The sequence below is a fragment of the Streptomyces sp. JHA26 genome (genome assembly GCF_002005565.1).
Taxonomy (GTDB): Bacteria; Actinomycetota; Actinomycetes; order Streptomycetales; family Streptomycetaceae; genus Streptomyces.
The window spans coordinates 1-55,489 of sequence record NZ_BDJC01000011.1 but is presented as its reverse complement, the minus strand read 5'-3'; the positions used below and the strand labels follow the sequence as shown (position 1 = coordinate 55,489).

General features: G+C 72.7%; 55 protein-coding genes and 1 riboswitch (1 of these 56 cut by a window edge). Of the genes, 20 read left to right on the top strand and 35 right to left on the bottom strand.

Features of this window, described 5'->3' with window-relative positions; translation table 11 throughout:
- Positions 1-921 carry the 5' portion of a MacS family sensor histidine kinase gene (gene macS / locus JHAT_RS09430; protein ID WP_077797619.1) on the bottom strand. Its footprint begins 318 nt before the window's first position, so the window shows 921 of its 1,239 coding nt (coding positions 1-921); it begins with the start codon at positions 919-921; the stop codon falls past the left edge of the window.
- Between the two features lie 28 nt (positions 922-949).
- On the bottom strand, positions 950-1,726 hold the full coding sequence (locus JHAT_RS09425) for a 1-acyl-sn-glycerol-3-phosphate acyltransferase (RefSeq protein WP_171990822.1): 777 nt from the start codon (positions 1,724-1,726) through the stop codon (positions 950-952).
- 178 nt (positions 1,727-1,904) lie between these two features.
- Here JHAT_RS09425 and JHAT_RS09420 point away from each other — a divergent pair, with 178 nt between their 5' ends.
- Positions 1,905-2,708: a carboxylesterase gene (locus JHAT_RS09420; protein WP_077797617.1), complete on the top strand. Its 804-nt coding sequence runs from the start codon at positions 1,905-1,907 to the stop codon at positions 2,706-2,708.
- Positions 2,701-3,360 (top strand): hypothetical protein, encoded by a 660-nt coding sequence (locus JHAT_RS09415; protein WP_077797616.1) that lies wholly within the window; start codon positions 2,701-2,703, stop codon positions 3,358-3,360. Before JHAT_RS09420 ends, JHAT_RS09415 begins: the two co-directional genes overlap by 8 nt.
- A gap of 48 nt (positions 3,361-3,408) precedes the next feature.
- Here JHAT_RS09415 and JHAT_RS09410 read toward each other — a convergent pair whose 3' ends face one another.
- The 6 genes from JHAT_RS09410 to JHAT_RS09385 all read right to left on the bottom strand — a co-directional run bounded on the left by JHAT_RS09410 (position 3,409) and on the right by JHAT_RS09385 (position 8,552).
- Positions 3,409-4,155 (bottom strand): endonuclease/exonuclease/phosphatase family protein, encoded by a 747-nt coding sequence (locus tag JHAT_RS09410; RefSeq protein WP_077797699.1) that lies wholly within the window; start codon positions 4,153-4,155, stop codon positions 3,409-3,411.
- A 132-nt stretch (positions 4,156-4,287) separates the two neighbouring features.
- Positions 4,288-5,241: an ROK family glucokinase gene (locus JHAT_RS09405; RefSeq protein ID WP_077797615.1), complete on the bottom strand. Its 954-nt coding sequence runs from the start codon at positions 5,239-5,241 to the stop codon at positions 4,288-4,290.
- 55 nt (positions 5,242-5,296) lie between these two features.
- The gene (locus JHAT_RS09400) at positions 5,297-5,830 is read right to left on the bottom strand and encodes a DUF5304 family protein (RefSeq protein WP_077797614.1); all 534 of its coding nucleotides are present in this window, start codon (positions 5,828-5,830) and stop codon (positions 5,297-5,299) included.
- Positions 5,831-5,887: 57 nt separating this feature from the next.
- Positions 5,888-7,069 (bottom strand): ArsA family ATPase, encoded by a 1,182-nt coding sequence (locus tag JHAT_RS09395; RefSeq protein WP_077797613.1) that lies wholly within the window; start codon positions 7,067-7,069, stop codon positions 5,888-5,890.
- A 106-nt stretch (positions 7,070-7,175) separates the two neighbouring features.
- Entirely contained in the window at positions 7,176-7,616 is a 441-nt protein-coding gene (locus JHAT_RS09390; protein WP_077797612.1) for an SRPBCC family protein, read from the bottom strand.
- A gap of 138 nt (positions 7,617-7,754) precedes the next feature.
- Complete coding sequence (locus JHAT_RS09385; RefSeq protein ID WP_077797611.1) at positions 7,755-8,552, bottom strand: metallophosphoesterase; 798 nt, start codon at positions 8,550-8,552, stop codon at positions 7,755-7,757.
- 312 nt (positions 8,553-8,864) lie between these two features.
- Between JHAT_RS09385 and JHAT_RS09380 the strand changes: the two genes are divergently transcribed.
- On the top strand, positions 8,865-10,661 hold the full coding sequence (locus JHAT_RS09380; protein ID WP_077797610.1) for a long-chain fatty acid--CoA ligase: 1,797 nt from the start codon (positions 8,865-8,867) through the stop codon (positions 10,659-10,661).
- 45 nt (positions 10,662-10,706) lie between these two features.
- On the opposite strand, the gene JHAT_RS09375 is transcribed toward JHAT_RS09380, so the two are convergent.
- Positions 10,707-10,946, bottom strand: a complete 240-nt coding sequence (locus tag JHAT_RS09375) for a hypothetical protein (RefSeq protein ID WP_077797609.1) — start codon at positions 10,944-10,946, stop codon at positions 10,707-10,709.
- A 102-nt stretch (positions 10,947-11,048) separates the two neighbouring features.
- On the bottom strand, positions 11,049-12,191 hold the full coding sequence (locus tag JHAT_RS09370) for a glycosyltransferase family 4 protein (RefSeq protein ID WP_077797608.1): 1,143 nt from the start codon (positions 12,189-12,191) through the stop codon (positions 11,049-11,051).
- Between the two features lie 133 nt (positions 12,192-12,324).
- Here JHAT_RS09370 and JHAT_RS09365 point away from each other — a divergent pair, with 133 nt between their 5' ends.
- Positions 12,325-13,575, top strand: coding sequence for a glycosyltransferase 87 family protein (locus JHAT_RS09365; protein ID WP_375603556.1), 1,251 nt, complete (start codon positions 12,325-12,327; stop codon positions 13,573-13,575).
- Between the two features lie 22 nt (positions 13,576-13,597).
- Here JHAT_RS09365 and JHAT_RS09360 read toward each other — a convergent pair whose 3' ends face one another.
- From JHAT_RS09360 to JHAT_RS09340, 5 genes are all read right to left on the bottom strand, one after another.
- Positions 13,598-14,788 carry a hypothetical protein gene (locus JHAT_RS09360; protein ID WP_171990812.1) on the bottom strand — a complete coding sequence of 397 codons (1,191 nt, stop codon included), beginning with the start codon at positions 14,786-14,788 and terminating at the stop codon, positions 13,598-13,600.
- A 49-nt stretch (positions 14,789-14,837) separates the two neighbouring features.
- Positions 14,838-15,854: an NlpC/P60 family protein gene (locus JHAT_RS09355; protein ID WP_077797607.1), complete on the bottom strand. Its 1,017-nt coding sequence runs from the start codon at positions 15,852-15,854 to the stop codon at positions 14,838-14,840.
- Positions 15,855-16,067: 213 nt separating this feature from the next.
- Entirely contained in the window at positions 16,068-17,108 is a 1,041-nt protein-coding gene (locus JHAT_RS09350) for a C40 family peptidase (protein WP_077797606.1), read from the bottom strand.
- Between the two features lie 266 nt (positions 17,109-17,374).
- The gene (locus JHAT_RS09345; protein ID WP_077797605.1) at positions 17,375-18,724 is read right to left on the bottom strand and encodes an NYN domain-containing protein; all 1,350 of its coding nucleotides are present in this window, start codon (positions 18,722-18,724) and stop codon (positions 17,375-17,377) included.
- 82 nt (positions 18,725-18,806) lie between these two features.
- A complete protein-coding gene (locus JHAT_RS09340) occupies positions 18,807-19,046 on the bottom strand; it encodes a hypothetical protein (RefSeq protein WP_077797604.1) in 240 nt (79 codons plus the stop codon).
- A 158-nt stretch (positions 19,047-19,204) separates the two neighbouring features.
- On the opposite strand from JHAT_RS09340, the gene JHAT_RS09335 reads away from it, so the two are divergent.
- Together JHAT_RS09335 and JHAT_RS09330 are read left to right on the top strand one after the other, a co-directional pair.
- Positions 19,205-19,966 carry a rhomboid family intramembrane serine protease gene (locus JHAT_RS09335; protein WP_077797696.1) on the top strand — a complete coding sequence of 254 codons (762 nt, stop codon included), beginning with the start codon at positions 19,205-19,207 and terminating at the stop codon, positions 19,964-19,966.
- The gene (locus JHAT_RS09330; protein ID WP_077797603.1) at positions 19,963-20,244 is read left to right on the top strand and encodes an Lrp/AsnC family transcriptional regulator; all 282 of its coding nucleotides are present in this window, start codon (positions 19,963-19,965) and stop codon (positions 20,242-20,244) included. The genes JHAT_RS09335 and JHAT_RS09330 overlap by 4 nt, the downstream gene beginning before the upstream one ends.
- 47 nt (positions 20,245-20,291) lie before the next feature.
- Here the strand turns inward: JHAT_RS09330 and JHAT_RS09325 are convergent, their stop codons facing one another.
- The 6 genes from JHAT_RS09325 to JHAT_RS09300 form a co-directional block, all read right to left on the bottom strand.
- The gene (locus JHAT_RS09325; RefSeq protein WP_077797602.1) at positions 20,292-21,668 is read right to left on the bottom strand and encodes an aminotransferase class V-fold PLP-dependent enzyme; all 1,377 of its coding nucleotides are present in this window, start codon (positions 21,666-21,668) and stop codon (positions 20,292-20,294) included.
- Between the two features lie 183 nt (positions 21,669-21,851).
- Positions 21,852-21,968: riboswitch (SAM riboswitch) on the bottom strand.
- 84 nt (positions 21,969-22,052) lie between these two features.
- On the bottom strand, positions 22,053-23,117 hold the full coding sequence (trpD, locus tag JHAT_RS09320) for an anthranilate phosphoribosyltransferase (protein ID WP_077797601.1): 1,065 nt from the start codon (positions 23,115-23,117) through the stop codon (positions 22,053-22,055).
- A 132-nt stretch (positions 23,118-23,249) separates the two neighbouring features.
- A complete protein-coding gene (locus JHAT_RS09315; protein WP_077797600.1) occupies positions 23,250-24,887 on the bottom strand; it encodes a cytochrome bc complex cytochrome b subunit in 1,638 nt (545 codons plus the stop codon).
- Positions 24,884-25,942: a ubiquinol-cytochrome c reductase iron-sulfur subunit gene (locus JHAT_RS09310; RefSeq protein ID WP_077797599.1), complete on the bottom strand. Its 1,059-nt coding sequence runs from the start codon at positions 25,940-25,942 to the stop codon at positions 24,884-24,886. The genes JHAT_RS09315 and JHAT_RS09310 overlap by 4 nt, the downstream gene beginning before the upstream one ends.
- Positions 25,939-26,748, bottom strand: a complete 810-nt coding sequence (locus JHAT_RS09305; protein ID WP_077797598.1) for a c-type cytochrome — start codon at positions 26,746-26,748, stop codon at positions 25,939-25,941. Before JHAT_RS09305 ends, JHAT_RS09310 begins: the two co-directional genes overlap by 4 nt.
- 65 nt (positions 26,749-26,813) lie before the next feature.
- Complete coding sequence (locus JHAT_RS09300) at positions 26,814-27,434, bottom strand: heme-copper oxidase subunit III (protein ID WP_077797597.1); 621 nt, start codon at positions 27,432-27,434, stop codon at positions 26,814-26,816.
- Between the two features lie 188 nt (positions 27,435-27,622).
- Here JHAT_RS09300 and JHAT_RS09295 point away from each other — a divergent pair, with 188 nt between their 5' ends.
- Positions 27,623-28,024 (top strand): hypothetical protein, encoded by a 402-nt coding sequence (locus JHAT_RS09295; RefSeq protein WP_077797596.1) that lies wholly within the window; start codon positions 27,623-27,625, stop codon positions 28,022-28,024.
- A 67-nt stretch (positions 28,025-28,091) separates the two neighbouring features.
- Here the strand turns inward: JHAT_RS09295 and JHAT_RS09290 are convergent, their stop codons facing one another.
- The 4 genes from JHAT_RS09290 to coxB form a co-directional block, all read right to left on the bottom strand.
- Positions 28,092-29,366 carry an Ig-like domain-containing protein gene (locus tag JHAT_RS09290; RefSeq protein ID WP_077797595.1) on the bottom strand — a complete coding sequence of 425 codons (1,275 nt, stop codon included), beginning with the start codon at positions 29,364-29,366 and terminating at the stop codon, positions 28,092-28,094.
- A gap of 126 nt (positions 29,367-29,492) precedes the next feature.
- Positions 29,493-29,891 (bottom strand): cytochrome c oxidase subunit 4, encoded by a 399-nt coding sequence (locus tag JHAT_RS09285; protein WP_077797594.1) that lies wholly within the window; start codon positions 29,889-29,891, stop codon positions 29,493-29,495.
- Positions 29,888-31,621: a cytochrome c oxidase subunit I gene (ctaD, locus tag JHAT_RS09280; protein WP_077797593.1), complete on the bottom strand. Its 1,734-nt coding sequence runs from the start codon at positions 31,619-31,621 to the stop codon at positions 29,888-29,890. Before ctaD ends, JHAT_RS09285 begins: the two co-directional genes overlap by 4 nt.
- Entirely contained in the window at positions 31,618-32,577 is a 960-nt protein-coding gene (gene coxB / locus JHAT_RS09275; RefSeq protein ID WP_077797592.1) for a cytochrome c oxidase subunit II, read from the bottom strand. The genes ctaD and coxB overlap by 4 nt, the downstream gene beginning before the upstream one ends.
- Before the next feature lie 325 nt (positions 32,578-32,902).
- On the opposite strand from coxB, the gene JHAT_RS09270 reads away from it, so the two are divergent.
- Positions 32,903-34,285 (top strand): cysteine desulfurase/sulfurtransferase TusA family protein, encoded by a 1,383-nt coding sequence (locus tag JHAT_RS09270; RefSeq protein ID WP_077797591.1) that lies wholly within the window; start codon positions 32,903-32,905, stop codon positions 34,283-34,285.
- Between the two features lie 28 nt (positions 34,286-34,313).
- Here the strand turns inward: JHAT_RS09270 and JHAT_RS09265 are convergent, their stop codons facing one another.
- Entirely contained in the window at positions 34,314-35,288 is a 975-nt protein-coding gene (locus JHAT_RS09265; protein WP_077797590.1) for a carbohydrate kinase family protein, read from the bottom strand.
- A 132-nt stretch (positions 35,289-35,420) separates the two neighbouring features.
- Between JHAT_RS09265 and JHAT_RS09260 the strand changes: the two genes are divergently transcribed.
- Together JHAT_RS09260 and JHAT_RS09255 are read left to right on the top strand one after the other, a co-directional pair.
- A complete protein-coding gene (locus tag JHAT_RS09260) occupies positions 35,421-35,630 on the top strand; it encodes a hypothetical protein (protein WP_077797589.1) in 210 nt (69 codons plus the stop codon).
- 115 nt (positions 35,631-35,745) lie between these two features.
- Positions 35,746-37,290 (top strand): hypothetical protein, encoded by a 1,545-nt coding sequence (locus JHAT_RS09255; protein WP_077797588.1) that lies wholly within the window; start codon positions 35,746-35,748, stop codon positions 37,288-37,290.
- An 84-nt stretch (positions 37,291-37,374) separates the two neighbouring features.
- Here the strand turns inward: JHAT_RS09255 and JHAT_RS09250 are convergent, their stop codons facing one another.
- The gene (locus JHAT_RS09250) at positions 37,375-37,731 is read right to left on the bottom strand and encodes an iron-sulfur cluster assembly accessory protein (protein ID WP_030405042.1); all 357 of its coding nucleotides are present in this window, start codon (positions 37,729-37,731) and stop codon (positions 37,375-37,377) included.
- A gap of 251 nt (positions 37,732-37,982) precedes the next feature.
- Here JHAT_RS09250 and nadA point away from each other — a divergent pair, with 251 nt between their 5' ends.
- A complete protein-coding gene (gene nadA / locus JHAT_RS09245; protein WP_077797695.1) occupies positions 37,983-39,167 on the top strand; it encodes a quinolinate synthase NadA in 1,185 nt (394 codons plus the stop codon).
- A 199-nt stretch (positions 39,168-39,366) separates the two neighbouring features.
- On the opposite strand, the gene JHAT_RS09240 is transcribed toward nadA, so the two are convergent.
- From JHAT_RS09240 to JHAT_RS09220, 4 genes are all read right to left on the bottom strand, one after another.
- A complete protein-coding gene (locus tag JHAT_RS09240; RefSeq protein ID WP_077797587.1) occupies positions 39,367-40,053 on the bottom strand; it encodes a response regulator transcription factor in 687 nt (228 codons plus the stop codon).
- Positions 40,050-41,270, bottom strand: a complete 1,221-nt coding sequence (locus tag JHAT_RS09235; protein WP_077797586.1) for a sensor histidine kinase — start codon at positions 41,268-41,270, stop codon at positions 40,050-40,052. The genes JHAT_RS09240 and JHAT_RS09235 overlap by 4 nt, the downstream gene beginning before the upstream one ends.
- 319 nt (positions 41,271-41,589) lie before the next feature.
- Positions 41,590-41,874 (bottom strand): hypothetical protein, encoded by a 285-nt coding sequence (locus tag JHAT_RS09225; RefSeq protein WP_077797584.1) that lies wholly within the window; start codon positions 41,872-41,874, stop codon positions 41,590-41,592.
- A gap of 20 nt (positions 41,875-41,894) precedes the next feature.
- Positions 41,895-42,686 (bottom strand): PspA/IM30 family protein, encoded by a 792-nt coding sequence (locus tag JHAT_RS09220; RefSeq protein WP_290439801.1) that lies wholly within the window; start codon positions 42,684-42,686, stop codon positions 41,895-41,897.
- A gap of 224 nt (positions 42,687-42,910) precedes the next feature.
- On the opposite strand from JHAT_RS09220, the gene JHAT_RS09215 reads away from it, so the two are divergent.
- The 3 genes from JHAT_RS09215 (at position 42,911) to JHAT_RS09205 (ending at position 45,570) form a co-directional block, all read left to right on the top strand.
- Entirely contained in the window at positions 42,911-43,597 is a 687-nt protein-coding gene (locus JHAT_RS09215) for a DUF3043 domain-containing protein (RefSeq protein WP_107481887.1), read from the top strand.
- Between the two features lie 83 nt (positions 43,598-43,680).
- A complete protein-coding gene (locus JHAT_RS09210; RefSeq protein WP_077797581.1) occupies positions 43,681-44,418 on the top strand; it encodes a bifunctional 2-polyprenyl-6-hydroxyphenol methylase/3-demethylubiquinol 3-O-methyltransferase UbiG in 738 nt (245 codons plus the stop codon).
- A 69-nt stretch (positions 44,419-44,487) separates the two neighbouring features.
- Positions 44,488-45,570 carry a S1C family serine protease gene (locus tag JHAT_RS09205; RefSeq protein WP_077797580.1) on the top strand — a complete coding sequence of 361 codons (1,083 nt, stop codon included), beginning with the start codon at positions 44,488-44,490 and terminating at the stop codon, positions 45,568-45,570.
- 49 nt (positions 45,571-45,619) lie between these two features.
- Here the strand turns inward: JHAT_RS09205 and JHAT_RS09200 are convergent, their stop codons facing one another.
- Positions 45,620-45,832 (bottom strand): hypothetical protein, encoded by a 213-nt coding sequence (locus JHAT_RS09200; protein ID WP_077797579.1) that lies wholly within the window; start codon positions 45,830-45,832, stop codon positions 45,620-45,622.
- A 171-nt stretch (positions 45,833-46,003) separates the two neighbouring features.
- Here JHAT_RS09200 and JHAT_RS09195 point away from each other — a divergent pair, with 171 nt between their 5' ends.
- Entirely contained in the window at positions 46,004-47,203 is a 1,200-nt protein-coding gene (locus tag JHAT_RS09195; RefSeq protein WP_077797578.1) for a bifunctional adenosylcobinamide kinase/adenosylcobinamide-phosphate guanylyltransferase, read from the top strand.
- Here the strand turns inward: JHAT_RS09195 and JHAT_RS09190 are convergent.
- The gene (locus tag JHAT_RS09190; RefSeq protein WP_077797577.1) at positions 47,192-47,947 is read right to left on the bottom strand and encodes a class I SAM-dependent methyltransferase; all 756 of its coding nucleotides are present in this window, start codon (positions 47,945-47,947) and stop codon (positions 47,192-47,194) included. The two genes, JHAT_RS09195 and JHAT_RS09190, sit on opposite strands and share 12 nt — an antisense overlap.
- 150 nt (positions 47,948-48,097) lie before the next feature.
- Here JHAT_RS09190 and cobT point away from each other — a divergent pair, with 150 nt between their 5' ends.
- Positions 48,098-49,156, top strand: a complete 1,059-nt coding sequence (gene cobT / locus JHAT_RS09185) for a nicotinate-nucleotide--dimethylbenzimidazole phosphoribosyltransferase (RefSeq protein ID WP_077797576.1) — start codon at positions 48,098-48,100, stop codon at positions 49,154-49,156.
- 54 nt (positions 49,157-49,210) lie between these two features.
- On the opposite strand, the gene JHAT_RS09180 is transcribed toward cobT, so the two are convergent.
- Positions 49,211-49,957 (bottom strand): hypothetical protein, encoded by a 747-nt coding sequence (locus JHAT_RS09180; RefSeq protein WP_077797575.1) that lies wholly within the window; start codon positions 49,955-49,957, stop codon positions 49,211-49,213.
- 60 nt (positions 49,958-50,017) lie between these two features.
- Here JHAT_RS09180 and JHAT_RS09175 point away from each other — a divergent pair, with 60 nt between their 5' ends.
- A complete protein-coding gene (locus tag JHAT_RS09175) occupies positions 50,018-50,800 on the top strand; it encodes an adenosylcobinamide-GDP ribazoletransferase (protein ID WP_077797574.1) in 783 nt (260 codons plus the stop codon).
- A 3-nt stretch (positions 50,801-50,803) separates the two neighbouring features.
- On the opposite strand, the gene JHAT_RS09170 is transcribed toward JHAT_RS09175, so the two are convergent.
- Positions 50,804-51,589 carry an endo alpha-1,4 polygalactosaminidase gene (locus tag JHAT_RS09170; protein WP_077797573.1) on the bottom strand — a complete coding sequence of 262 codons (786 nt, stop codon included), beginning with the start codon at positions 51,587-51,589 and terminating at the stop codon, positions 50,804-50,806.
- 240 nt (positions 51,590-51,829) lie between these two features.
- Here JHAT_RS09170 and JHAT_RS09165 point away from each other — a divergent pair, with 240 nt between their 5' ends.
- The 3 genes from JHAT_RS09165 to JHAT_RS09155 form a co-directional block, all read left to right on the top strand.
- Positions 51,830-53,368 (top strand): leucyl aminopeptidase, encoded by a 1,539-nt coding sequence (locus JHAT_RS09165; protein ID WP_077797572.1) that lies wholly within the window; start codon positions 51,830-51,832, stop codon positions 53,366-53,368.
- 327 nt (positions 53,369-53,695) lie between these two features.
- Positions 53,696-55,084 carry a dihydrolipoyl dehydrogenase gene (lpdA, locus tag JHAT_RS09160; RefSeq protein WP_077797571.1) on the top strand — a complete coding sequence of 463 codons (1,389 nt, stop codon included), beginning with the start codon at positions 53,696-53,698 and terminating at the stop codon, positions 55,082-55,084.
- A 64-nt stretch (positions 55,085-55,148) separates the two neighbouring features.
- Positions 55,149-55,489, top strand: a 341-nt coding sequence (locus JHAT_RS09155; RefSeq protein WP_290439800.1) for a biotin/lipoyl-containing protein, incomplete at its 3' end; no start/stop codon positions are given.

Below are 55,489 nucleotides of genomic sequence, written 5' to 3'. Positions count from 1 at the left end.
GCCGACGGCCGCGGCGAGCTCGCGCGCCGTGGTGGGGGGCAGCCGCACCGGGGCCCCGGGTTCGGCCAGGTTCACCCGCGACCCGGCGTACGGGGCGAGCAGGGAGCGCAGGTCGACGGGTCCGGCCGGGGCGTCCGCCTCCGGTTCCTCCACCGCCCGTACGACGGCGCCCTCGGACACCCGGGAGACGGGGACCAGTCCGCCGGAGACCAGGGTGCGCAGCGCGACCTCCTGTTCGCCGGCCATGCGGCCCAGCTCGGCCGCCTCGCCGCCGATGACGGCGCCGCGCCGCTGCACCATCGCCAGCACCTGGAGGACGCTGTCGTGGATGTCGCGGGCGAGCCGCTCGCGTTCCCTGGTCGCCGCCTCGATCTCCAGGGCGCGGGCGAGGGTGCGCTCGGAGGCGCGGGCGACCTCGACGACGTAGCCGATGGCGAGGGAGGCGACCCAGACGAGGATCACGTTGTGGACGGTGTCGCGGGCCGGGGTGCCGCGTTCGACGAGGTTGGCGACGGCGACGGGGGTGGAGGCCACGGCCGCCCAGCGCCAGCCGCCCTTGATGGCGAAGGCCAGGACGGAGCCGGCGGTCCAGATCGACGGCAGGGTCGGGCCGCCGTCCATGACCCGCTCGTGCGCGTCGGCGAACGGGGTGAGCAGGATGCCGGTGAGCGCGATCGTGAGGTCGGCGGCGAGGAAGCCCTTGGTGCAGCCGGCCGCGCCCGAGACCCTGGGGAGGGTCGCCAGGGTCCAGACGAAGAGGACGGCGTAGTAGGCGACGGCGAGCCAGGGCCGGGTGAAACCGGACCAGGCGGTGGTGAAGAAGCCGATCGCGTACAGCATGGTGAGCACGCGGTAGCCGGCGAGCGCACGCCACAGCGGCTGCTCGACCGACATCTTCATGACTTTTCCGCGCCCGGCCATGTCCCCCCGTCCCCCGGCACCGGCCCGGCTAGGGCTCGGTCCCCTGCTCGGCGTCCTTCTCCTTCGCGCTCTGTTCCTTCTCCGCCCGGGCGAGCGCGGCCTTCGCCGCCTTGCCCGCCTCCTTCTCGGCCTTCGCCGCCTCCGCGAGCTGCCGCTTCATGGCGGTCGCGTACATGTCGACGTACTCCTGGCCGGAGAGCTTCATGATCTCGTACATGACCTCGTCGGTCACCGCGCGGAGCACGAAGCGGTCGTGCTCCATGCCCTGGTAGCGGCTGAAGTCCAGGGGCTTGCCGATGCGGATGCCGGGACGCATCAGCTTCGGCACCACCTTGCCGGGCGGCTGGATCTTCTCGGTGTCGATCATGGCGACCGGGATGACGGGGGCGCCGGTGGCGAGCGTCACGCGGGCGAGGCCGCCGGGCTTGCCGCGGTAGAGCCTGCCGTCCGGGGACCGCGTGCCCTCGGGGTAGATGCCGAACAGCTCGCCGCGCTCGAGGACCTCTATGCCGCTCCTGATGGCGGCCTCACCCGCGCCGCGCGCGCCGGAGCGGTCCACGGGGAGCTGGCCGACGCCCTTGAAGAACGCGGCCGTCAGCCGGCCCTTGACCCCGGGCGTGTTGAAGTACTCGGCCTTGGCGATGAAGGTCACCTTGCGGTCGAGGACGGCCGGCAGGAAGAACGAGTCGGAGAACGACAGGTGGTTGCTCGCCAGAATGGCGGGGCCGTCGGCCGGAATGTGCTCCAGGCCTTCCACCCAGGGCCGGAAGGCAAGCTTCAGCGAACCCCCGATGGTGACCTTCATCGCGCCGTACAACAACCGAGTGCCTCCTGAGTCTGTGGGTCAGACCCTATCCCGGGGCACCGTCGATGGCTCCGACGGCCCTGGTCGGTGCCCGTGCGGTCGCGTACGGTGAGGTACCCGCAAGTACCGCACACGACGTGCCGGCTGTGCCGGCCCCCTGACGACAGGAGACCGAGACGTGCCGGTCCTGCCCGGAGCCGAGCCGTTCCGCCACGAGGGCGGGGAGACCGGCGTCCTCCTCTGCCACGGTTTCACCGGATCCCCGCAATCGCTGCGCCCCTGGGCCCGGTACCTCGCGGAGCGCGATCTGACCGTCGCGCTGCCGCTGCTGCCCGGGCACGGCACGCGCTGGCAGGACATGCAGGTCACCGGCTGGCAGGACTGGTACGCGGAGGTGGACCGCGAGCTGCGCGCCCTGCGGGAGCGCTGCGCGCGCGTGTTCGTGGCCGGCCTGTCGATGGGCGGGGCCCTGGCGCTGCGGCTCGCCGCGAAGCACGGGGACGCGGTGTCGGGCGTCGTGGTCGTCAACCCGGCGAACCGGATGCACGGCGTGGCCCAGCACGCCCTGCCGGTCCTGCGCCACCTGCTGCCCGCGACGAAGGGCATCGCCAGCGACATCGCCAAGCCGCTCGCCACGGAGCTGGGGTACGACAGGGTGCCGCTGCACGCGGCCCACTCGCTGCGTACGTTCTTCCGGCTCGCGGACGGCGATCTGCCGCAGGTCACGCAGCCGCTGCTGTTGCTGCGCAGCCCGCAGGACCACGTGGTGCCGCCGGCCGACTCGGCGCGGATCCTCGGCCGGGTGTCGTCGACGGACGTCACGGAGGTCCTGCTGGAACAGAGTTACCACGTGGCGACGTTGGACCACGACGCGGACCGGATCTTCGCGGAGAGCGTCGCGTTCATCGACCGGCTCGCGCCCGGTTCCGTCAAGGAGCCGGGGCCCGGTCTCGGTGAGGAAGGGACGACCGCAGGTGGCTGAGCACGACTCCGACCGCGAGGGCCGGGAGGAGCGCGAGGACCGGGAGGAGCGGAACGTGGACCGGGAGCCGGGGCAGGAGGCCGGGCGGGAGCGCGGCGGGGGCCGGGAGCCCGGGGAGGAGCGCGCGTCCCAGGAGCGGGCCGTGCCCCTCGACGAGGACGCGGCCTGGGCGGCGATCGTCGCCGGGTACGGGGAGGAGCCGCCGGACCCGCCGGGGGCCAAGCCGTTCAAGTCGGTGGAGGACCTGGCTCTGCTGGAGCCGGAGACGAACGACGACGAGCCCGAGCCGGAGCGGCCCGCCTCGGCCCGCCCGCTGGGCGGCTCCGTCGCCTTCGCCCCGGGTGTCGGACCGCGCGACCACAGCCTGGCCGAGCCCTCCGACGACGATCTCGGCGAGGAGGACGAGGGCCACTTCGTGCCGCCCGAGCCGCCGCCGCTGCCCGAGGGCGACACCACGGCGAAGTTCGCCTGGCTGGGCGTGCTCGGCGGCCCGGTGCTGCTCCTGCTGGCGGTGGTGCTCGGCTGGGACATGACCTGGTGGCTGACGACCCTGAGCATCGGCGGCTTCCTCGGCGGCTTCGCCACCCTGGTCATGCGGATGCGCACGGACGACGAGGACGACGACGACCCGGGACGGGGCGCGGTGGTCTGAGGCCGGCGGCACCCCGGCCGCGGGCCGGTCTCAGGCCGCGGGCCGGTCTCAGGCCGCGGGCACGCGGAGGGCGGCCAGGACCGGGAGGTGGTCCGTGGCCGCCCTCAGGTCCTCCTCGGCCACCCCGGGCAGCCCCGCCGGCACCCCGCAGCCCAGCACCTCGACGCCCTCGGTGGCGAGGACCGCGTCGATGCGCTGGTGCGGGTCGGCGGCGGTGGAGGTGTACTCGCCGCCCCAGGGTGCGGCGGTCCAGCAGTCCCGCAGCCCGTCGCCGAGCCGCCGGAAGACGGGGCCGCCGGGGCGTTCGTTCAGATCGCCGCCCGCCACCACGTGCTCCACGCCCATCGCGGCGACCCGCTCGAGGAGCAGGCCGGCCTGCGCGTACCGTTCGTCCTTCTGCAGCGACAGGTGACAGCTCACGACGCCGAGCCGGGCCCCGCCGAAGCGGACCACGGCGGTGGCGAAGCCCCGGCGGTGCAGGCCGGGGGTGAGCGGGAGCAGGACGTCCTCGGTGCGCTCCACGGTGGCCCGCAGGGAGCACAGCAGCGCCGGTCCGGCGGCCGGGGCGCCTCCGGAGAGGATCACCAGTCCGGAGGCCGCGGCGAGCCGGGCGAGCTTCTTGCGCCAGCGGAAGAAGCGGGGGGCCTCCTGGAGGAGGACGAGGTCCGGGGCGCAGGCGGCGATCACGCGGGCGAGGGCGTCGGTGTCGTCGCGCATCGAGCGGATGTTGTAGCAGAGGACCCGGATGACGGCGGAACCGTCGGGTTCGGTACGGGAGTTGGGCAGCGGCTCCATGTGGATCACAGTACGCCCGACGGCTCGGGACTCGAGTGCGCGGGCGCGGCGGGCGGTGGCCCGCCGCACCCGCGGGGCGGAGTCCTCGATCGACTCCGCCCCGCGCTCCCGAGGGCGTGCACCGAGCGGCCGTTACATGATCGGGTCGGGCTCGCGGGCCAGGTCGGCCGCGCCCACCAGGCCCGCCTTGTTGCCGAGCTGGGCGGCGATCACGTCGGCGACCGGGCGCCAGTTGCCGCCGACCAGCCACCGCTTGTACGACTTGCGGATCGGGTCGAGGACCAGGTCGCCCTCGTCGGAGAGGCCGCCGCCGACGATGAAGGCGGACGGGTCGAAGAGCGAGGCCAGGTCGGCGAGGCCGGCGCCGGCCCAGCGGGCCAGCTCGCGGTAGGAGTCGACGGCGACCGGGCAGCCCTGCCGGGCGGCGACCGAGATGTGCTTGCCCTCGATGCCGTCGGGGGTGCCGTCACCGAGCGCGAGCAGCACCTCGGCGCGCTCGGGGGTGGCGTTGGCGCGCTGCTTGGCGTAGCGCACGAGGGCGCGGCCGGAGGCGTACTGCTCCCAGCAGCCCTGCGATCCGCAGCCGCACAGCAGGCCGTCGGGCACCATGCGGATGTGGCCGAACTCGGCGGCCACGCCGAAGTGGCCGCGGCGCAGCTTGTTGCCGATGATGATGCCGCCGCCGAGGCCGGTGCCGAGCGTGATGCAGATGACGTTGCGGTGGCCCTTGCCGGCACCGAACCTGTACTCGCCCCAGGCCGCGGCGTTGGCGTCGTTCTCCACGACGACCGGGAGGCCGACGCGGGCCTCGACCTTCTCCTTGAGCGGCTCGTTGCGCCAGTCGATGTTCGGTGCGAAGTAGACCGTCGAGCGCTGGCGGTTGACGTATCCGGCGGCGCCGATGCCCACGCCGACGATCTCGTGCCCCGCGCGTGCGCCCTCCACCGCCGAGGCGATGGCGTCCACGATGGCCTCGGGTGTGGTGGGGGTCGGCACCTTGAAGGTCGAGAGGATGTTGCCTTCCTCGTCGACCACGCCGGCCGCGATCTTCGTGCCGCCGATGTCGACGCCGATGGTGAGTCCCATGAATCCCTCAGTTTCGGTCGAGCCCCGCTACGGCCAACCGTACCCGAGGGGGGCCTCAGTCCAAGTCGATGTGTTGCCCGGGGCCGGTGCCGTCGTCGCCGTCGTCGCGGGATTCGTCCAGGTCACGGGGATCGCGGGCACCGGTCGCGCCGGTGGTCCAGCGGCGCTCCTGGTTCTGGACGGCGGAGCGGTAGGCGGCGAGGAGTTCACCGCCGGCGGCCGCGAGGTGGTCGAAAACATCGGGATTGCGCTCGATGACCGGTTCGACGGCGGCCTTGGCCTGCTGGACGACCTGCCGGACCACCTGCTGGGCGGCGGGCCCGGCGACCTGGCCGAGCAGCGGGGACTGGAGGCCGGACAGCTTCTCCGCGACCGTGTCGACGAGCCTGCGCAGTTCCTCGGCGGCCGAGCCCGGCTGCGGCCCGCGCTCGGCACGGCGGCGGGCCTTCTCGGCCTCCAGGTCCTCGGCGCACGCCGTCGCCCAGGCGTCGGCGTCGGCCGCCCGCGCCCCGCCGGCCGGTCCGGTCGGCCCGACCGCGTCGGCCTCGTCGTGGCGAGCGGCCTCGGACGGGGGGAGATCTTCGCTCATGACGGACTCCTGACTACGGTTCGTCCTTACGACGTTACCCGAACGGGCGTGGCGGGATCAGCGTCCCCGCGGCCACAGCCGGGGGTCCGGCGCGAAGCGGACGGCGAGGGTGCCCTCCCGCAGGGCGGCCCCGTCGACGGTGCAGCGGCGCAGCGCGGACGGCAGCGGCACGATCCGGCGGAACGGACCGGCGGTGACGACCAGTTCGTCGCCGCGCCGGACGAGGTCGAGATCCTCGCGTACGGCGCCGGGCAGCGGGACGTGCCAGACGAGGACGCCGTCGTCGGCCAGCCGGTCGGTGACGGGCCACTCGACCGGGGCGGCGTCCTGGTCGACGCCCGGCGCGTCGAGGGCGGCCAGGTCGTCCGTGCCCCGCGGGTCCCGTCCGAGGTGGGCGACGGTGCGGACGTCGTACGTCTCCCGCCACTCCTCCAGCGTCTTGCGCTGCTGGGCGAGGGGGCCGGCGAGCCAGCTGTCCGCGGGGGCGTCCTCGGGCAGGACGCGGTTGGCGACCAGCAGGTCGGTGCGCAGGCCGCGCAGGGCGAGGCCGAGGCGGGCGGTGCGGAGGGCGTCCGCACCGGCGGGGCCGGGCTCGGCGACGAGCCGTACGACGGTGTTCCGGTCGGCGAGGACGGCCTCGGCGGCGGCCAGCTCCAGGTCCCAGCGGGCGGCGGCCTCGTACAGCGACCCGGCGGGCACGGGGACGCCCGCGAGCCGGCCGAGGACGGGGCGCAGGGCGCGGGCGGCCTGCCGCTCGGGCGGGAGCAGGCGGCGCAGGTAGCGCCGCAGTTCCTCGGGCAGGGCGAGCAGGGCGAGGGCGCGCGGGGCGGCCGGGAGGTCGACGACGACGAGTTCGTGGGAGCCGGTGCCCTCGGCGAGGGCGGCGTCGCGCAGGGCGCGCAGCAGCGCGAGTTCGTCGGCGCCGGGCAGGGGGGTGAGCTCCTCGGCGTCCAGGCGGGCGGCACCGAGCAGGTCGAGGACGGAGGCGGCGCGGTCCTGGAGGGCGGCGAGGCCGTCCCGGAAACCCCGGGCGGCGTCGGGCCGCCAGGCGGTGAGGCCGGGTTCGACGGGGACCGGTACCGGGCCGGTGCGCACCCCGAGCGCGGCGCCGAGGGTGTCGTCGCGGTCGGCGCCGAGCAGGAGGGTGCGGGTGCCGGCCCGGGCGGCGGCGAGCGCGGTGGCGGCCGCGACGGTCGTACGGCCGCTGCCGCCCGGACCCGTGATCAGGATGGTGCGCATGAGGCTGAACCGTACCTTCGCCCCCGACCGGGGCGGCCGCGTCGCCCACCCGGCCCCCACCCGCCGCGGGCCGCTCGGACGTGACCGGCCCGGCGGCCCGGACCGGTCATTTCGGGACCGACTCCACGCGCTTCTTCAGGCCCGCCAGCGCCCGGTCGATGATGACCTTCTCGGCCTTGCGCTTGATCATGCCGAGCATCGGGATCTTGACGTCGACCGTGAGCCGGTAGGTGACCTCCGTGCCCGGCCCGGCCGGCCGGAGCAGGTAGGAGCCGTCGAGCGAGCGCAGCATCTGGGACTTGACCAGCGTCCAGGACACCTCGTGGTCACCGGTCCAGGTGTACGCCAGCGTCTGGTCGTCCTTGATCGCCCCGGCGTCCATGACGAGTCGGACCTGCTCGGCACGCCCCTGGGCGTCGGTCGCGAGGACCTGCGCCTCCTTCACCTCACCGGTCCAGTCCGGGTAGCGGGCGAAGTCGGCGATCACCTCCATGACGTCGGCCGGTGCCGCCTCGATCGTGATGCTCGAGCTGGTGTGTTCCGCCATCGCCGTGGCTCCTCCAGATGCGGGCCGGGTACTGAGGGTCGTCGTGCGCGGGACGCGCACGTGTGTGCCGCGTGAAGGCTATCGCGCACGGGCAAAGCGGATGTCACCACCTGTCCGCGACGGCCCGGCCGTCCGGGCTCACCACTCCAGCACCCACGGCCTCCCCGTCGACGCGAAGTGGCCGACGTTCACGCACTCGGTCGCCCCGATCCGCATCCGCCGCGCCAGCGGCTGGTGCACGTGGCCGAACAGGGCGTAGCGGGGCCGGGTCCGCCGGATCGCGTCCAGCAGCGCGCGGCTGCCCCGCTCGAAGCGCCGCGCCACCGTGTCGTAGACCAGTTCCGGCACCTCGGGCGGGATGTGCGTGCACAGCACGTCCACCTCGCCGACGGCCTCGATCTTCGCGGCGTACTCCTCGTCGTCGATCTCGTACGGCGTGCGCATCGGGGTGCGCAGGCCGCCGCCGACGAAGCCGAAGACCCGGCCGCCGATCTCGACGCGCTCCCCGTCCAGCACGGTCGTGCCCGGTCCGGCGTACTCCGGCCACAGGGCCGGCATGTCGACGTTGCCGTAGGTGGCGTACGTGGGGGTGGGGAACGCGGCGAACAGCTCGGCGTACTGCCCGCGCACCGCCCGCTCGATCAGCGCGGCCCGGTCCTCGCCGACGTCCGCCCACAGACGCTTCCCGAACTCCCGCGCCTCGGCGAAGCGGCGGGCGGTGCGCAGCTCGACGATGCGGTCGGCGTTGGCCCTGCCGAACAGGTCGGGGAAGATGCCGCGCGAGTGGTCGGCGTAGTCGAGGAAGAGGACCAGGTCCCCCAGGCAGATCAGGGCGTCGGCGCCGTCGCCGGCCCCGGCCAGGTCGCGCGCGTTGCCGTGCACGTCGCTCACCACGTGGATGCGCGTCGTCGTGTTACGAGCCGGTGTGGGTGACATGGCGATCAAGCGTAGGTGTGTGCGCCATGCGTGAACAATGGCGGCCGGACCTGCGGTTACTGGCTGGTCGGTCAAGACGTCGACTACTCTGCGCCAGGGAAACCCCACCCGTGTGACGCAGCGAACATCTCCCGGGGACCCCCTGTCGGAGACGCCATACCGACGGGTAACGTCCGGGCAGTCCAGTCGTGCTCAGGATTTCACCGTGTGAACGGAACGCAGGTGTCGTCCACGAGCACTTGCCCGAGCCTTGGACCGCACCGTCGCATCGCACAACGTCGTGGCGCCGGCGCCCTATGAGGAGCAGCAGTCTTGCGCGAGTTCAGCCTTCCGGCTTTGTACGAGGTCCCTGCGGACGGAAATCTGACCGACATCATCCGCAGAAACGCCGCGCAGCATCCCGATGTCGCCGTCATCGCCCGCAAGACGGGCGGCACCTGGCAGGACGTGAGCGCCCGCGACTTCCGCGCCGAGGTGCACGCCGCCGCCAAGGGGCTCATCGCCTCCGGTGTCCAGCCGGGCGACCGGGTCGGCCTGATGTCCCGCACGCGCTACGAGTGGACCCTGCTGGACTTCGCGATCTGGAGCGCGGGCGCGATCACCGTGCCGGTGTACGAGACCAGCTCGCCGGAGCAGGTGCAGTGGATCCTCGGCGACTCGGGCGCCACCGCGTGCCTCGTGGAGTCGGCCGGGCACGCCGCCGCCGTGGAGTCGGTGCGCGAGCAGCTGCCCGCCCTCAAGAACGTCTGGCAGATCGACGCCGGGGCCGTGGAGGAGCTGGAGCGCCTCGGCGAGGACGTCACGGACCGGACGGTCGAGGAGCGCAGCTCGATCGCCAAGGCCGACGACCCGGCGACCATCGTGTACACCTCGGGCACCACCGGCCGTCCCAAGGGCTGCGTGCTCACCCACCGCAGCTTCTTCGCCGAGTGCGGCAACGTCGTCGAGCGCCTGCGTCCCCTGTTCCGCACGGGCGAGTGCTCCGTCCTGCTCTTCCTCCCGCTCGCCCACGTCTTCGGCCGCCTCGTGCAGGTCGCGCCGATGATCGCGCCGATCAAGCTGGGCTGCGTCCCGGACATCAAGAACCTCACCGACGAACTGGCCGCGTTCCGGCCCACGCTGATCCTGGGCGTGCCGCGCGTCTTCGAGAAGGTCTACAACTCGGCGCGCGCCAAGGCGCAGGCCGACGGCAAGGGCAGGATCTTCGACAAGGCCGCCGACACGGCGATCGCGTACAGCAAGGCGCTGGACGACCCGTCGGGCCCGTCCGTCGGTCTGAGGATCAAGCACAAGGTCTTCGACAAGCTCGTCTACAGCAAGCTCCGCACGGTCCTCGGCGGGCGCGGCGAGTACGCCATCTCCGGCGGCGCCCCGCTCGGCGAGCGGCTCGGCCACTTCTTCCGCGGCATCGGCTTCACGGTCCTGGAGGGCTACGGCCTGACCGAGTCCTGCGCGGCCACCGCCTTCAACCCCTGGGACCGGCAGAAGATCGGCACGGTCGGCCAGCCGCTGCCCGGTTCGGTGGTGCGCATCGCGGACGACGGGGAGGTGCTGCTGCACGGCGAGCACCTGTTCAAGGAGTACTGGAACAACCCGGGCGCGACCGCGGAGGCGCTGGCCGACGGCTGGTTCCACACCGGTGACATCGGCACCCTCGACGAGGACGGCTACCTGCGCATCACCGGCCGCAAGAAGGAGATCATCGTCACCGCCGGCGGCAAGAACGTCGCCCCGGCCGTGATCGAGGACCGCATCCGGGCGCACGCGCTGGTCGCGGAGTGCATGGTGGTCGGCGACGGGCGGCCCTTCGTGGGGGCGCTGGTCACCGTGGACGAGGAGTTCCTCGGCCGCTGGTGCGCGGACCACGGCAAGCCGGCCGGCTCCACGGTGGCGTCGCTGCGGGAGGACCCGGACCTGCTCGCCGCGATCCAGTCGGCGGTCGACGACGGCAACGCGGCGGTGTCGAAGGCGGAGTCGGTGCGGAAGTTCCGTGTGCTGGGGGCCCAGTTCACGGAGGAGTCGGGGCACCTGACGCCGTCGCTGAAGCTGAAGCGGAACGTGGTGGCGAAGGACTACGCGGACGAGATCGAGGCGATCTACGCGAAGTAGCCGGGCGAGGGGCCCTCCCCGGGGTGCCTCCGCCCGCGCCGCTCCTCAGCGCGGCGGGCCGCCCTCCGGCCGGCCCTCGAGGGCCTTCAGGAAACCCTCCGCGGCACTGCCGGGAGGCGTGGCCGGGTCGTTCGTCAGCACGACGTGCAGCGCCCACACCAGGGCTTCCCGGCGGGTCTGCGTGTGCTTCCGCCGTTCCTTGCCCATGCGGTGTCCGTCCCGCTCCACCATGGTGTCCAGCCGCAGGATCTCCCGCCCGATGATCTCGGGCCCTCGCTCGGCCATGCCTCTCGTACCCTCCGTGAACCGACCGTGTCCGTGACCGTGGCTCGGTGCGGCCGGGGAGCGTGACCCGCCCCCGGGCCCCCGACGCCTCCTGACGCTGTGTCAGAGCAGCGCCTTCAGGCGTTCCGCCAGCAGGTCCCAGCGCCACGTCTCCTCGACCCAGGAGCGGCCCCGTTCGCCCATGCGGTGGCGCAGCTCCGGGTCTGCGAGGAGGGTGACGACGCGGTCGGCGGCCTCCTCGGGGGAGCCGCCCCGCACGACCCAGCCCGTCTCGCCGTCGAGCACCGCGTCCGGGGCGCCGCCGGAGTCGCCGGCGACGACGGGCAGGCCGGTCGCGGAGGCCTCCAGGTAGACGATGCCGAGCCCTTCCACGTCCAGCCCGCCCCGCCGGGTGCGGCACGGCATGGCGAAGACGTCCCCGGCGCCGTAGTGCGCGGGCAGCTCGGCCCACGGCACGGCGCCGGTGAAGCGGACGGAGGCGGCGACGCCGGTGTCCCGGGCGAGGCGACGCAGGTCCTTCTCGTAGGGGCCGCCGCCGACGATCAGCAGGACGGCGTCGGGCCGGGCGGCGAGGACGCGCGGCATGGCCCGGATCAGCGTGTCCTGGCCCTTGCGCGGCACCAGTCGGGAGACGCACACCACGACGGGCCGGTCGGTCAGCCCGAGCCGGGCCCGCACCTCGTCGCCGCCGCTGCCCGGGTGGAAGGTCTTCTCGTCCACGCCCGGCGGCAGCTGCACCATCCGCGCGGCGGCCCGCGGGGTCAGCGCGCCCGCTATCCGCGAGCGCGTGTACTCGCCGAGGTAGGTGATCGTGTCCGTCGACTCCCCGATGCGGCGCAGCAGTTGCCGGGCGGCGGGCAGCTGGGCCCAGCCGGCCTCGTGGCCGTGGGTGGTGGCGACGATCCGCTCGGCACCCGCCCTGCGCAGGGCGGGTGCCATCAGTCCGAGGGGCGCCGCCGCCCCGAACCACACCGCCGTGCACCCGTGCTCGCGCAGCAGTCCGACCGCCCGCCGGGTGGCGCCCGGCGTCGGCAGCAGCATCGTCGTGCGGTCGCGCACGACGGTGAAGGGCTGCTCGGCGTCGAAGGCGGCGGTCGCCTCGAGGCCCTCCCGGCTCCGCTTCCAGGTGGAGGCGTAGACGACCAGTCGCTCGGGGTCCAGGCGCAGCGCCATGTTGTGCAGGAAGGCCTGGATGCCGCCGGGTCGGGGCGGGAAGTCGTTCGTCACGATCAAGGTCTTGCGCATCGCCGCCGACCCTACCGAACCGGCCGTACGGGGCGCGGCCCGGCCGTGCCGCTGGCACACACACAGGCGTTCGGGACATCATGGCCCCGACCAGCAGGACGGGCGCGGACGGGCGCGGGACGGGCGGAGTGGCGTGGAGACGACGGACACGGGGCGGTCCCCGGCCTGGTTGCCGACGGCCGGGCTGCTCGCCGCCTGGGCCGCGACGCGGCTGATGCTGCTGCTGTTCGTGCTGAAGGTGTGGATCTTCCCGGGCCCGGACGTCACCAGCGACGTGTCGGTCATCTACCGGGGCTGGCACGACGTCCTGTCCGGCGGAACGTTTCCGTCGGACGACGTCACCTGGCAGTACCCGCCCGCCGCCGCCCTCCCGGTCCTCTCCCCGGACCTGCTGCCCTTCCTCGACTACCCGACGGCCTTCTTCGTCCTGGCCTGCGCGGCCGACCTCGCCGTCCTGGTCCTGCTGCGGTACGGGGGCGCCGGCGCCGGCAGGTCGACGCTGGGCGCCTGGGTGTGGGTGGTGGGCGTGCCGCTGCTCGGGCCGACGGTGTACGCCCGCTACGACGTGATGGTCACCGCCGTCGCGGTGGCCGCGCTGCTCGCCGCCGGCCGGCACCCGCGGGCGGCGGGGGTGCTGGCGGCGTTCGGGGCGCTGCTGAAGGTGTGGCCGGTGCTGGTCCTCCTGGGGATCCGCCGGCGCGCGATGTGGGTCGCCGCGGCGCTGAGCGGTGCCGGGCTGGCGGCCCTGTTCGCGGTGGCGATGCCGGGGGCGTTCGCCTTCCTGACGTTCCAGCGCGACCGGGGCACCGAGGTCGAGTCGCTGGGCTCCCTGGTCTTCCACGTCGCCCGGCACCACGGCTGGGACGGGCAGGTGCTGCTCAACTACGGCTCCGTGGAGTTCCTCGGCCCGCACGTGGAGACGGTGAGCACGGCCGCGCTGGCGCTGACGGGGGTGGCGTTCGGCTGGCTGCTGCTGTGGCGGGTGGCGGCGTCCCGGTTCGAGGCGCACACGGCGGCGGACGCGGCCTTCGTGGCGGTGCTGGTGTTCACGGCCACCAGCCGGGTGATCAGCCCTCAGTACATGGTGTGGCTGGTCGGTGTCGGGGCGGTGTGCGGGTGCTTCCGGGCCGGCCGGATGCGGGTGCCGGTGGCGCTGGTACTGGCGGCGACCCTGGTGACGGTGCTGGAGTTCCCGATCTGGTTCGGCCATGTGGTGGCGAGCGACACGCTCGGCGTCACGCTGCTGTTCGTCCGCAACGGCCTGCTGGTGGCCGCCGCCCTCGTCGCGGCCCGCGCCCTGTGGCGCGACACGGTGCCGCGCCGCGGCAGCGCCCCCGTGCCGCCGCGCCCGGCCCGCGCCGACGAGGCGCCGGTCCCGCGCTGACCGTCCGGCGGCCGTACCCCGCTCAGCCGAGCTGCTCGCGCAGGTACTCCCGCCACCGCGCCGTGAACGCGTCCCGGGTCGTGCCGAGCACGTCCCGCAGCGCGTCCTCGACCGCCCCCGCGCGCCCGTCGTGGGCGCCCACGGCCCGGTAGAAGGCGTCCAGCCGGTCCTCGCCCCACCGGTCGGCGATCATCCGGCAGGCCAGCCAGCCGCCCTCGTAGGCGCGGGCGAGTTCGTCCGCCTCGCCGGTGAAGCCGAAGTCCTCGTCCGTGGGCAGGCCGTCGGGCACCCGGCCCTCGGACACCGCGCGGGCCAGTTCGGATGCGGCCCGGGCCGGTTCCCGCTCGTCGGCGCGGTAGCCGACCCAGTCGGCGTAGCCCTCGGACAGCCACAGCGGCGTGGCGGCGGTGGTGTGGGCACGGGTGGCGACGTGGGTGGTCTCGTGGGTGAGCACGACCTGTCGGCCGAGGCCGCCGAGCAGCCCGTACGCGTCGGGGTTGACGATGATCCGGTCCGCGGGCGCGAGCTCCCGGCCGCCCGTCTCGCCGGTGGTGACCGCCGCGATGCCCCGGTAGGAGGAGGCGGGCGAGCCGAGGAGCCCCGCCATCCCCTCCAGCGACCGGGGCACCAGGACGACGATCCGGCGGGCCCAGTCGCCGTCCCAGGCGTCGGACACGGCCGGCACGGCGCGGTCGGCGAGGTCCGCGTAGCCGCGCAGCGCCCCGGTGGACTGCCCGACGCCGAGGACGAGGCTGTGCGCGCCCCGCACCACCTGCACCGGGCCCTGGTCCCACGGCTGCTGGCCGGACCGCTTCGCGGGCCGGTCGGAGTCGACGGACCACCGTCCGTCCTCCTCCCGGCTCAGCCGCACGGTGCGGGCGGTCGTGACGGCGCCCCGGTCGTAGCCCGCGATGCGGTAGCCGAGGTCCACGTCGGCGGTGACGGTGTCACCGGTGCGGTGCGCACCGGTGACGCGGTACGACCAGGCGGCCAGCGGCACCGCGCTCAGGTTGCCGAGGGCGGTCCCGGCGCCGGTGCGGGCCCAGGCGGCCCGGTCGTGGGCGAGGACGGCCGCCGCGCGCCGGTCCAGGACCCGCTGCACCTCGGCCCGGACGGGGTCGGCGGCGGTCCGGCCGCCGCAGGCCACGAGGGAGACCAGCAGCAGGCACAACGCCACCACCGAGGAACCCGGCACCCGCCTTCGACCAGCCATCTCTCCGATCGTACGGGCGCCGGGCCGCTGGGGCCGGGGTTCGGCGGGGTCAGACCCGGGTGACCGAGGAGACCGGCATCATGCCGACCGGGTCGTAGCGCACCGGGGCGCCGGGGTGGGGCGCGTGGATCACCTGGCCGTTGCCGGCGTACATGCCGATGTGGCTGGCGTCGTCCCGGTAGGCGACCAGGTCCCCGGGCCGCGCCTGGGAGAGCGGGATCCGCCGGCCCGCGTACCGCTGCGCCTGCGAGGTGCGCGGCAGGCCGACCCCGGCCTGGGCGTACGCCCACTGGGTCAGGCCCGAGCAGTCGAAGCCCGAGGGGCCGTTGGCGCCCCAGACGTAGGGCCTGCCGAGCGCGGAGCGGGCGGCGGCGAAGGCGGCCGCCGCCCGTCCGGAGGCGGGTACGGCGCCGCCGGGGGCGGTCAGGTCGGGGCGACCGGAGCGGGAGGCACGGCCGTAGGCGGCTCGTTCGCCGGCCGGGAGGGTGGCGAGCAGCCGCCGGGCCTCGGCGAGCTTGCGCTCGACGGTCCTCTTGTGGGCGGCGGCCGCCTTGCGGCCCTGCTCCAGCTCGGCGAGCTTGCGCGCGGCCTCGGCACGGTCCTGGGCGATCTCGCGCAGGACCCCCTGGAGCTCCCTGAGTTCGCCGGCCTCGTGGGTGCTGATCCGGTCGAGCACGGAGGCCTTGTCGAGGTAGTCGTCCGGATCGGCGGAGAGCAGCAGGACGAGGGACGGGTCGACGCCGCCCGAGCGGTACTGGGCCCCGGCGAGCGAGCCGAGCCCGTCCCGCAGGGTGTTGATCCGCTCCTGCTTGCGGGCGATCTCGTCCTGCGCGGCGCCGATCTCCTCGCGCAGGGCGTCGGTGCGCTCGTCGGCCTCGTTGTAGGCCTCGGTCGCCTTCTCGGCCTCCGTGTGGAGGCGGTCCACCTCGGCACGTGTGCCGTCGTGCGGCGCGGCCACGGCCGCCGGTACGGCGCCCAGGACGGCGGTGGCGACGGAGAGGAGGCCGACGGCGGCGGTGGCGCCGCGATCGAGCCCGGACGGTGCAAGGCGGCGATGGGACCCCACGGGAAGCCGCACTCCTTCCGCTGGCGGACGGGAAACGCGGCAGACAGTAGCCCCGCGGCGGGGCGGCGGCCAACGGCCCGGGGAGGGTGCGCGACACGACGCCCCGCCGCTGACGCAGGTCACCGGCGGGGCGGGGGGCCGGAACGCCGTGCCGTGATTCGCCCGAACGGACGGCACGGCCAGGGTGTTTCCGGAAGTTCCCTGAAACAGGGATCAGACGCGGACGCCCCACATGAACGGGCCGCCGATGGTGCTCATCGACTCGTAGCGGACGACCGTGCCGGTGCGCGGCGCGTGCAGGACCTGGCCGTTGCCGGCGTAGAGGCCGACGTGGTGCAGGTCGTTGAAGAAGAAGACGAGGTCGCCGACCTGCAGGTCGCTCATGGAGCTGATGCGGGTGCCGTAGTTGGCCTGGGCCTCGGAGGTGCGGGGGATGTCGACGCCGGCCTGGGCGTAGGCCCAGGAGGTCAGGCCCGAGCAGTCGAAGGAGGAGGGACCGGTGGCGCCGTAGACGTACGGGGTGCCGATCTTGCCCTGGGCCGCGGAGAACGCCGCGCCGGCCCGGCCGGAGGCGGAGACCGCGGGGCCGGACAGGGCCTGGCGCTCGCTGCTGCGGGTGGAGCGCTCCTGCTCGGCGTCGAGGGCGGCCTTCTCGTCGGCGGTGAGCGTGTTGAGGAGCTTCTGGGCCGAGGAGAGCTTGCCCTGGACCTCCTTCTTCTTCCTGCCCAGTTCGGTGCGGGTGGCGGAGAGGTCCTTGAGCTTCTTGGAGGCCTCGGCGCGCTGCTGGGCGAGGTCGCGCTGCTTCTCCTGGATCTTCTTCAGCGCCTCGACCTGCTGACCGCTGAGCTGGTCGAGCGTGGAGGCCTTGTCCAGGTAGTCGTCCGGGTCGGCGGACAGGAAGAGCTGGAGGGAGGGGTCGATGCCGCCGGAGCGGTACTGGGCGCTGGCCATCGAACCGAGGCCGTCGCGCAGCTCGTTGAGCTCTTCCTGGCCGCGGGCGACGTTGTCCTGGATGGTGGAGATCTCCTTCTGGAGCTTCTCCTGCTTCTCCTTGGCCCCGTTGTACTTCTCGGTGGCCTGCTCGGCCTCCTCGTAGAGCTTGTCGACCTTGGCTTTGACCTCGTCCTTGCTCGGCTTCTCGGTCGGTGCGGCGTTGGCCGCCTGCGAGCTGAGAGCGACTGCGGCTGCCGCTGCGGTGGTGAGCACGGTCACACGCGTGCGGCTCGGCTGCTTGGGACGACGGTGGGACGCCACGGAGTCGAGCTCCTTCTAGAGGGGGATCACCCGATCGCGGGTTCGATGGCACGGGCGGGTTCGAAGCCAGACCCTAGTGACCAAGTCGTGATGAGTTCAAATCCTCAGGTGAAAATAGTGAGACCGGAGAGGCATATTTTGCCGTGAACTCACGTGTGGTGAACCACCCTTGACCGAGCGTCGCGCCGAACGGTCCTCAATTCGGGCAAGCGGCCCGTACGGTGCGCTTGGGGCGGACGGCGCTCCGGGGACATACGACCCAGGGGTCAGCCGTGCGAGAACCGCTTGAGGAGGACCACCGAGGCCACCGGCCGCGCCCCCGCCTTCGCCACCCCGTCGGCGACCTCGCGGTCGGTGGAGACGACGATGACCGGTCGGCCCGGCGGCTCGGCCCGCACCAGCTGGCGGATCAACTCGTCGGCGGTGACTCCGGGTTTGGAGAACAGCACACGCACCCCGCGCGGGGGTGCCAGCAGCACCGGCGCCGCCAGTTCGGCCCCGTCGAAGACGCAGGTCGTCTCGGCGCCGGTCTGCGCGGCGAGCTGGGAGAGCTGACCGAGCAGGCGCAACCGCTGCTTCTCCAGCGGCATCTGCGGATAGCCGGTCTTGGTGACGTTGTAGCCGTCGACGACCAGATGCGCCTGGGGCAGCGCGAGCAACTGGTCGAGGATGGCGGGGTCGTGCTCGGACAGGGCGCGGGCGGCGATGTCCTTCGGGGTCATCCGGCCGGGCTCGACCGCCTCCACCGTCTGGGCGGGCCGCACGGACACCGGGGGGAGCGCGAGCTCCCGGCGCAGCCCCTGCGTGGCGTCCAGCAGCGTGTCGAGGAGCAGCCGTACGCGCATGTCCTCGACACTGCGTCCTTCGCGGGCCGCCCTGCGGGTGGCCTCCAGGGCGGTCTCCGCCTCGCCGAGGCGGGCCTTGAGCCGCCGGCTCTCGCTCTCGGCGGCGGACACCTGGGCGTTCGCCTCCCCACGGACGGTGTCTATCTCGTCCCGCACCTTGCGCAGGGCCGCCTCGCCGCGCTTGACGTCGCTGAGGGCGGAGCGCAGCTTGCGGTGCAGCGCGTCGGCCTCCTTCTTCGCCGCGTCCAGCTCGCCGCGCAGCCGCTCCGTCTCGGCCCTGGCGTGCTCCCGGGTCCGGGCCAGCTCCGCGCGCAGCCGCTCCAGCTCCGCGCGGCTCTCCTCGTCGGCGCGCTCGGCGTCCGCGCGCTGCGCCTCCTCGCCGGCGGCGGTCACCAGCTTCACCCAGCCGTGCGGGCGCAGCACGTAGGCCGCGGCCGCCACGTCGAGGGGGTCCGCGGCCGGGGGCGGGGAGCCGGAGTCGAGGGCGCCGGCCAGCTCCGGCTGGGCCTGCCTGAGCTTCTCGCCGATCCGCTGCCGGAACAGGGGGTCGGCCTCCACGGCGGCGGCCATGGCGTTGCCGGCGAACTTGGCCCGGCGGTTGGGGGCGAAACGGGCGTACTGCCTCAGCTGTGCGGGCAGTTCGCCGAGGGTGAGCGAACCGAAGCCGTCGGACACGATCTGCACGACCCTGCGGCGCACTCCGTCGGGCAGCGGGCGGTCGAGCACCTCAGCGGCGCCGTCGCCCGGCCCCCCGCCGTGTGTCTCCACCATCCGTCACCCCAATGCCTCTGCTGTCTGCGCCTGCCTGTGCCCGGTCCCGGTACGGACCACGGGTCCGCGAAGCCCGCTCCCGTCAGGAGCCGGCGCCCGGCCTGTCCACCAGTTCCACCTGGTCCACGGCGTTGCACCAGCGGCACCGCACCGACTCGATGGTCTCACTGAGCACCTCGCGCTCCTCGACCGACGGCTCGCCGGCCAGATCGAGGTGCACGTACTCGACGACCTTCGAGGCGCGGGTCACGTCGAACCGGGTGAGGTTGCCGCAGAGGGTGCAGCGCCACCGCGTCGTGTCGGTCGGCAGGGGAACCGTCATCGTGGCTGTTCGCCTCTCTATCCAGTGTCCGTGACGCACCGGTCTCCCCGGCGCGTATGGCTCGTAACCCTACGGCCTGGCGGGTACCCGCCGCCCGCGCGTCCACGGCGGCGAGGCGGTATGGGCGGTTGCGTCCGGTTGCGCCATGCTCTGTGTCCATGATCCGCAACTGGAGCACGGCGGCCCTCGGGAAGATCAGGAAGCTCGGCACGGCCCGCACCCCGCGGAAGCGCACGGCACCGGTGACGTACGCGCTGATCATCCTGTGCTGCGCGCTGTTCCTGTTCAGCCCGGCGTCGGGCCTCGATCCGGCCTACGGCTCCGGGGAGGAACTGCTCGCCGCGCAGCGCGCCTGGTTCCACCGCTGGGGCGTGATCCCCGCAGAACTGTTCGAGGACTCCCCCGGGGCCGCCCTCACCCCCGCGACGGCGCTGTTCGTCCACGGCAGCTGGGTGCACCTGCTCGGCAACATGCTCTTCCTCCACGTCTTCGGCGCGATGACCGAGGCGCGGATGGGCCGGCTCCAGTTCCTGCTGTTCTACCTCGGCTGCGGCTACCTGGCGCTGCTGGGCTACGCGGGGGCCAACGCCCACTCCCAGGAGTCCCTGGTCGGGGCCTCGGGGGCGATCTCCGCGGTCCTCGGCGCGTTCCTCTTCCTGTTCCCCCGGGCCCGGGTGACCAGCCTCCTGCCCTTCCTCCTCTTCCTGCCGCTGCGCCTGCCCGCGTGGGTGGTGCTGCCGTTCTGGGCGTCCCTGCAGTGGACGGCGGCGGGGCGGGCCGGCGACGGGCCGGGGGTGGCCTACCTCGCGCACCTGGTGGGCTTCGGGCTGGGCTTCGTCTTCGCCTGGGTGCGGTTCGGCGGTGGGACTACAGTTGGGGACGTTCCAGCGACGGCCCCCGAGGGAGAGAACCAGCCGTGATCAGCGCGATCGTCCTCATCAAGACCAGCGTGGACCGGATCCCCGAGATCGCGGAGCAGATCGCCTCGCTGGAGAACGTCAGCGAGGTCTTCTCCGTCACCGGCACCTACGACCTGATCGCGATGGTGCGGGTCAACCAGCACGAGGACCTGGCGGAGGTCATCCCCGGCCGGATCAGCAAGATCCCGGGCGTGGAGGGCACGGACACGCACGTGGCGTTCCGCACGTACTCGCAGCACGACCTGGAGGCGGCCTTCGCCATCGGCCTGGACAACTAGGGCCCGCCGTTCGGAGCACGTCGGCACCCGGGGCCGGGTACACGGGCTCAGGCGGCGGCGCCGGACGTGTCCGGTACGCAGCGTCCGTCCTCGGTGCGGTAGCTCCAGCGGGCACCGTCGCTCACCAGCTCCCTGACGGCGTTCACGAACCGCTCGACGTGCTCGTCCGGGGTGCCCGCGCCGAAGCTGACCCGGACGGCGTTGAGGGACTTCTCCCCCGGCGCCGCCTCGGGGGCGCCACACTCGCCCTGCGTCTGCGGGTCGCCGCCGAGCAGGGTGCGCACCAGCGGGTGGGCGCAGAACAGGCCGTCGCGCACGCCGATGCCGTACTCGGCGGAGAGGGCGGCGGCGAAGTGGGAGCTGTTCCAGCCCTCGACGACGAAGGAGAGCACCCCGACCCGCGGCGCGTCGTCCCCGAAGAGGGAGAGGATCCGCACCTCGGGCACCTCGGCGAGGCCCTCCCGCACCTTCCGGACCAGGTGCTGCTCGCGGGCGACCAGCGTGTCGAACCCGGCCTCGGTGAGCGCCCTGCAGGCGGAGGCGACGGCGTGGGCGCCGATGACGTTGGGCGACCCGGCCTCGTGGCGGGCGGCGCCGTCGTGCCACTGCACGTCCACGCCGCCGTCCGCGCGCCGGCTGACGCTGCGGCTGGCCCCGCCGCCCGCGAGGTACGGCTCCGCCTCGCGCAGCCAGTCGGCCCGGCCCGCGAGGACGCCGGAGCCGAAGGGGGCGTACAGCTTGTGCCCGGAGAAGGCGACCCAGTCGACGTCCAGGTCACGGACGTCGACGGGGTGGTGGGGGGCGAGCTGGGCGGCGTCCAGCACGATCCGGGCACCGTGCGCGTGCGCGGCGGCGGCCAGCTCGCGCACCGGCCACAGCTCGCCGGTGACGTTGGAGGCGCCGGTGACGCAGACCAGGGCGGGTCCGTACGGCTCGCGGGCGGCCAGCGCGCGCTCCAGCGTCTCGACGGCCTCGGCGGGGCTGCCCGGGGCGTCGAGGAAGGTGACGTCCGCGTTGCGCCACGGCAGCAGCGAGGCGTGGTGCTCGGTCTCGAAGACGAAGACCCGGCAGCCGGCCGGGAGGGCGGCGGCGAGCAGGTTCAGGGAGTCGGTGGTGGAGCGGGTGAACACCACCTGGTCGGCGTCCCGGCAGCCGAGGAACTCGGCGACGGTCTTCCGGGCGTTCTCGAACAGGTCGGTCGACAGCTGCGACAGGTACCCGGCGCCGCGGTGCACGCTGCCGTAGTACGGGGCGTAGGCGGCGACGTCGTCCCAGACCCGCTGGAGCGCCGGCGCGCTGGCGGCGTAGTCGAGCGCGGCGTAGGCGACCTCGCCGCCGGTGACGAGCGGAACGGTGACGTCCCGGCCCAGGACGGGCAGCGGGGCGCGGAGGGACTGGTCGGCGGAGACGGCGGAGACGGACATGGGGTACTCCCGTGAAGGCAGGGGGCGTCGCCACGCGAGCGCGCACGGCTCGAGCGTGGGACGGAAAGGAGAAGGGGATGCGGAGGCGGGGCTCTGCGGCCCTATCGCATTCGCTGATTCACGGAGAGGCTCCCTCGAACGACCCAGGACCCCTGGACCCACACTCTCGGAAAGCGTGCGAGGGGTCCGCGCTTGCCGTGGACCCTGCTGTCCACGGCCTGGTCCTCACCCGGGGCACCCCGCCACGGACGGAGGGTTGCCGGACAGTCGGCCGGGGCCTCGTGACTGTCACTCATGACCTGGAAGGGAACGTACGTGAAGTGATCGCCGCCCCGCAACCCGAGTCCGGATCGCGGGACGGACGTCACCGTCCGGGGCGGCGCCCTACGCGTTGCTGGCGGCCACCCAGCGCTCCAGGGTCCGCCTGGCCGCGCCGGAGTCGATGGATTCGGCGGCCCGTTCCATGCCGGCCCGGATCCGCTCGGTCAGCGGACCGTCGCTCGGCTCCAGGGCCACCAGGGCCGCCGCGGAGTTCAGCAGCACCGCGTCCCGGACGGGGCCGGGTTCACCGGCCAGCAGACGGCGGGCGACGTCGGCGTTGTACGAGGCGTCGGCGCCGCGCAGTGCCTCGACCGGCACCAGTTCGAGGCCGACGTCCCGCGGGTCGAAGGCCTCCTCGGTCACCGTGCCGTCCCGGACGACCCAGACCCGGGAGGTGGAGGTCGTGGTCAGCTCGTCGAGGCCGTCGTCGCCGCGGAACACCAGGGAGGAGTTGCCGCGCTCGGCGAACACCCCGGCGATGATCGGGGCCATCCGGGGGTCGGCGACACCGACCGCCTGGGCCTTCACCTTCGCCGGATTGGTCAGCGGCCCGAGGAAGTTGAACACGGTCCGCACGCCCAGCTGGCCGCGCGCGGTCGCCACGTGGCGCAGCGCGGGGTGGAACTTGACCGCGAAGCAGAAGGTGATCCCGGCCTCCTCGGCGACCTCGGCCACCCGCTTCGGCGTCAGTTCCAGATTGACCCCGAGCTTCTCCAGCACGTCGGACGCGCCGGACGCGGAGGAGGCGGCGCGGCTGCCGTGCTTGACGACCTTCGCTCCGGTGCCGGCGATGACGACGGCCGACATGGTGGAGATGTTGACGGTCCGGGCGCCGTCGCCGCCGGTGCCGACGATGTCGACGGTCTCGCCGGGCACCTCGATGACGTGCGCGTGCTCGTACATCGAGCGCACGCAGCCGGAGATCTCGTCGACGGTCTCGCCCTTGGCCCGCAGCGCCGTCGCGAAGCCCGCGATCTGCACGTCGGTCGCCTCGCCGCGCATGATCAGGTCCATCGCCCAGGCGGTGTCGTCGACGGACAGGTCGCGGCCGTCCAGCAGTCCGTTCAGCAGGGCGGGCCAGGAGCGGCCCGCCGCGTTGTCGCCTCCAGCGGGGGTCACAGCGCTCATGAGCCGCTCCTGATCGTGTGTGTCGTGGAAAGGGGGGTGCTGTCCCCACCCTATCCAGCCTCCGGGCACGGCGAAGGGCCCCGTCCGCAGACCGGACGGGGCCCTTCGACCGTGGTGTGGCGACGCTGGAGGTCAGTGGTGGCCGTGGCCGCTCGTGATCTCCTTGTACTCCTCGACGGTCGGCTTCGGGATCTGCGACCCCTCGCCGTAGTACGCCTTGCTGAGCTTGGCGCGGAGCTTCTCCGAGCCCGGCACCTTGCGCTCGACACCGTTCTCGTCGACCGTCGGCCCGATCTCGGCCGGCTTGTACTGCTCGTGCGACGTGAGGGTGTGCAGCGCGCCCTGGCTGAGCGGCTCGTGGACCTCGATGAACTCACCGTGCGGCAGGCGCTTGATGATGCCGGACTCGCGTCCGTGCAGCACCTTGTCCTTGTCGCGGCGCTGGAGGCCGAGGCAGATCCGCTTGGTGATCACGAAGGCGAGGACCGGGCCGACGAAGAAGCCGATCCGGACGAACCAGGTGACCGCGTTGATCGACAGGCGGAAGTGCGTGGCGACGATGTCGTTGCCACCGCCGATCAGCATGATGATGTACGCCGTGACCCAGGCGACGCCGAGGGCCGTACGGGTCGGGGCGTTGCGCGGCCGGTCCAGGATGTGGTGCTCGCGCTTGTCGCCGGTCACCCACGACTCGATGAACGGGTAGAGGGCGATGGCCGCGAGGAAGACGCCGAAGAGCACCAGCGGGACGAACACGCCCAGGACCAGCGTGTGACCCCAGAAGCGGATCTCCCAGCCGGGCATGGCGCGGACGAGACCCTCGGCGAAGCCCATGTACCAGTCGGGCTGGGCTCCGGTCGACACCTGGTCGGGCCGGTAGGGGCCGATGCTCCAGATCGGGTTGACCGACGCGATGCCGGCGACCGCCGCGATCACACCGAAGACCAGGAAGAAGAAGCCTCCGGCCTTCGCCATGTACACCGGCAGCAGCGGCATGCCGACCACGTTGTTGTTGGTCTTGCCGGGGCCCGCGAACTGCGTGTGCTTGTGGTAGAAGACCAGGATCAGGTGGCCCACCACCAGACCGAGCATGATGCCCGGCAGCAGCAGGATGTGGATCGAGTAGAACCGGGCCACGAAGTCGTGGCCGGGGAACTCCCCGCCGAACAGGAACATCGAGATGTACGTGCCGACGATCGGCACGGACAGGATCGCGCCCTGCGTGAAGCGGACACCGGTGCCGGAGAGCAGGTCGTCCGGGAGCGAGTAGCCGGTGAAACCGGTGAACATGCCCAGGACGAACAGCAGGAAGCCGAACAGCCAGTTGATCTCGCGCGGCTTGCGGAACGCGCCGGTGAAGAAGACGCGCATCATGTGCACGAACATGCCGGCGAGGAAGATGATCGCCGCCCAGTGGTGGATCTGCCGGATGAGCAGACCGCCCCGGATGTCGAAGCTGATGTCCAGCGTCGAGGCGTACGCCTCGCTCATCAGCTGGCCCTGCAGCGGCACGTACGAACCGTGGTACGTGACCTCGTTCATCGACGGGTGGAAGAACAGCGTCAGGTACACACCCGTGAGGATGATGACGATGAAGCTGTACAAGCACACTTCGCCGAGCATGAACGACCAGTGGTCGGGGAAGATCTTGCGCATGTTGGCCTTGGCCAGGGAGTAGATCCCGAGCCGGCCGTCGGCCCAGTCGGCGACGCGTTCGCCGGCCGGGGCCTTCCCGCGTGAGCGGGACGTGTTGGTCGCTGTCGTGCTCATCCGCGCTCCCAGAATGCAGGACCGACGGGCTCTTCGAAGTCGCCGAGCGCCTCGAGGTAGCCCTCGTCGTTCACGCCGATGCGCAGCTGCGGCAGGGCGTGACCGGCGGGACCGAAGATCACTCGGGCACCGTCGGACAGGTCGAAGGTGGACTGGTGGCAGGGGCACAGCACGTGGTGCGTCTGCTGCTCGTACAGGGAGATCGGGCAGCCCACGTGGGTGCAGATCTTCGAGTACGCGACGATGCCCTCGTGCGACCACTCGAGCTCGCGCTTGTCCTTGATGTCCTCCGGCTGGATCCGGACGATCATCAGGGCGGCCTTGGCGATCTCGTTCTGGAACTCCTCGTCGTGCTCCTCCAGGCCCTCGGGCTTGGCGAAGGTGAGCGAGCCGACCATGACGTCGGAGGGACGCATCGGCTCGTTCGTGTTCATGTTGACGAGCAGCTTGCCCTTGGACCACAGGGTGTGGCGGAGCTTGGTGCCGGGCAGCGGGCCGAGGTCGCGCAGCAGGACGACGCCGGAGAGCGGCACCAGCGTGAGCGCGCCCAGCATCGTGTTGCGGATCAGCTTGCGCCGGCCGATCGCGGACTCCTTGGCACCCTGCTTGAAGTCCGCGTGGACCTTGGCACGGATCTCGGGGGGCGCCTCGATCGGGTGACGCTCGTCGGCGACCTCCTCGTCGGACATCAGGGTGCGCGCCCAGTGGACGGCGCCCGCGCCGATCGTGAACAGCGCCACACCCAGCGTCAGGCCGAGCGCGAAGTTCATCGCGTTCATGTGCCCGATCGGGAAGATGTAGATCGACTTGTCGTGCGGGATGGTCACGAAGGAGGCGATGAAGCCGATGGTGGCCAGCATCGACAAGGTGAACAGGAACGCGACCGCGCGCTCGGACCGCTTGGCGGCCCGCTCGTCGATGTCCTGGATCCGGTGCTCGTGGGGCGGCAGCCCCGGGTCGGCGAACGGGTGGTCCTCGTCCGCGACCTTCACCGCACCGTGCGTGGTGCCCTGCTCAGCCGGCAGGTTCTCTTCTGGAATGTCTTGGCTACTCATGACTTCTTGGCCTTTGCGGTCCGGGCGGCGACCCACACGGCGACGGCGATGCAGGCACCGAGGCCGAAGATCCAGCCGAAGAGGCCCTCGCTGACCGGCCCGAGGCCGCCCAGCGACAGACCGCCGGGGCTGACGGTCTCGTCACCGTTGACCGCGTTCAGGTAGGCGATGATGTCCTTCTTGTTCTGCTCCGACAGCGTGGTGTCGGGGAAGGAGGGCATGTTCTGCGGGCCGGTCTGCATGGCCTCGTAGATGTGCTTCGGGTCGACATCCTCGAGGCTGGGCGCGTACTTGCCGTGGGTCAGCGCGCCACCCTTGCCGGTGAAGTTGTGGCACTGGGCGCAGTTGGTGCGGAACAGCTCACCGCCCTTGGCGGTGTCCGCGCCCTCGGGGCCGTACTTCTCGTCCGACGGGATGGCCGGGCCGGCGCCCAGCGAGGCGACGTAGGCCGCCAGCTGGTCGATCTCGGCCTGGGAGTAGATCACCTTCTTCTTCGGGACCTGCGCGCCGGGCTGCTGGGCCGGCATACGACCGGTGCCCACCTGGAAGTCGACGGCGGCGGCACCGACGCCGACCAGGCTCGGGCCGTCGGTGGTGCCCTGACCCCCGGTGCCGTGGCAGCTGGCGCAGCCGACGGCGTAGAGCTTCTTGCCCTCGTCGATGGCGAGGGACTGGGCGGATTCATCGGCCTGCGCCTTGCTCGCGGGCGCGAACGCGGCGTACAGCCCCCCGGTGCATGCCAGCGCGAGGAGTAGGACGACGAGCGCCGCCAGCGGATGGCGTCGTCGTGCGGAGAGCTTTTTCACGGATTACCCCGGTGTCAGGATCTTCTGCGTCGATGCTTCTGGTATTGCGCGGGTGCGTGCCGCGACTACTTGATCATGTAGATCGTGGCGAAGAGGCCGATCCAGACGACATCGACGAAGTGCCAGTAGTAGGACACGACGATGGCCGCGGTCGCCTGCTCGTGGGTGAACCTCCGGGCCGCGTAGGTGCGGCCGAGGACCAGCAGGAAGGCGATGAGGCCGCCCGTCACGTGCAGTCCGTGGAAGCCGGTGGTCAGGTAGAACACCGAACCGTACGGGTCCGACGAGAGCGAGAGGCCCTCGTGCTTGACCAGCTCGGTGTACTCGAACACCTGACCGCCGATGAAGATCGCACCCATCACGAAGGTGACGATGAACCACATCCGGAGCTTCTTCACGTCACCGCGCTCGGCCGCGAACACGCCGAGCTGGCAGGTGAGGGAGGAGAGCACCAGGATCGTGGTGTTCGTCGCGGAGAACGGGAAGTTCAGCGCTTCGGCCTTCTCGGACCAGAAGTCCGGGCCGGTCACCGATCGCAGGGTGAAGTACATCGCGAAGAGGGCCGCGAAGAACATCAGCTCGGAACTCAACCAGATGATGGTTCCGACGCTGGTGAGGTTCGGCCGGTTGACCGACGGGTGCGCGTGCCCGGTTTCTACTGTCGTTGCTGTCGCCACGACCGACATTATGTCGGTCGCTTATCCCGCCCTCACCCCGGGGGGTGCCGTTCGGTGTGTTCACCCCTTCCGTAGTGCCCGTATGGCCCATCGAACGGTCCGTCGAAGCCGTGTCCGAACCAGTGTTGACGGGCTGCCCGAGGGAGTAGCATCCGCCGCAACGGGCACGACAGTCTCCACCGCGTATCGGAGGAAGCATGCAGGCGACCGCCACGGTGCTGGTCTACAGCGACGACTCCAACACCCGCGAACAGGTGCGGCTCGCGACGGGTCGCCGCCCGGCTCCGGACGTGCCCGTGGTCGAGTTCGTGGAGTGCGCGACGCCGGCCGCCGTCATCAGGGAGCTGGACAAGGGCGGGATCGACGTCTGCGTCCTGGACGGCGAGGCCGTGCCCATGGGCGGCATGGGCCTGTGCCGGCAGATCAAGGACGAGGTCTTCCACTGCCCGCCGGTGCTGCTGCTCATCGCCCGGCCGCAGGACGCCTGGCTGGCCACCTGGAGCCGCGCGGAGGCCGCTGTGGCGTCACCGGTGGAACCGGTGGAGTTCGCGGGCGCGCTGGCCTCCCTGCTGCGGCAGAAGAGGCTGCAGGGCGTCTAGGGGCCTGTCGTTCGGGGGCGGGACGCGGCCCGACCGCGGGCGCGGGGCCCCGCCCCCTGCGCGGCGCTCACACGACCGTCGGCCGCAGCCGTGCCGCCTCCTGCGAGTTCGCGGTGTCGGTGCCGCCCGTGAGGGCGCTGCCCCGGCGCCACTCGGCCCAGTCCAGGTTCCAGTCGCCGAAGCCGTTGTTGAAGGACTCCATGGTCTTGCCGCCGGAGTTGATCACCTGGACGATGTCGCCCTCCTGGACCTCGCCGAAGAACCACTTGGCGTTCTCGGTGCTCATGCCGACGCAGCCGTGGCTGACGTTGGCGGAGCCCTGGGAGCCGACGGACCAGGGTGCGGCGTGCACGTACTCGCCGCTCCAGGTGACCCGCGTGGCCCAGTACACCGGCAGGTCGTACGCCTCCGACGAGCCCTCGGCGATGCCGACGGTGCTGCTGCGCATGCGTACGAAGGGTTCCCTGCCCAGCACGACCTTGACGCCGTTGCGGGTCTCGAAGCCGGGCTTGCCCGTGGTGACGGGGACCCGCCGGACCTCCTTGCCGTCCCGGTAGACCGTCAGGGTGTGCGCTGCGGCGTCGGTGACGGCGACGACGCTGTCGTCCGTGGTGATCTCCAGGGGCGCGGCCCTGCCGCCCCACAGCCCGTCGCCGATCCTGACGCCGTCGAGGTTGCCGCGGACCTGGATGGTGGCGTGGGCGGGCCAGTACTCCCGGGGCCGGTAGTGGAGCGTCTTGTCGTCCACCCAGTACCAGGCGCCCTGCACCGCGGGCGTCGACCGCACCGTCAGGGCGCGCTCCACCACGGCCCGCTGGGCCTTGTCCGCGACCGGCCGGCTCAGTTCCGCCGTGATGGGCTGGCCGACGCCGTACGCGCCCGCCCTGGGCCCGAAGGAGACGTCCAGGGTCTTCCTGGCGGCGCGCTCGCCCGTCTCGAAGGTGAGGACCTTGCGGCCGGGTGCGCCGTCGCCGTCCTCGGTGCTCACGCGCACCGTGTAGCGGACGCTCGCGGCCAGCGGCGAGGTGCTGTGCCAGCGGGTGCCGTCGGCGGAGAGTTCGCCCGCCACGTAGCGGCCCGTGGCGTCCACGGCCGTCACGTCCGTGATGCGCCCGTCGGCGCCCTCGGCGACGACCTCCAGGGGTTTGTCCGGGTCGGCCTTCTTCCCGGCGTCCGTGGGGCCGTTGAAGGAGATCTGGCCGGCCGCGTCGTAGGGCGCGGCCGACAGCGGGTCGGCGCCCCCGCCCGTGCAGGCGGTGACGCTCGCGCCGAGAGCGATCACCAGCAGGGTGCAGCCGACGACCGTACGCCCCCGCGCCTGGAAGTGAACCGTATTGCTCATGGCTTCACGCTAGGGAGCGACGTCAGGGGCGGCACGGCGGGTAGCCCGGACGAGTGAGGCGGGCGCACGCGCAGGGGCCCGGACGCTCCTGACGGAGTGTCCGGGCCCCTGCGGGGTCACCGCGTGTCACTGGGTGCGGTTCTCACCGCGGTAGTACTCGAAGACCCAGCCCCACAGGCCGATCAGGATGACCGGCAGCGAGAAGTACATGACCCACCAGCCGACGGCCACGCCCAGGAAGGCGAGGGCTCCGCCGATGCCGAGGGCCAGCGGCTGCCAGCTGTGCGGGCTGAAGAACCCGACCTCGCCGGCGTCGTCGGCGACGTCCGCTTCCTTGTTGTCCTGCGCCCCGACGTCCACCCGCTTGGCCGTGAAGGCCAGGTAGAAGCCGATCATGAGGCACAGGGCGAAGGCCAGGAAGAGGGCCGTGGCACCGGCCGGCTCCTTCGACCACACGCCGTACGTGACCGCCACGGCGAGGATGAAGAGGCTCAGCCAGAGGAAAATCTTGCCCTGGATCTTCACTTGCCGGCCTCCTTGCTGCCAGCGAGGGTCTTTTCACCGTGACCGACGTTCTCGAGCTGGTCGAGCGCGGCGATCTCCGGGTGGTGCAGGTCGAACGCCGGGGCCTCGCTGCGGATGCGCGGCAGGGTGAGGAAGTTGTGCCGCGGCGGCGGGCAGGAGGTCGCCCACTCCAGCGAGCGGCCGTAGCCCCACGGGTCGTCCACGCCGACCGGCTTGCCGTACTTGGCCGTCTTCCAGATGTTGTAGAAGAACGGCAGGATCGACATGCCGAGCAGGAACGAGGCGATCGTCGAGAACGTGTTCAGCGCGGTGAAGCCGTCGGCCTCCAGGTAGTCGGCGTAGCGACGCGGCATGCCCTCGGCGCCCAGCCAGTGCTGGACCAGGAAGGTGCCGTGGAAGCCGGCGAACAGCGTCCAGAAGGTGATCTTGCCCAGGCGCTCGTCCAGCAGCTTGCCGGTGAACTTCGGCCACCAGAAGTGGAAGCCGGCGAACATCGCGAACACCACGGTGCCGAAGACCACGTAGTGGAAGTGCGCCACCACGAAGTACGAGTCGGAGACGTGGAAGTCCATCGGCGGCGAGGCCAGGATGACACCGGTCAGACCACCGAAGGTGAAGGTGATCAGGAAGCCGATCGTCCACAGCATCGGCGTCTCGAAGGACAGGGAGCCCTTCCACATGGTGCCGATCCAGTTGAAGATCTTCACGCCGGTCGGGACCGCGATCAGGAACGTCATGAACGAGAAGAACGGCAGCAGCACTCCGCCGGTCACGTACATGTGGTGCGCCCACACCGTCACCGACAGACCCGCGATCGCGATGGTGGCCGCGATCAGGTTCATGTAACCGAACATCGGGCGGCGGCTGAAGACCGGGATGATCTCACTGACGATGCCGAAGAACGGCAGCGCGATGATGTACACCTCTGGGTGCCCGAAGAACCAGAACAGGTGCTGCCACAGCAGCGCTCCGCCGTTGGCCGGGTCGAAGACGTGCGCACCGAACTTGCGGTCCGCCTCCAGGGCGAACAGCGCCGCGGCCAGCACCGGGAAGGCCAGCAGGACCAGCACACCGGTGAGCAGGACGTTCCAGGTGAAGATCGGCATGCGGAACATGGTCATGCCGGGGGCACGCATGCAGATGATCGTGGTGATGAAGTTGACCGAGCCGAGGATGGTGCCGAAGCCGGAGAAGGCCAGACCCATGATCCACAGGTCACCGCCGATGCCCGGCGAGTGCACCGCGTCGGACAGCGGCGAGTAGGCGAACCAGCCGAAGTCGGCCGCGCCCTGCGGGGTGAGGAAGCCGCCCACCGCCATCAGCGAGCCGAACAGGTAGAGCCAGTAGGCGAACATGTTCAGCCGGGGGAAGGCCACGTCCGGCGCACCGATCTGGAGCGGCATGATCCAGTTCGCGAAGCCGGAGAACAGCGGCGTCGCGAACATCAGCAGCATGATCGTGCCGTGCATCGTGAACGCCTGGTTGAACTGCTCGTTCGACATGATCTGCAGACCCGGGCGGGCCAGCTCGGCGCGCATGACGAGCGCCAGCACACCGCCGATGCAGAAGAACGCGAACGACGTGACCAGGTACAAGGTACCGATCGTCTTGTGGTCCGTGGTGGTCAGCCACTTGACGACCACTTCACCACGCCTCTGGCGCCGGACCGGCAGCTCGTCCTCATAGTGGGACCCTGCCGCGGCACCCTGGGGTTCGTTGAGGATGCTCACAGGATGTTCGACTCCCGGTTCTTCTCGTGACCCGCCTGCTCGATGCCGGCGGGAACGTAACCGGTCTGCCCCTTCTTCACGAGGTCCTTGAGGTGCTGCTCATAGCGCTCGGGGGAGACGACCTTCACGTTGAACAGCATCCGGGAGTGGTCCACGCCGCACAGCTCGGCGCACTTGCCCTTGAAGGTGCCCTCCTTGTTGGGGGTCACCTCGAAGGCGTTGGTGTGGCCCGGGATGACGTCCTGCTTCATCAGGAACGGCACCACCCAGAACGAGTGGATGACGTCGCGCGAGGTCAGCACGAAGCGGACCGTCTTGCCCTTGGGAAGCCAGAGGGTCGGGCCCGGGTTGTTGTTCTGCGGGTTCCGGGTTCCGGGGACACCGCAGTCGTAGACACCGCCGGCGTTCGCCGGGAAGTCCTCCTTGTACCGGTCCGGGATGGCGGCCAGTTCCTTGGAGGTCTTGGCGTCACCGTTGGAACCGGCGACGTCCTCGATGTGGTTGAAGCACCAGCTCCACTGGAAGCCGACCACGTTCACCGTGACGTCGGGCTTCTTCTTCAGGCTCAGGAGCTCGGACTCGTCACGGGCGGTGAAGTAGAACAGCACCGAGACGATGATGAGCGGAACCATGGTGTACAGCGCCTCGATGGGCATGTTGTACCTGGTCTGCGGAGGAACTTCGACCTTGGTGCGGCTGCGCCGGTAGAAGAATGCACACCACAGGATCAGGCCCCACACCAGCACGCCGACGGCGAGCGCGGCAGCCCAGGAGCCCTGCCACAGGGAGAGGATCCGCGGAGCCTCTTCCGTGGTCGGGGTGGGCATGCCAAGGCGGGGGAAGTCCTTGTATGTGCAACCGGTGGCGGTCGCCAGGACCAGGCCCGCGGTCAGTGCCTGCAGCAGCTTCCGCCGCATCGGGCGCCGCGGCGAGCGGTCGGAGCCGTTGGGACTCACGTAGCGCCTTCCCGAGAGTCTCGCCCGCGCTGTTCGGCTGCGGCCTTCTCGCTGGTCGGTCGCCGCCCTGCGTCGGGCAGGGGTTTGATGTTTATGCGGACCAAACCCTAGCCGACGCCCTCCGGGGGGTCGCGGGGAGGGTGGCATACGCGCCGGGGGTCACTCTTCGAGGGTGGGTCGGGGGCCTGCGGTGGTGGGAGCTGCGGTTGTTCGGCGGCTGACGGTGCGTCGTGGTTCGTCGCGCCCGCGCGGTGGAGCCGCACGTGTCACGGCCCCCCCGCGCCCCCTCGGGGCGCTCCGGCACCGGGCGTCATAGCGTTGACCTGTGGCCTACTTCGATGCTGCTTCCGCTGCCCCCCTCCATCCCGTCGCCCGGCAGGCCCTGTCGGCCTCGCTCGACGAGGGGTGGGCCGATCCCGCGCGGCTGTACCGGGAAGGGCGCCGGGCGCGCCTGCTGCTCGACGCGGCCCGGGAGGCGGCGGCCGAGGCGGTGGGGTGCCGGGCGGACGAGTTGGTGTTCACCCCTTCGGGGACACGGGCGGTCCATTCGGGTGTAGCCGGAGCGCTGGCGGGGCGGCGGCGCGTCGGACACCACCTGATCGTGTCAGCGGTCGAACACTCCTCCGTGCTGCATGCGGCCGAGACGCACGAGCGGAACGGCGGGACCGTCACCCGGGTCCCCGTGGACCGGACGGGGGCGGTGGACCCGTCGGCGTACGCGGCGGCCCTGGACGCCGGCACCGCGCTGGCCTGCCTCCAGTCGGCCAACCACGAGGTGGGCACCGAACAGCCGGTGGCCCGGGTGGCGGAGGCCTGCCGGGCGGCGGGGGTGCCGCTGCTGGTGGACGCGGCCCAGTCGCTGGGCTGGGGACGGGTGCCCGGCGACTGGTCGCTGCTCACGGCGAGTGCCCACAAGTGGGGCGGGCCCCCGGGAGTGGGGCTGCTCGTGGTGCGCAAGGGTGTCCGGTTCGCGCCGCAAGGGCCCGGGGACGAGCGGGAGTCGGGCCGGGCACCCGGTTTCGAGAACCTCCCGGCGATCGTGGCCGCGGCGGCGTCCCTGCGGGCGGTGCGGGCCGAGGCGGCCGAGGAGGCGGCCCGGCTGCGGGAGCTGACGGAGCGGATCCGGGCGCGGGTGCCGGCGCTGGTGCCGGACGTGGAGGTGGTCGGCGATCCGGTGCGCCGGCTGCCCGGTGTCGTCACCTTCTCGTGTCTCTATGTCGACGGGGAGACGTTGCTGCACGAGCTGGACCGCGCGGGTTTCTCGGTCTCGTCCGGCTCGTCCTGCACGAGCAGCACCCTGACGCCGAGCCACGTCCTGAAGGCGATGGGCGTGCTCAGCGAGGGCAACGTCCGGGTGTCGCTGCCGTCGGGGACGCCCGCCGAGGACGTCGAGCGGTTCCTGGAGGTGCTGCCGGGCACGGTGGCCGCGGTGCGCGAGAAGCTGGGGGCGCCGACGGGGGCGGAGCCCGCACGGGAGGCGGGGGCCGACCTCGTCGTGGACGCGATCGGCCGGCGTTGCCCCGTTCCGGTGATCGAGCTGGCCAAGGTCATCGGCGACGTCCCCGTCGGCGGCACGGTCCGCGTCCTCTCCGACGACGAGGCGGCCCGCCTGGACATCCCGGCGTGGTGCGAGATGCGGGGGCAGGAGTACGTGGGCGAGGAGCGGGCGGAGCGGGGAACGGGTTACCTGGTCCGCCGGATCAGGTAACCCGCCCGGGACGGAGGCCGTCCGGGGGTCAGGCCAGGTGCGCCTGGACCTCGGCGGCCGCCTCGTCCCCGTACGCCTTGGTGAACCGCTCCATGAAGTGCCCCCGCCGCAGCTGGTACTCCTGCGTGCCGACCGTCTCGATGACGAGGGTCGCCAGCATGCAGCCGACCTGCGCCGCCCGCTCCAGGGTCACCCCCCAGGCCAGTCCCGACAGGAAGCCCGCCCGGAAGGCGTCGCCGACGCCCGTCGGGTCGGCCTTGCGCTCCTCGTCCGGGACGCCGACCTCGATGGTCGCCTCGCCGGCCCGCTCGATCCGTACGCCCCGCGCGCCGAGGGTGGTGACCCGGTGGCCGACGCGGGCGAGGATCTCCTCGTCCGTCCAGCCGGTCTTGGTCTCGATGAGCCCCTTCTCGTACTCGTTGGAGAAGAGGTAGGTCGCCCCGTCCAGCAGTATCCGGATCTCGTCGCCGTTCATCCGGGCGATCTGCTGGGAGAAGTCGGCGGCGAAGGGGATGTTCCGCGTGCGGCACTCCTCGGTGTGGCGGAGCATCGCCTCCGGGTCGTCGGCGCCGATGGAGACCAGGTCGAGGCCGCCCACGCGGTCGGCGACGGTCTTCAGCTCGATCAGGCGGGCCTCGCTCATCGCGCCCGTGTAGAAGGAGCCGATCTGGTTGTGGTCGGCGTCGGTCGTGCAGACGAAGCGGGCGGTGTGCAGCGTCTCGGAGATGCGCACCGATTCGGTGTCGACGCCGTGCCGGTCCAGCCAGGCCCGGTACTCGTCGAAGTCCGAGCCGGCCGCGCCGACCAGGATCGGCCGGGTGCCGAGCTGGCCCATGCCGAAGGCGATGTTCGCCGCGACGCCGCCCCGGCGCACGTCGAGCTGGTCGACCAGGAAGGAGAGCGAGACCGTGTGCAGCTGGTCCGCGACGAGCTGGTCGGAGAAGCGGCCGGGGAAGGTCATGAGGTGGTCGGTGGCGATGGAGCCGGTGACTGCGATGCGCACGGCGTGGACTCTCTCCTGAGGGGAGGCGGGGTTGACAGTTCACGCTACCGGGCGGCGCCCCGACACCGAAGCGGGCGAAACTACCCGATAGTAGAACTTCCTACGCGACAGGAACGCGCCTACGGTTCTGTCATGACGAACCCGGAGACCGTCGCACCCGCCCCGGCCGACCTGGAGGGCGACCTGGCGTCGCTGCGCGGCGACTGCGCCCGGATGGCTCCGCGCTGGTCGCCGCCCGTACGGGTCCCGGCCCGTCCCGTCCCCCTGTCGCTGATCCACGGCGTACGGGTGCCGGGGGCGTCGGCCCGGTTGCTGGAGGCGATGTCGGACTACGGCGACTAGAACCCGCCCGGTGTTCCCGCGCGGCCGTTCGGGTGACCCGTGCCGCCGAAGGGAACCGGATCCTCCTCCACCGCGTCCCATCGCTGTCCCCAGTAACAGCCGAAGGAGCGATGCGGTGAACACCGAGCGACCCGACAACGACGACGCCCCCGCCGCCGGCGAGGCGGGCACCGGGCGTTCCGCGCGGCGACGTCCCCGGGCGGTCGTCGTCGCGTCCGTCACCGCCGTGCTGCTCATGGGGGCCGGCGGGGCGTACCTGGCCGCGTCCGCCTCCGGCGGCGGCTCGGACGGCGGCACGTCGTCGGGGGCGCCGGGCGGCGGCACTCCCCCGCCGCTCGCCCTCGACGGCTACGGGGCGGCCTCCCCGGCCTCCCCGGGCGGCCCGGACGGCGGCGGCACGAACGGCATCGCACCGGGCGAGCCCAACCCGTACGGCGTCGTCTACCGCTCCGACGGCCCGCTCCCCGAGGGACCCGGCTCGGCGCCCGTGTACCGGGCGGAGGGCAGGGTCGGCGAGGCGGAGGTGGCCCGCCTGGCGAAGGCCCTCGGCATCGAGGGGGCGCCGCGGCTCCAGGGCGGGGCGTGGAAGGCCGGGAGCGTCGAGGACGGCGCGGGCCCGGTGCTCACGGTGAACCGGCAGGCACCGGGGGCCTGGACGTTCCAGCGCTACACGCCCGGCACCGACGACTGCAGGAAGGGCCCGGTGTGCAAGGCGCCGCCCGCCGACGGGGCTCCGGTGAGCGAGGCGGCCGCGAAGAAGGCGGCGGCGCCGGTGCTGAAGGCGCTGGGCCAGGGCGACGCCGAGCTGGACGCGAGCCAGGTCATGGGCGCCCGGCGGGCCGTGAACGCCGAGCCCGAGGTCGGCGGGCTGCCGACCTACGGCTGGACGACCGGCGTGGTCGTCGGCGCGCGGGGCGAGGTGGTCGGCGGCAGCGGACAGCTGAAGGCGCCGGTCAAGGGGGACACGTATCCGGTCCTGGCCGCGAAGGAGACGCTGGCTCTGCTGAACACCCCGGGCGGCGGCGCCGGGGCGGGCATCGGCGGCTGCGCCGGGCCGGTGCCGCTGGAGGAGGGCACGTCGCAGACGCCGTGCGCGCCGTCGACGGCGACGGGCGCACCCGGGAAGCCGGGGAAGCCGCAGCGGTCGGACCGGCAGACGGTCACCGTCCAGGAGGCGGTGTTCGGGCTGGCCGCGCACCCGGTGCGGGGGCGGCAGACGCTGGTGCCGTCCTGGCTGTTCGAGGTGCGCGCGCCGGGGACCGCGGACCCCTTCACGGTGACGTATCCGGCGGTGGATCCGAAGTACCTGGCCTCCCCGGCGCCGTCCCCGTCCCCGTCCGGCGGACCGGCCTCGGCGTCGCCGCGCGACGTGTCGGTGAGCGGCTGGACGGCCGAGGGCACCGAGCTGACCGTGCACTTCACCGGCGGGGTGTGCTCCGACTACGAGGCGACGGCGAAGGAGGACGCCGGGCGGGTGACGGTCACGGTGACCGAGACCCCGCATCCGGACCGGGTCTGCATCCTGATCGCCAAGGAGTACGAGCGGACGGTGACGCTCGGCAAGCCGCTCGGCGACCGGGAGGTCGTCGGGGCGGACGGCAAGGAGATCCCGGCGTTCAAGCCGGGCGCACGGCTTCCGGCGCCGTCCGGGGGCCGCTGACGTCCGCCTGGGAAGTGGCCGGAAAAGGGCGGCGGCCCGGGGGAGGAACCCCGGGCCGCCGCCCTTCGCACGGTGCCGCGCGGCTCAGCTGAAGGAGTCGCCGCAGGCGCAGGAACCCGTCGCGTTCGGGTTGTCGATCGTGAAGCCCTGCTTCTCGATCGTGTCCACGAAGTCGATGGTGGCGCCGCCCAGGTACGGGGCGCTCATGCGGTCGGTGGTGACCTTGACCCCGCCGAAGTCCTTCACGACGTCGCCGTCGAGCGAACGCTCGTCGAAGAAGAGCTGGTAGCGCAGGCCGGAGCAGCCACCGGGCTGGACGGCGACGCGCAGCGCCAGGTCGTCACGGCCTTCCTGGTCGAGCAGGGCCTTGACCTTGGCCGCGGCGGCGTCGGTCAGGATGATGCCGTCGGTGACGGTGGTGGTCTCGTCCGATACGGACATCTACATCTCTCCCGGGTTGTACGGAGACTGCTTGCCGACGGTTCCAACCGGCGGGGCCGCGGATTCATTCCGGGACGCGCCCGTGAGGTGTTCCCCGGCCTTCTCCTCATGCTCGCACATGCCCGTCGGCGCGGACAGCGGCTCGGGGACCGGGATTCACGTCACATCGACATGATGGACATCGTCAAAGTGACGTGAAGCGGTTATGATATATAGCGTCAGTTAGACGAAAAGTAGAAAGGGTGCGTGTCGTGACCACCGCCCAACCCCAGGACCTCGACGTGCAGCCGTCGCCCCTCGCCCTGCTGCTGCTCGGCCGCGAGGCCGACCCGAGGAGCGAGCGCGGCGTGGAGTGCCCCGGCGACCTGCCCTCGCCCTCCGACCCGGACCTGGTCGCGCGCGCCCGCGCGGCCAAGGAGAAGCTCGGGGACAAGGTCTTCGTCCTCGGTCACCACTACCAGCGCGACGAGGTCATCCAGTTCGCGGACGTCACGGGCGACTCCTTCAAGCTGGCCCGGGACGCGGCCGCGCGCCCCGAGGCCGAGTACATCGTCTTCTGCGGCGTGCACTTCATGGCGGAGTCGGCGGACATCCTGACCTCCGACGACCAGAAGGTGGTCCTGCCCGACCTGGCGGCCGGCTGCTCCATGGCGGACATGGCCACCGCCGAGCAGGTCGCCGAGTGCTGGGACGTGCTGACCGAGGCCGGGATCGCCGAGCAGGTCGTGCCCGTCTCGTACATGAACTCCTCCGCGGACATCAAGGCGTTCACCGGCAAGCACGGCGGCACCATCTGCACGTCCTCCAACGCCCGGCGGGCCCTGGACTGGGCCTTCGAGCAGGGTGAGAAGGTGCTGTTCCTGCCCGACCAGCACCTGGGCCGCAACACCGCGGTGCGGGACATGGGCATGTCCCTGGAGGACTGCGTCGTCTACAACCCGCACAAGCCGAACGGCGGGCTGACCGCCGAGGAGCTGCGCGCGGCGAAGATGATCCTGTGGCGCGGGCACTGCTCGGTGCACGGCCGCTTCAGCCTGGACTCGGTGAACGACGTGCGCGAGCGCATCCCGGGCGTGAACGTCCTGGTGCACCCCGAGTGCCGGCACGAGGTCGTCGCGGCGGCGGACCACGTCGGCTCGACCGAGTACATCATCAAGGCCCTGGAGGCGGCCCCGGCCGGCTCCAAGTGGGCCATCGGCACCGAGCTGAACCTGGTCCGCCGTCTGGCGAACCGTTTCGCTCCCGAGGGCAAGGAGATCGTCTTCCTCGACAAGACGGTCTGCTTCTGCTCGACGATGAACCGCATCGACCTGCCGCACCTGGTCTGGGCGCTGGAGTCCCTCGCCGAGGGCACCCTCGTCAACCGGATCGAGGTCGACAAGGAGACCGAGGCGTTCGCGAAGCTGGCGCTGGAGCGGATGCTGGCGCTGCCGTAGCGGGTGCTGTCCGCCCGCCCGCGCGGGGTGGGGAGAAAGGCGCGGGGCCTGCCCGGCACCGAAGGTGGCCGGGTAGGCCCCGCGCCTTTCGCGGTCTCGGACGTTCGCCGGTTCCGGCCCGTCCGAGGACCGCGCCCGCGGCGGGACGTCGCCGCCCTTCTTCGCCGCGCGCTCCCGCCGCGGTGCGACCGGGTGGGGATCACTCCGCCTTCGGACGTACCAGCCCGGACTCGTACGCGATGACCACCAGCTGGGCCCGGTCGCGGGCGCCCAGCTTGGACATCGCCCGGTTGACGTGCGTCTTCACCGTGAGCGGGCTGACCTCCAGCCGTTCCGCGATCTCGTCGTTGGAGTGCCCGCCCGCCACCTGCACCAGCACCTCGCGCTCCCGCACGGTCAGCGAGGCCAGCTTCTCGGCCCGGGCCGGGTCGCGGTGCGCGTCGTCCGCGCCGTCCTCCTGGGCGAGGAAGCGGGCGATGAGCCCCTTGGTGGCGGCCGGGGACAGCAGTGCCTCGCCGCCGGCCGCGACGCGGATCGCGCTCAGCAGCTCTTCCGGCTCCGAGCCCTTGCCGAGGAAGCCGGAGGCGCCGGCGCGCAGCGACTGCACCACGTAGTCGTCGACCTCGAAGGTGGTCAGTATGACCACGCGGACCTGGGCGAGGTCGGGGTCGGCGCTGATCGTGCGGGTGGCGGCGAGACCGTCCGTGCCGGGCATCCGGATGTCCATCAGCACCACGTCGGGCCGGTGCTCGGCGGCCAGCCGAGCCGCCTCGGCGCCGTCGGACGCCTCCCCCACCACCTCCATGTCGGGCTCGGAGTCGACGAGCACCCGGAAGGCGCTGCGCAGCAGTGCCTGGTCGTCGGCGAGCAGGACACGGATCGTCATACGGCACCCTTCGCGGCGTCGTCACGGCTTCTGACGGGAAGGATCGCATGCACCCGGAAGCCGCCTCCGTAGCGGGGGCCGGTGGTGAGGGCGCCGTGTACGGCGGTGACGCGCTCGCGCATGCCGAGCAGCCCGTGTCCGCCTCCGGCGGCGGGGGCCTCCGCCTCGCCGGCGCCGTCGTCGAGGACGGTGACCTCGATGTTCGGCCCCACCCGGACGATGCTGACCTCGGCCTTCGCCTGCGGTCCGGCGTGTTTCTGCACGTTGGTCAGGGCCTCCTGGATGATCCGGTAGGCGGCCAGGTCGACGGCGGTGGGCACCGTGGTGCCCTGGTCGGCGCGGGCCACCTCGACGCGCAGGCCGGCGTGGCGGAAGGTGGCGACGAGTTCGTCGAGCCGGTCCAGGCCGGGGGCGGGTTCGGTGGGGGCCTTGGGGTCGTCGGACTGGCGGAGCAGGCCGACGGTGGCGCGCAGCTCGTTCAGCGCGGACCGGCTGGCCTCCCGTACGTGGGCGAGGGCCTCCTTGGCCTGGTCGGGCCGCTTGTCCATGACGTGGGCGGCGACGCCGGCCTGGACGTTGACGAGGGCGATGTGGTGGGCGACGACGTCGTGCAGGTCGCGGGCGATGCGCAGCCGCTCCTCGGCGACGCGGCGGCGGGCCTCCTCCTCACGGGTCCGCTCGGCCTTCTCGGCGCGCTCCCGGATGGCCCGGACGAAGGCGCGGCGGCTGCGGACGGCGTCCCCGGCGGTGGCGCCGATGCCGGTCCAGGCGAAGACGGCGAGGTTGTCCTGCGCGTACCAGGGCAGGGGGCCGGCCAGCATGGCGGCGCCGGTCAGCACGGTCATGGTGAGCAGGCCGATCCGCCAGGTGGTGGAGCGGTCGGTGGTGGCGGCGACGGTGTAGAGGGCGACGACGGCGGACATGACGACGGGGGCGCGGGGGTCGCCGGTGACGCACTCGACGATCGAGAGGCAGCCGGTGAAGGCGAGGACCGCCAGGGGGGCGCGGCGGCGCAGGAGGAGCGCGGCGGCGCCGAGCACCATGAGCAGGAGGCTGAGCGGGTCGGGGGCGCGGACGCCCCAGGCGACGCCGTCGGGACCGTGCGGGTCGGCGAAGGATCCGGCCACCATGCACACGAGGACGGCCGCGGCGAGGGCCGCGTCCAGGGCGTAGGGGTGCGCGTCCATGCGGCAGCGGGCGCGGGCGAGGGTGCTCACGCGTGCTCACGGTAGCCGGGTGGACGGCGGTGCGTCGGCCGCCCGGCGTTCCGGCCGACGCCCGGGGCCGCGCCCCCGGGCCCCCGCTCCGGCCCGAACGGCCCAGGGCCTGTTGCGAAAGTGGCCTCGTCGCCCGAAGGGCGGCCGCGCGGCGTCCGGTGCGTGCTCTCGGCGTGCCGCCCGGAAGCCCTCGTGCTGGGCGTACTCGGGCTTCCGGGCGGTGCGGCGAGAGTGCGTGCTGGGCGTCGCGCGGCAGAGGCCACTTTCGCAACAGGCCCTAGTCCCCGCACGCCGGACGGGCCGGAAGGGAACGGCGCGCTCAGGAACCGTCCGGGATCAGGCCGTCGTCGCTCAGGAGTTCCCGGACCTCCTCCAGGGTGGCGTCCGGGGAGGGGAGGATCAGGTCCGACGGCTCCAGGGAGTCGTCCGGCAGCGGCTCGCCCAGTTCGCGGACCCTGGTCAGCAGGGCCTGGAGGGTCGCGCGGAAACCGGGACCGTCGCCGTTCTCCATCTCGGCGAGGAGCTCGTCGTCCAGCTTGTTCAGCTCGGCGAGGCGGCCGTCGGCCAGCGTCACCTGTCCCTCCCCCATGATCCTCACGATCATGTCGCCCTCCTAGGCGTGGGCTACTGCTTGTCGAAACGCGGAGTGTCCTGCGGCTGCTGCTGCGGCTGCTGCTGCGACTGGCCCTGGCCGCCCTCGATGGCCTGGCGGTCGGCGGTGCCGCCTCCGGCCAGCTCGGCCTTCATGCGCTGCAGTTCCAGCTCCACATCCGTACCACCGGAGAGCCGGTCCAGCTCGGCCTGGATGTCGTCCTTGTGCATGCCGGACTGGTCGTCCAGGGCGCCGGAGGCGAGCAGCTCGTCGATGGCACCGGCCCGCGCCTGGAGCTGGGCGGTCTTGTCCTCGGCCCGCTGGATCGCCAGGCCCACGTCGCCCATCTCCTCGGAGATGCCGGAGAACGCCTCCCCGATGCGGGTCTGCGCCTGGGCCGCCGTGTAGGTGGCCTTGATGGTCTCCTTCTTCGTGCGGAAGGCGTCCACCTTGGCCTGGAGGCGTTGGGCCGCGAGGGTGAGCTTCTCCTCCTCGCCCTGGAGGGTGGCGTGCTGCGTCTCCAGGTCCGTCACCTGCTGCTGGAGCGCGGCGCGGCGGGACAGCGCCTCGCGGGCCAGGTCCTCGCGGCCCAGCGCGAGTGCCTTGCGGCCCTGGTCCTCCAGCTTGGACGACTGGGACTGGAGCTGGTTGAGCTGGAGCTCCAGTCGCTTGCGGCTGGTCGCCACGTCGGCGACGCCGCGGCGCACCTTCTGCAGCAGCTCGAGCTGTTTCTGGTACGAGTAATCGAGGGTCTCGCGCGGGTCCTCGGCCCGGTCAAGGGCCTTGTTGGCCTTCGCGCGGAAGATCATCCCCATACGCTTCATGACACCGCTCATGGGCTTCGCGCGCCCCCTTCTGGCCGACTCCGGCTCCAGCGACTGCAACAGAACCCACAGTACGGGCCCTGCATCCATTACCGCACTGTTCGGGGGCGGATGCGCTCATCCCCAAGGACGACTGCGCACTTCCCCCGGTCCGGCGTAGGGAGTAGGTGCTCCCCGGAGGGACGTCCCGGAACCCGGGATCCGGGCCGTACGCAACGTCCCCTCTGTCCCCTTTACCGACGACTGGCGTTGCCGGATCGTTCCCCACCGGACCTGGGTCCACACTCCCCCACCCCGTACCCTTGGGTTTTGTGTTCCGTAGCCGTGCCAAGGAAGAGAAGTCCCCGAGCGCCGTCAAGGCGCCGGTGACCGTCTCCAAGCAGCCCCGCGACCCGCAGGCCCCGAAGGGCAGGCCCACGCCCAAGCGCAGTCAGGCCCAGTCCCAGCGCCGCAGCGTCGCCAACACCCAGATGACGCGCAAGGAGGCCGCCAAGCGTCAGCGCGAGGAGCGCCGGTCCGCGCTGGAGCGGCAGCGCCAGGCGCTGGCGAGCGGTGACGAGCGGTACCTGCCGGCCCGCGACAAGGGCCCGGTCCGCAAGTTCGCGCGCGACTTCGTCGACTCGCGGTTCAACATCGCCGAGTACTTCCTGCCCATGGCCGTGGTCATCCTCGTGCTGAGCATGATCCGCGTGGCGTCGCTGCAGAACGTCGCGCTGCTGCTGTGGCTGATCGTGATCGTGCTGATCGTGCTCGACTCGCTCGTCACCGGCTTCCGGCTGAAGAAGCGCCTCGCCGAGCGCTTCCCCGACGACCGCCGGCGCGGCGCGGTCGCCTACGCGCTGATGCGCTCCCTGCAGATGCGCCGGCTCCGGCTGCCCAAGCCGCAGGTCAAGCGCGGGGAGCGGCCCTGAGCACCACGCCGTTCACCGGGGACGCGGCCGATGCCCGGCCGGACGGGCCGGGCGGTCTGCGGGACGTCGTGCGACAGGAGCTGGTGACCCGGCAGCTCGACGAGCAGATAGTCGGCCGCTTCCCGGTCGGCAAGCGGCTGCGGGTGCTCGACGTCGGCATGGGACGGGGCGTCCAGGCGCTGCGGCTGGCACGGGCCGGGCACCAGGTGACCGGCCTGGAGCGGGACACCACGATGATCGCGGCGGCGCGTGAGGCCCTGGCGGGCCAGCCGGAGGGCATCCGGGAGCGGATGCGGATCATCGAGGGCGACGGCCGGGACACCGGCGTGCACTTCCTGCCGGGCAGCTTCGACGTGGTGCTGTGCCACGGCGTGCTGATGTACGTCGAGGAGCCCGACCCGCTGCTGGCCGGGCTGGCCCGCATGCTCGCCCCGGGCGGCCTGCTGTCGCTGCTCGTGCGCAACGGGGACGCGCTCGCCATGCGCCCGGGCCTGCACGGCGACTGGGCCGGCGCGCTCGCGGCGTTCGACACCACCGCCTACCTCCCCCGTTCTCGAACCGACTCGAACGGGGGGACCCCCACCCGTCTCGGCCTGGACGTCCGCGCGGACCGGCTGGCGACGCTGACGGCCAGGCTCGCGGGCATCGGCGCCCCGCTGCACGCCTGGTACGGCGTCCGGGTCTTCACGGACACGGCGGCCGACGGTGCCGCGCCCCCGGACGACCCCGAGACGCTGCTGGCCGTCGAGGAACGGGCCGGCCGGACGGACCCGTACCGCGGGGTCGCGGCGATGCTGCACCTGTGCGGGGTGCGGGGGTAGGACCTCCGGCGGCGCTCGTTCGGGTGCTCTGCACAAGCAGGACGCCGAGGCCGCCGTGAGACTCGGGGCATGGACGTCTCCCGTGCCCGTGCGCCCCGGTTCCGTGCTCCCGTCGCCGCGCTGGTGTCTTCCCTGCTGCTCGGCACCGGCTGTTCCGCAGCCGGTCCGGGGCCCGATGCCGGCAGCGGGCGGGAGACCGCCGCGACCCGGGCCGCGGTACCGGTCGCGGCCCGGGACCTGCAGAGCGACTACCAGCGGGTGATCAAGGACGTCCTGCCCTCGGTCGTGCAGATCCAGGCGGGGGACGACCTGGGCTCGGGGGTCGTGTACGACGACCGGGGTCACGTCGTCACCAACGCCCACGTCGTCGGGGACCGGACGTCCTTCCGGGTCACCACCGCCCACAGCGAGGACCCGCTGACCGCGCGGCTCGTCTTCTCCTACCCCGAGCAGGACCTCGCGGTCGTCAAGCTGGACGAGGTGCCCGCCGGGGTGAAGGCGGCCGGGTTCGAGGACTCCTCGAAGGTCGAGGTCGGGCAGATCGTGCTGGCGATGGGCTCGCCGCTCGGGCTGTCGTCCAGCGTGACGCAGGGCATCGTGTCGGCGACCGGACGGACCGTCACCGAGGGCCAGGACGGCGGCGGCACGGGGGCGACCATCGCCGACATGGTGCAGACCTCGGCGGCCATCAACCCCGGCAACAGCGGCGGCGCCCTGGTCAACCTCGACGGCCGGGTCGTCGGCATCCCGACGCTCGCCGCGACCGACCCCGGCCTCGGCGACAGCGCGGCGCCCGGCATCGGGTTCGCGATCCCGTCCTCGACGGTGAAGACGATCGCCGGTCAGATCGTCCGGGACGGCAAGGTCACCGACTCGGGGCGGGCCGCGCTCGGCATCACCGCGCGCACGGTCGTCGACGACTCCTACCGTCCCGCCGGTGTGGCGGTCGTCAGCGTCGTCGAGGGGGGCGCCGCGGACCGGGCGGGCCTGCGGGCCGGGGACGTCATCACCGGACTGGGCGGCTCGGACATCACCACGATCACCTCGCTCTCCGAGGCCCTGGCGTCGATGCGGCCGGGTGAGCGCACGAAGGTGACGTACACCCGCGGCGGCGACGAGCGCACCGTCGAGGTGACGCTGGGCGAGCAGTGACGCGGGAGGGGGCGGCCCCGTCGTGGCCGCCCCCTCCCCCGACGCCCGGTCAGGCGTCCTCGGCGTGCAGGCTCATCGGCCCGTAGATCTCCGTGGAGTCCTCGAACAGCCGGACCTGGTCCGTGCCGCCCTCCTTGAGGTCCTTCCAGTGCTCCCCGATCCAGGACTCGGCGTCCCCTTGCGTGGTGAACTCCTCGGGCTGCACCGCGGGCCGGACCTCCGTCCCGCCGGTCGTCTCGAACCGCCACGTCCATGCCGCCATGTACGCCTCCAAGATGTGAGCACACGCAGAGCGGGGGCCGGATCCCGGTCCGGCTCCCGGTGGCAGCCTATGCGCTGGACCGGGCGTGTCGTAGAAGGCCCGGGGACGCCTCCGGGGCCGGCCGCGCCCCTCGGGCGCGCATGTCGGAGGGCGACCGGCGAAAATCGGGGCGTGGACGTGACTCTGCTCGGCACCGGTGCCCCCGCGGGACTCCCCCGCCCCGACTGTCCCTGCGCGGCGTGTGCCGCGGCGCAGGGCGAGGACGCGCGCGCGGCGACCGCGCTGCTGGTGGACGGTGCGCTGCTCCTCGACCTGACGCCCGGTGCCGCGTTCGCCGCCGCGCGCGCCGGGCACTCCCTGGGCGGCGTGCGGCAGGTGCTGCTGTCCCACCCGCACGACGGCCCCGCCGTGGAGGTGCCGGCCGGGCTGCCGCAGCCGGGGCGGGTGCCGGACGGGCGGGAACTGGCGCTGCTGACGGGGCACCGGGTGCGGGCGGTGGCGATGGACGCGCCGGGCACCGGCTACGCCGTGACCGGGCCGGACGGACAGCGGCTGCTGTACCTGCCGCCGGGCGGGGCCCCGGCCGGGCTGGAGGAGCCCGCCGAGTCCTACGACCTGGTCCTCGCGGACGTCGTGGGCCGCCCGGACGCGCTGGCGAAGCTGCGGGCGGTGGGGGCGGCGGGGCCGACGACGGACGTCGTCGCCGTCCATCTCGGCCACGAGGTGCCGCCGGGCCGGGAGCTGGCGCGGCGGCTCGCGGCGGCGGGGGCGCGGGCGGTGCCGGACGGGACGACGCTGGCGGTGGGCGGGTACGAGGACGTGCCCGACGTGCCGCGGCGCACGCTGGTGCTGGGCGGGGCCCGGTCGGGGAAGTCGGTGGAGGCCGAGCGCCGGCTGGCGTCCTTCCCGGACGTGCTGTACGTGGCCACCGGCGGCTCCCGGGGCGGGGACACCGAGTGGGCGGCCCGGGTCTCGGCGCACCGCGAGCGGCGGCCGGGCTCGTGGCGCACCGTCGAGACCTGCGACCTGGTCCCGCTGCTCGAGGACGACGGGCCGCCGCTGCTCGTCGACTGCCTGTCGCTGTGGCTGACGGACGCGATGGACGCCGTCGGCGCGTGGGACGACGCGGAGTGGGCCGACGGCGGGGAACGGGCGCTGAGGGACCGGGTGCGGGAGCTGACGCAGGCGGTGCGCGCCACCCGGCGCACCGTCGTCGCCGTGTCGAACGAGGTGGGATCGGGGATCGTGCCGGCCACCGCGTCGGGCCGCCGCTACCGGGACGAACTCGGGCGGCTGAACGCGGCGTTCGCCGACGAGTGCGAGCAGGTGCTGCTGGTGGTGGCGGGCCAGGCGCTGGTGCTACGGGACTGACGGTTCCTTGCGGGCGACGAGCCGGGGGGCGAGCCTGCCGGTGAGGACCGTGCAGCCGCGGGCCTCCAGCTCGGCGCGCAGGCCCGCCGGGTGGTGCGTGCCCGGCGGCAGGGTGAACAGGCGGCGCGGGTCGGCGACGTCGAGGAGCAGGTGGCCGCCGGGGCGCAGCACGTGGAGGGCGGCGCGCAGTTCGGCACGCGGGTCGGGGACACGTTCCAGGTGCTGGATGAGGCTGACGACGTCGTAGCGGGCGCGGAGGCGGGCGGCGATGTGCCGGTCCGTCAGCCGGCCGACGTACGCCTCCTCGACGCGGTCGGCCGCGCGGGCCCGCAGGACGCGGTGCGTGGGGTCCACGCCGTCGAACGAGGTGTACGGGAAGTACGTCCGCGCCGTCCGGGGGAAGCCGGCGTCGCCGGTGCCCACGTCCAGCCAGCTCTCGGGTTCGGGGCAGAGGCGGAGCACCGCGCGGGCGGCCAGGAGGTGTCCGAGGCGGACGCCGGCCCGGACGGCCGGGTGTGCGGGCCGGGGCGCGAGCAGGGGGTTGCGGAAGGTGTGCCGGCAGTCCCGGCACCGGTCGAGGACGGAGCGGCCGGGCGCGCCCGGCCGCGGGTTGCCGCGGCCGGGCCGGGAGCGCAGCCGCCGGGAGCCGCACCAGGGGCAGTCCGCGCGGTGCGGGCCGTAGAGGGGGACGGGAGGCACCGGGGGCAGGGGAGACGGCACCGAGGGGGTGGAGTGCGCGGGCATGGGCGGCTCCCGACAGGTGGAGGAGGACGTACGACAATCCATCGCAAAACGTTACGTAGGGGATGGCGATCCGTAGGGCAACGCCGCCGGTCCGGCGCGGTGCGGATGTGACCCCCGTGGTGTTCGACCGGGGCCGGTACTGTTCGGCGAATGAGCTCGCTGAATCTCGACGACTTCACCGATCTGATCGAGCGCCCCGACGGCGGGGTGCGCCGCGACGCCGAGGCGCGCCGGGAGCGACAGGTCGTGCCGCCCGGGGCGCTGGGCCGGCTGGACGACCTGGGTGAATGGCTGGCCGCGGCGCAGTCCGCCGTGCCGGTGCGGCCGGTCGAACGGCCCCGGGTGGTGCTCTTCGCCGGTGACCACAAGGTCGCCGAGCTGGGCGTGTCGGCGCGGCCCGCGGGCGGCGCGGGCGACCTGGTGCGCGAGGTGCTGGAGGGCGGGCGGCCCGTGTCCGTGCTCGCGCGGCGCCTGGGTGTGCCCGTGCGGATCGTCGACATGGCGCTGGACTGCGACCCGGAGACGCTGCCGGCGGAGGTCGTGAAGCACCGGGTGCGGCGCGGCGGCGGACGCATCGACATCGAGGACGCGCTGACCCTCGAGGAGGCGGAGGCCGCCTTCCGGGCCGGGACGGCGGTGGCCGACGAGGAGGCCGACTCCGGTACGGACCTGGTGGTGCTCGGCGATGTGAGCGTGGGCGGGACGACGGCGGCGGGCGTGCTGGTCGCGGCGTTGTGCGGGACGGACGCGTCGGTCGTCACCGGCCGGGGCGGGCTGGCCATCGACGACCTGGCGTGGATGCGCAAGTGCGCGGCGATCCGGGACGCGCTGCGACGGGCACGGCCGGTGCTCGGGGACCAGCTGCAGCTGCTGGCGACGGTGGGCGGCGCGGACCTCACCGCGATGACGGGCTTCCTGCTGCAGTGCGCCGTGCGGAAGGTCCCGGTGATCCTGGACGGCGTGGTGGCCGCGGCGTGCGCGCTGGTGGGCCAGCGGGTGGCGTTCCGGGCGCCGGACTGGTGGCTGGCGGCGCACGACAGCGGGGAGCCGGGGCAGGCGAAGGCGCTGGACCGGATGGCGCTGGAGCCGCTGCTCGCGCAGGGCGTGACGGTGGGTGAGGGCGCGGGGGGCCTGCTGGCGCTGCCGCTGGTGCAGGCCGCGGCGGCGCTGGCGGCGGAGCTGCCGGAGGTCTCCGACGGGGACGAGTGAACGGACGCGGTGAGCCGGCGCCGTCCGGTCGCCCGGCTCCTCCCCCGCGCCCGGTCAGGGTCGCGGCGGGTCCGGGCGGCCGCCGATCCAGTCCTGGAGGGCGCGGCGCGGACCGGACCAGCGGCGGTCGTGGTGGTAGGCGCGCAGGCGGGACTTGGCGCGGGCGCGCGGACGGCGGCCGTAGAAGCGGCGGGCCCAGAAGGAGCCGGGACGGGCCAGGCGGACGGCGCCGACCAGGGCGATGAGCGGGACGATCACGCCGAAGACCGCCAGGCGGGCCTTGCCCTTGGCCAGGGCGAGGAGGGAGAAGACGAAGTTGCCCGCCACGGTCGCGATGACGTTGGCGCGGTCGTGCAGCTCGTCCTGGGACAGGTTGTCGACGCCGAACGGCGTGAACCCGGCGAGGACCAGGCCGACCAGGGCCGCGGTGATCACCACGACCTCCACGCTCTTGCGGCCGGCCTCGGTCCAGTAGACGTCGTCGAGGTGCAGGATCAGCGCGAACTCGTCCAGGACGAGACCCGCCCCGATGCCGAAGAGCACCGCCGCGAGGGCGGAGCCGAACCCGTGCCGGCCGCCGGCGACCGCGCCGAAGCCGCCGACGATCGTGAGGACGACCCCGGGAACCACGTGGTGGATGTGCACGCCGCCCGCCTCGACGTTCCCGAACGGGCCCTTGCCCGCCCGGATCAGGCGGGTCACGGTCCGGGTGATCACGAACGTCAGCACGAAGGCGCCGAGGGCGAGGAGCAGTGGCAGCTTGCCCGGTTCGATGATGTTCCGCTGCCACCAATCTCCCATATGTGCACTTTATCCCCGAGCCCCGGCGGCGCCCCGCCGGCCGCCGGGTAGTCTGCGCCGGTGCTCAGGACCCCCTTCCCCCACGGCCTCCGGTTCGCGTTCGGCACCCTCACCGTGCTCCCGGTCCGGGTGACCCGCTGGGACCGCGGGGCGGCGCGCGGCGGCATGCTGTGCGCCCCGCTGGCCGGGCTGGTCGTCGGTGCCGCCGCCGCAGCCGTCGGGCTCGTCCTGCTGTTCCTCGGCGCCGGCAACCTGCTCGCCGCGGTCGCCGGCGTCGCCGTGCCCGCCGTCCTCACCCGAGGGCTGCACCTGGACGGGCTGGCCGACACCGCGGACGGACTGGGCAGCGGCAAGCCCGCCGAGGACGCGCTGCGCGTCATGAAGCAGTCGGACATCGGGCCGTTCGGCGTGATCACCCTCGTCCTCGTGCTGCTGGCCCAGGTCGCCGCGCTGACGCAGGCGTACGACGCCTCCTGGGCGCGGGGCGCGCTCGCCGCCGTGGTCTCGGCGACCGCCGCCCGGCTGGCGCTCACCCTGGCCGCCCGGGCCGGGGTGCCGGCCGCGCGCCCGGAGGGGCTGGGCGCCGCGGTCGCCGGGGTGGTCCCGGCGGGCGGGGCGCTGGGCGCGGCCGTCGCCGTCACGGCCGTCGGGGCGGCGGCGGGCGCGGTCCTCGGGACGCACGACGCGCTCCGGACGGCGCTCGCCGTGCTGTGCGCCGTCGCCGTCGCCGAACTGCTGCTGCGGCACTGCGTCCGCCGCTTCGGCGGGGTCACCGGTGACGTCTTCGGCGGGGTCGCGGAGACGGCGGCCACGGCCGCGCTGGTCGTCTCGGTGCTGGGCTGACGCTCAGCAGGCCTCGCGCCACGCCCCCAGTTCGTACTTCTTCAGCATCGAACTCAGCCGCAGCTCACGGGACTCGGCGCAGAAACGGTCGGTCGGCAGCTCGTACTCGACGTGGAAGACGGCCTTGCCCGCGTCGATGAACGGCCTGTTGTCGGCGCACTCGCCGTACTGGGCGCACTGCTCGTTGACCGCGAAGTCGAAGTCGTCCACCAGCTCCGGGATCTGGTCGAGGTCGTTCTTCAGGCCGACGGCCATGCCCCGGTCGTGGGCGAGCTCGGCGATCAGCCGGTTGTAGCGGAGCTGGTCGTCGGCGGTGAGCGGGAAACCGGTCTCGTTCCGGTAGCCGTCCATGTTGTCCGGCTCGACGGCGTCGAAGCCCTTGTCGCGGCACATGTCGAGGCGTTCGGCCATCAGCGGTTCCAGGACGTCCGTCGCCCGGATGTCCAGCCAGCGTTCGCCCTCCCAGCCGTTGCCCTCGCCCAGCACCGACTCGGGGAAGTCCGCCGCGTCGGGGCGGAAGTCCTCCCAGGCGCCGGTGGAGACGTAGCAGACGACCTTGCGGCCGTCGTCGTGCAGGGAGGCCACCGTGGCCGCGGTGTGGTCGAAGCCGTCGATGTCGTAGACCGGCACGTCGACGGTGGTGTCGAGCCTGCCGCTGAGCTGCCACTGCCAGGCGGTGCCGGGGCGCGGCTGCCAGCGTCCGGCGTCGTCCCGCCCGTCGTCGGGGGGCGGCGACGAGCAGCCCGCGAGCAGCAGGAGCAGGGCTGTCAGCAGGACCGGGCGTCTCATGGGGCGTGCTCCAGGGGCGGGGACGGTGTACTCCGCGATGATCTCGTGCGCCCCGGCGGCGCGGGAAACGCGGGCCACGGTGGGAGGCGGACGGGGGCGCGAGCGTAGGCTCGTGCCGGGTGTTCGCCCGCCCGGGCGAAGACCGCATCGCAGGAGGGATCTAGGGTCGGTTGTCGGGCCCGGTCGACCCACCCGCATTCGGCCATACAAGACTTCGTACGGAAGCGAGATTTCACCACCGTGACTGCTCTCACTCTCTCCACCGCAGCGGTGCCCGGCCTGCGGGCCGACGCCCTCGTGATCGGTGTCGCCAAGGGCGCCCGCGGCCCCGTCGTCGCACCGGGCGCCGAGGCCGTGGACAACGCGTACGACGGCAGGCTCGCCGACGTGCTGGAGACCCTCGGTGCCTCCGGCGCCGAGGGCGAGGTGACGAAGCTGCCCGCGCCCTCCGGCTTCAAGACCCCCGTCGTGGTGGCGGTGGGCCTGGGCGCCGAGCCCGAGAAGGACGCCGGTTTCGACGCCGAGGCGCTGCGCCGTGCCGCCGGCGCGGCCGCCCGCGCGCTGGCCGGTGCCAAGAAGGCCGTCTTCGCGCTGCCGGTCACCGAGGCCGCCGACGCCGGCGTCATCGGCGAGGGCGTGCTGCTCGGCGCGTACTCCTTCGACGCGTACAAGGAGAACGGCCGTCAGGCGCAGGGCTCCGCGAAGGCGAAGAACGGCAAGGCGCCGCTCGCCGAGGCCGCGCTGCTCGGCGGCAAGCCCCGCGACAAGGCGTACAAGGCCGCGATCGAGCGTGCCGCGGCCGTCGCCGAGGAGCTGAACCGCGCCCGCGACCTGGTCAACACCCCGCCGAACGACCTGAACCCCGAGGCGTTCGCGGCGATCGCGCAGGCCGCCGCCAAGGAGCACGGCATCAAGGTGCAGGTGCTCGACGAGAAGGCACTGGCCAAGGGCGGCTACGGCGGCATCCTCGGCGTCGGCGCCGGTTCGGCGTCGGGGCCGCGGCTGGTGAAGCTGTCGTACACCTCGTCCAAGGCGAAGAAGTCGCTCGCCTTCGTCGGCAAGGGCATCACGTACGACTCGGGCGGCATCTCGCTGAAGCCGGCCGGGCACAACGAGACGATGAAGTGCGACATGGCCGGCGCCGCCGCCGTGTTCGCCGCGGTCGTCGCCGCCGCGCGGCTCGGCCTCGAGGTCAACGTCACCGGCTGGCTGGCGCTGGCCGAGAACATGCCGTCCGGCTCCGCCACCCGCCCGGGTGACGTGCTGCGCATGTACAGCGGCAAGACGGTGGAGGTCCTCAACACCGACGCCGAGGGCCGGCTGGTGCTCGCCGACGCGCTGTGGGCGGCCTCGCAGGACAAGCCGGACGCGATCATCGACGTGGCGACCCTGACCGGCGCGATGATGCTCGCGCTGGGCAGCCGCACGTACGGGATCATGGCGAACGACGACGCGTTCCGCGCCGCGGTGCACGAGGCGGCGGAGGAGGTCGGCGAGCCGGCGTGGCCGATGCCGCTGCCGGAGCACCTGCGCAAGGGCATGGACTCCGCGACCGCCGACATCGCCAACATGGGCGAGCGGATGGGCGGCGGGCTGGTGGCCGGCCTGTTCCTGCGCGAGTTCGTCGGCGAGGGCATCACCTGGGCGCACCTGGACATCGCGGGGCCGGCCTTCAACGAGAGCGGTCCGTTCGGGTACACGCCGAAGGGCGGCACGGGTACGGCGGTGCGGACGCTGGTGCGGGTCGCCGAGCTGGCGGCCGCGGGCGATCTTGGCTGAGGGCGCCTGAGAGCTCGGGGGTGCGGGTGATCGTGCGGCTGCGGGTCCGTCGTGGCTCGTCGCGCCCACGCGGCGGAGCCGCAGATCGGCACAGCCCCGCGCCCCTTGGGCGGCTGTCCTGGCGTCGGTGACGAGTTCCCCGCCGCTCCTCTCACGCGAACGTGGGGTGTCTCACACCCCGGCCCCGCGTCTCGTTCGGCCCGCACAAGTGCGAAGATGGGGCTCGGCAGGACAGGGCCCCACCCAAGGGCCGAAGAACGAGCGGCCGGACACCAGCCGCCAGCCGGTCACCGACGACCGGCGGCGCACATGCATGGAGGACGTGACGTGGCGAACGACGCCAGCACCGTTTTCGACCTAGTGATCCTCGGCGGTGGTAGCGGTGGTTACGCCGCGGCCCTGCGCGGGGCGCAGCTGGGCCTGGACGTCGCCCTGATCGAGAAGGACAAGGTCGGCGGCACCTGCCTGCACAAGGGTTGCATCCCCACCAAGGCCCTGCTGCACGCGGGCGAGATCGCCGACCAGGCCCGCGAGAGCGAGCAGTTCGGCGTGAAGGCCACCTTCGAGGGCATCGACGTACCGGCCGTCCAGAAGTACAAGGACGAGGTGATCTCGGGCCTGTACAAGGGCCTGCAGGGCCTGATCGCCTCGCGCAAGGTGACCTACATCGAGGGTGAGGGCCGTCTGTCCTCCCCGACCTCGGTGGACGTCAACGGTCAGCGCGTCCAGGGCCGCCACGTCCTGCTGGCGACCGGCTCCGTGCCGAAGTCGCTGCCGGGCCTGAACATCGACGGCAACCGGATCATCTCCTCCGACCACGCCCTCGTCCTGGACCGCGTGCCGAAGTCCGCGATCATCCTGGGCGGCGGTGTCATCGGCGTCGAGTTCGCCTCGGCGTGGAAGTCCTTCGGGACCGACGTCACGATCATCGAGGGCCTCAAGCACCTCGTGCCGGTCGAGGACGAGAACAGCTCCAAGCTGCTGGAGCGTGCCTTCCGCAAGCGGGGCATCAAGTTCAACCTGGGCACCTTCTTCGACAAGGCCGAGTACACCCAGGACGGTGTCAAGGTCACCCTCGCCGACGGCAAGGAGTTCGAGGCCGAGGTCCTGCTCGTCGCCATCGGCCGCGGCCCGGTCTCTCAGGGCCTGGGCTACGAGGAGGCCGGGGTCGCCATGGACCGCGGCTACGTCCTGGTCGACGAGTACATGCGCACCAACGTGCCGACCATCTCGGCCGTCGGTGACCTGGTCCCGACCCTCCAGCTCGCGCACGTCGGCTTCGCCGAGGGCATCCTGGTGGCGGAGCGGCTGGCCGGTCTGAAGACCGTCCCGATCGACTACGACGGCGTCCCGCGCGTGACGTACTGCCACCCCGAGGTCGCCTCCGTCGGCATCACCGAGGCCAAGGCCAAGGAGATCTACGGTGCGGACAAGGTCGTCGCCCTGAAGTACAACCTGGCCGGCAACGGCAGGAGCAAGATCCTGAAGACCGCGGGCGAGATCAAGCTCGTCCAGGTCAAGGACGGTGCCGTGGTCGGCGTCCACATGGTCGGCGACCGCATGGGCGAGCAGGTCGGCGAGGCCCAGCTGATCTACAACTGGGAGGCGCTGCCCGCCGAGGTGGCCCAGCTCATCCACGCCCACCCGACGCAGAACGAGGCGCTCGGCGAGGCCCACCTGGCGTTGGCCGGCAAGCCGCTGCACTCCCACGACTGACCTTCCCTCGGTCATTGGGCGCGACGACACAGACTTCCGCAATTCGTAAGGAGCAACCGAAACCATGGCGGTTTCCGTAACCCTTCCGGCGCTCGGCGAGAGCGTCACCGAGGGCACCGTCACCCGCTGGCTGAAGGCCGAGGGTGAGCGCGTCGAGGCCGACGAGCCGCTGCTCGAGGTCTCGACCGACAAGGTCGACACCGAGATCCCGGCCCCCGCCTCCGGCGTGCTGTCCTCCATCAAGGTCGCCGAGGACGAGACGGTCGAGGTCGGCGCCGAGCTGGCCCTGATCGACGACGGCTCCGGTGCCCCGGCCGCCGAGGCCGCCCCGCAGGCCCAGCAGGTCGCCGAGCCGGCCCCCGAGCCCGCGCCGGCCGCCCCCTCCACCGAGCAGGCCGCCCCGGC

Excerpts from the sequence above, each read along its gene's own strand:
- JHAT_RS09425 (WP_171990822.1), bottom strand. The coding sequence starts at position 1,726 with ATGAAGGTCACCATCGGGGGTTCGCTGAAGCTTGCCTTCCGGCCCTGG.
- JHAT_RS09410 (WP_077797699.1), bottom strand. The coding sequence starts at position 4,155 with ATGGAGCCGCTGCCCAACTCCCGTACCGAACCCGACGGTTCCGCCGTC.
- JHAT_RS09405 (WP_077797615.1), bottom strand. The coding sequence starts at position 5,241 with ATGGGACTCACCATCGGCGTCGACATCGGCGGCACGAAGATCGCGGCC.
- JHAT_RS09400 (WP_077797614.1), bottom strand. The coding sequence starts at position 5,830 with ATGAGCGAAGATCTCCCCCCGTCCGAGGCCGCTCGCCACGACGAGGCC.
- JHAT_RS09395 (WP_077797613.1), bottom strand. The coding sequence starts at position 7,069 with ATGCGCACCATCCTGATCACGGGTCCGGGCGGCAGCGGCCGTACGACC.
- JHAT_RS09390 (WP_077797612.1), bottom strand. The coding sequence starts at position 7,616 with ATGGCGGAACACACCAGCTCGAGCATCACGATCGAGGCGGCACCGGCC.
- JHAT_RS09385 (WP_077797611.1), bottom strand. The coding sequence starts at position 8,552 with ATGTCACCCACACCGGCTCGTAACACGACGACGCGCATCCACGTGGTG.
- JHAT_RS09375 (WP_077797609.1), bottom strand. The coding sequence starts at position 10,946 with ATGGCCGAGCGAGGGCCCGAGATCATCGGGCGGGAGATCCTGCGGCTG.
- JHAT_RS09370 (WP_077797608.1), bottom strand. The coding sequence starts at position 12,191 with ATGCGCAAGACCTTGATCGTGACGAACGACTTCCCGCCCCGACCCGGC.
- JHAT_RS09360 (WP_171990812.1), bottom strand. The coding sequence starts at position 14,788 with ATGGCTGGTCGAAGGCGGGTGCCGGGTTCCTCGGTGGTGGCGTTGTGC.
- JHAT_RS09345 (WP_077797605.1), bottom strand. The coding sequence starts at position 18,724 with ATGGTGGAGACACACGGCGGGGGGCCGGGCGACGGCGCCGCTGAGGTG.
- JHAT_RS09340 (WP_077797604.1), bottom strand. The coding sequence starts at position 19,046 with ATGACGGTTCCCCTGCCGACCGACACGACGCGGTGGCGCTGCACCCTC.
- JHAT_RS09335 (WP_077797696.1), top strand. The coding sequence starts at position 19,205 with ATGATCCGCAACTGGAGCACGGCGGCCCTCGGGAAGATCAGGAAGCTC.
- JHAT_RS09325 (WP_077797602.1), bottom strand. The coding sequence starts at position 21,668 with ATGTCCGTCTCCGCCGTCTCCGCCGACCAGTCCCTCCGCGCCCCGCTG.
- trpD (WP_077797601.1), bottom strand. The coding sequence starts at position 23,117 with ATGAGCGCTGTGACCCCCGCTGGAGGCGACAACGCGGCGGGCCGCTCC.
- JHAT_RS09315 (WP_077797600.1), bottom strand. The coding sequence starts at position 24,887 with ATGAGCACGACAGCGACCAACACGTCCCGCTCACGCGGGAAGGCCCCG.
- JHAT_RS09310 (WP_077797599.1), bottom strand. The coding sequence starts at position 25,942 with ATGAGTAGCCAAGACATTCCAGAAGAGAACCTGCCGGCTGAGCAGGGC.
- JHAT_RS09300 (WP_077797597.1), bottom strand. The coding sequence starts at position 27,434 with ATGTCGGTCGTGGCGACAGCAACGACAGTAGAAACCGGGCACGCGCAC.
- JHAT_RS09295 (WP_077797596.1), top strand. The coding sequence starts at position 27,623 with ATGCAGGCGACCGCCACGGTGCTGGTCTACAGCGACGACTCCAACACC.
- JHAT_RS09290 (WP_077797595.1), bottom strand. The coding sequence starts at position 29,366 with ATGAGCAATACGGTTCACTTCCAGGCGCGGGGGCGTACGGTCGTCGGC.
- JHAT_RS09260 (WP_077797589.1), top strand. The coding sequence starts at position 35,421 with ATGACGAACCCGGAGACCGTCGCACCCGCCCCGGCCGACCTGGAGGGC.
- JHAT_RS09250 (WP_030405042.1), bottom strand. The coding sequence starts at position 37,731 with ATGTCCGTATCGGACGAGACCACCACCGTCACCGACGGCATCATCCTG.
- JHAT_RS09240 (WP_077797587.1), bottom strand. The coding sequence starts at position 40,053 with ATGACGATCCGTGTCCTGCTCGCCGACGACCAGGCACTGCTGCGCAGC.
- JHAT_RS09225 (WP_077797584.1), bottom strand. The coding sequence starts at position 41,874 with ATGATCGTGAGGATCATGGGGGAGGGACAGGTGACGCTGGCCGACGGC.
- JHAT_RS09220 (WP_290439801.1), bottom strand. The coding sequence starts at position 42,686 with ATGAAGCGTATGGGGATGATCTTCCGCGCGAAGGCCAACAAGGCCCTT.
- JHAT_RS09205 (WP_077797580.1), top strand. The coding sequence starts at position 44,488 with ATGGACGTCTCCCGTGCCCGTGCGCCCCGGTTCCGTGCTCCCGTCGCC.
- JHAT_RS09200 (WP_077797579.1), bottom strand. The coding sequence starts at position 45,832 with ATGGCGGCATGGACGTGGCGGTTCGAGACGACCGGCGGGACGGAGGTC.
- JHAT_RS09190 (WP_077797577.1), bottom strand. The coding sequence starts at position 47,947 with ATGCCCGCGCACTCCACCCCCTCGGTGCCGTCTCCCCTGCCCCCGGTG.
- cobT (WP_077797576.1), top strand. The coding sequence starts at position 48,098 with ATGAGCTCGCTGAATCTCGACGACTTCACCGATCTGATCGAGCGCCCC.
- JHAT_RS09180 (WP_077797575.1), bottom strand. The coding sequence starts at position 49,957 with ATGGGAGATTGGTGGCAGCGGAACATCATCGAACCGGGCAAGCTGCCA.
- JHAT_RS09170 (WP_077797573.1), bottom strand. The coding sequence starts at position 51,589 with ATGAGACGCCCGGTCCTGCTGACAGCCCTGCTCCTGCTGCTCGCGGGC.